At 70.7% G+C, this 56,167-nt stretch carries 51 protein-coding genes (1 of these 51 cut by a window edge); 20 read left to right on the forward strand and 31 right to left on the reverse strand.

The window, feature by feature from the left end:
* Positions 1-214 precede the first annotated feature (214 nt).
* Genes afsQ1 through ACZ55A_RS09935 form a run of 5 tightly spaced genes read left to right on the forward strand, consistent with a single transcriptional unit; the run spans position 215 to position 4,148 of the window.
* A complete protein-coding gene (gene afsQ1 / locus ACZ55A_RS09915; RefSeq protein ID WP_026169550.1) occupies positions 215-892 on the forward strand; it encodes a two-component system response regulator AfsQ1 in 678 nt (225 codons plus the stop codon).
* Positions 889-2,628, forward strand: coding sequence for an ATP-binding protein (locus ACZ55A_RS09920; protein WP_468836876.1), 1,740 nt, complete (start codon positions 889-891; stop codon positions 2,626-2,628). The genes afsQ1 and ACZ55A_RS09920 overlap by 4 nt, the downstream gene beginning before the upstream one ends.
* A gap of 32 nt (positions 2,629-2,660) precedes the next feature.
* Positions 2,661-3,290 carry a hypothetical protein gene (locus tag ACZ55A_RS09925; RefSeq protein ID WP_468837906.1) on the forward strand — a complete coding sequence of 210 codons (630 nt, stop codon included), beginning with the start codon at positions 2,661-2,663 and terminating at the stop codon, positions 3,288-3,290.
* A gap of 51 nt (positions 3,291-3,341) precedes the next feature.
* A complete protein-coding gene (locus tag ACZ55A_RS09930; RefSeq protein WP_468836878.1) occupies positions 3,342-3,896 on the forward strand; it encodes a VanZ family protein in 555 nt (184 codons plus the stop codon).
* A 45-nt stretch (positions 3,897-3,941) separates the two neighbouring features.
* Complete coding sequence (locus ACZ55A_RS09935) at positions 3,942-4,148, forward strand: PspC domain-containing protein (RefSeq protein ID WP_468836880.1); 207 nt, start codon at positions 3,942-3,944, stop codon at positions 4,146-4,148.
* Between the two features lie 160 nt (positions 4,149-4,308).
* Here ACZ55A_RS09935 and ACZ55A_RS09940 read toward each other — a convergent pair whose 3' ends face one another.
* Both ACZ55A_RS09940 and ACZ55A_RS09945 read right to left on the reverse strand, forming a co-directional pair.
* Positions 4,309-4,581 (reverse strand): hypothetical protein, encoded by a 273-nt coding sequence (locus tag ACZ55A_RS09940; RefSeq protein ID WP_468836882.1) that lies wholly within the window; start codon positions 4,579-4,581, stop codon positions 4,309-4,311.
* Between the two features lie 142 nt (positions 4,582-4,723).
* Entirely contained in the window at positions 4,724-5,884 is a 1,161-nt protein-coding gene (locus tag ACZ55A_RS09945; RefSeq protein WP_468836884.1) for an adenosine deaminase, read from the reverse strand.
* Between the two features lie 103 nt (positions 5,885-5,987).
* Between ACZ55A_RS09945 and ACZ55A_RS09950 the strand changes: the two genes are divergently transcribed.
* On the forward strand, positions 5,988-6,755 hold the full coding sequence (locus tag ACZ55A_RS09950) for an alpha/beta hydrolase (protein WP_468836886.1): 768 nt from the start codon (positions 5,988-5,990) through the stop codon (positions 6,753-6,755).
* 196 nt (positions 6,756-6,951) lie between these two features.
* Here the strand turns inward: ACZ55A_RS09950 and ACZ55A_RS09955 are convergent, their stop codons facing one another.
* Positions 6,952-7,917, reverse strand: a complete 966-nt coding sequence (locus ACZ55A_RS09955) for a LysR family transcriptional regulator (protein WP_468836888.1) — start codon at positions 7,915-7,917, stop codon at positions 6,952-6,954.
* A gap of 62 nt (positions 7,918-7,979) precedes the next feature.
* On the opposite strand from ACZ55A_RS09955, the gene ACZ55A_RS09960 reads away from it, so the two are divergent.
* On the forward strand, positions 7,980-9,302 hold the full coding sequence (locus ACZ55A_RS09960; protein ID WP_468836890.1) for an MFS transporter: 1,323 nt from the start codon (positions 7,980-7,982) through the stop codon (positions 9,300-9,302).
* Between the two features lie 144 nt (positions 9,303-9,446).
* Here the strand turns inward: ACZ55A_RS09960 and ACZ55A_RS09965 are convergent, their stop codons facing one another.
* On the reverse strand, positions 9,447-12,221 hold the full coding sequence (locus ACZ55A_RS09965; protein ID WP_468836892.1) for a type 1 periplasmic-binding domain-containing protein: 2,775 nt from the start codon (positions 12,219-12,221) through the stop codon (positions 9,447-9,449).
* A 164-nt stretch (positions 12,222-12,385) separates the two neighbouring features.
* Entirely contained in the window at positions 12,386-13,663 is a 1,278-nt protein-coding gene (locus ACZ55A_RS09970) for a thymidine phosphorylase (protein ID WP_468836894.1), read from the reverse strand.
* Positions 13,664-13,902: 239 nt separating this feature from the next.
* Between ACZ55A_RS09970 and ACZ55A_RS09975 the strand changes: the two genes are divergently transcribed.
* Positions 13,903-14,682 carry an SDR family NAD(P)-dependent oxidoreductase gene (locus ACZ55A_RS09975; RefSeq protein WP_468836896.1) on the forward strand — a complete coding sequence of 260 codons (780 nt, stop codon included), beginning with the start codon at positions 13,903-13,905 and terminating at the stop codon, positions 14,680-14,682.
* Positions 14,683-14,839: 157 nt separating this feature from the next.
* Here the strand turns inward: ACZ55A_RS09975 and ACZ55A_RS09980 are convergent, their stop codons facing one another.
* The 10 genes from ACZ55A_RS09980 to ACZ55A_RS10025 form a co-directional block, all read right to left on the reverse strand.
* Entirely contained in the window at positions 14,840-15,235 is a 396-nt protein-coding gene (locus tag ACZ55A_RS09980; RefSeq protein WP_468836898.1) for a cytidine deaminase, read from the reverse strand.
* Positions 15,236-15,257: 22 nt separating this feature from the next.
* Positions 15,258-16,550 (reverse strand): ABC transporter permease, encoded by a 1,293-nt coding sequence (locus tag ACZ55A_RS09985; protein WP_468836900.1) that lies wholly within the window; start codon positions 16,548-16,550, stop codon positions 15,258-15,260.
* The gene (locus tag ACZ55A_RS09990; protein WP_468836903.1) at positions 16,547-17,662 is read right to left on the reverse strand and encodes an ABC transporter permease; all 1,116 of its coding nucleotides are present in this window, start codon (positions 17,660-17,662) and stop codon (positions 16,547-16,549) included. The genes ACZ55A_RS09985 and ACZ55A_RS09990 overlap by 4 nt, the downstream gene beginning before the upstream one ends.
* The gene (locus tag ACZ55A_RS09995; protein WP_468837908.1) at positions 17,659-19,260 is read right to left on the reverse strand and encodes an ABC transporter ATP-binding protein; all 1,602 of its coding nucleotides are present in this window, start codon (positions 19,258-19,260) and stop codon (positions 17,659-17,661) included. Before ACZ55A_RS09995 ends, ACZ55A_RS09990 begins: the two co-directional genes overlap by 4 nt.
* Before the next feature lie 185 nt (positions 19,261-19,445).
* Positions 19,446-20,480: a BMP family lipoprotein gene (locus ACZ55A_RS10000; RefSeq protein ID WP_468836906.1), complete on the reverse strand. Its 1,035-nt coding sequence runs from the start codon at positions 20,478-20,480 to the stop codon at positions 19,446-19,448.
* Positions 20,481-20,621: 141 nt separating this feature from the next.
* Positions 20,622-21,872 carry an amidohydrolase gene (locus tag ACZ55A_RS10005; RefSeq protein WP_468837911.1) on the reverse strand — a complete coding sequence of 417 codons (1,251 nt, stop codon included), beginning with the start codon at positions 21,870-21,872 and terminating at the stop codon, positions 20,622-20,624.
* A 152-nt stretch (positions 21,873-22,024) separates the two neighbouring features.
* Positions 22,025-23,236, reverse strand: a complete 1,212-nt coding sequence (locus ACZ55A_RS10010; RefSeq protein WP_468836908.1) for a hypothetical protein — start codon at positions 23,234-23,236, stop codon at positions 22,025-22,027.
* A 29-nt stretch (positions 23,237-23,265) separates the two neighbouring features.
* Complete coding sequence (locus tag ACZ55A_RS10015; RefSeq protein ID WP_468836911.1) at positions 23,266-24,204, reverse strand: N-acetylneuraminate synthase family protein; 939 nt, start codon at positions 24,202-24,204, stop codon at positions 23,266-23,268.
* A gap of 57 nt (positions 24,205-24,261) precedes the next feature.
* Positions 24,262-25,479 (reverse strand): cytidylyltransferase domain-containing protein, encoded by a 1,218-nt coding sequence (locus tag ACZ55A_RS10020; RefSeq protein ID WP_468836914.1) that lies wholly within the window; start codon positions 25,477-25,479, stop codon positions 24,262-24,264.
* A gap of 86 nt (positions 25,480-25,565) precedes the next feature.
* Positions 25,566-26,885 carry a DUF6716 putative glycosyltransferase gene (locus tag ACZ55A_RS10025; RefSeq protein ID WP_468836916.1) on the reverse strand — a complete coding sequence of 440 codons (1,320 nt, stop codon included), beginning with the start codon at positions 26,883-26,885 and terminating at the stop codon, positions 25,566-25,568.
* 187 nt (positions 26,886-27,072) lie between these two features.
* Between ACZ55A_RS10025 and ACZ55A_RS10030 the strand changes: the two genes are divergently transcribed.
* From ACZ55A_RS10030 to ACZ55A_RS10040, 3 genes are read left to right on the forward strand one after another with little or no spacing between them, the layout of a single operon-like run.
* On the forward strand, positions 27,073-28,050 hold the full coding sequence (locus tag ACZ55A_RS10030; protein ID WP_468836919.1) for a glycosyltransferase family 2 protein: 978 nt from the start codon (positions 27,073-27,075) through the stop codon (positions 28,048-28,050).
* Positions 28,050-29,405, forward strand: a complete 1,356-nt coding sequence (locus tag ACZ55A_RS10035) for an alpha-2,8-polysialyltransferase family protein (RefSeq protein WP_468836921.1) — start codon at positions 28,050-28,052, stop codon at positions 29,403-29,405. Before ACZ55A_RS10030 ends, ACZ55A_RS10035 begins: the two co-directional genes overlap by 1 nt.
* Entirely contained in the window at positions 29,402-30,553 is a 1,152-nt protein-coding gene (locus ACZ55A_RS10040; protein WP_468836923.1) for an acyltransferase family protein, read from the forward strand. Before ACZ55A_RS10035 ends, ACZ55A_RS10040 begins: the two co-directional genes overlap by 4 nt.
* Here ACZ55A_RS10040 and ACZ55A_RS10045 read toward each other — a convergent pair.
* Positions 30,550-31,245 (reverse strand): TetR/AcrR family transcriptional regulator C-terminal domain-containing protein, encoded by a 696-nt coding sequence (locus ACZ55A_RS10045; protein ID WP_468836926.1) that lies wholly within the window; start codon positions 31,243-31,245, stop codon positions 30,550-30,552. The two genes, ACZ55A_RS10040 and ACZ55A_RS10045, sit on opposite strands and share 4 nt — an antisense overlap.
* Positions 31,246-31,283: 38 nt before the next feature.
* On the opposite strand from ACZ55A_RS10045, the gene ACZ55A_RS10050 reads away from it, so the two are divergent.
* Positions 31,284-32,855 (forward strand): FAD-dependent monooxygenase, encoded by a 1,572-nt coding sequence (locus ACZ55A_RS10050; RefSeq protein WP_468836928.1) that lies wholly within the window; start codon positions 31,284-31,286, stop codon positions 32,853-32,855.
* 114 nt (positions 32,856-32,969) lie between these two features.
* Here ACZ55A_RS10050 and ACZ55A_RS10055 read toward each other — a convergent pair whose 3' ends face one another.
* Both ACZ55A_RS10055 and ACZ55A_RS10060 read right to left on the reverse strand, forming a co-directional pair.
* Positions 32,970-34,367: a GntT/GntP/DsdX family permease gene (locus tag ACZ55A_RS10055; protein ID WP_468836931.1), complete on the reverse strand. Its 1,398-nt coding sequence runs from the start codon at positions 34,365-34,367 to the stop codon at positions 32,970-32,972.
* Between the two features lie 74 nt (positions 34,368-34,441).
* Complete coding sequence (locus ACZ55A_RS10060) at positions 34,442-34,975, reverse strand: gluconokinase (protein WP_468836934.1); 534 nt, start codon at positions 34,973-34,975, stop codon at positions 34,442-34,444.
* A 132-nt stretch (positions 34,976-35,107) separates the two neighbouring features.
* Here ACZ55A_RS10060 and ACZ55A_RS10065 point away from each other — a divergent pair, with 132 nt between their 5' ends.
* Positions 35,108-35,809 carry a FadR/GntR family transcriptional regulator gene (locus tag ACZ55A_RS10065; RefSeq protein ID WP_468836937.1) on the forward strand — a complete coding sequence of 234 codons (702 nt, stop codon included), beginning with the start codon at positions 35,108-35,110 and terminating at the stop codon, positions 35,807-35,809.
* A 225-nt stretch (positions 35,810-36,034) separates the two neighbouring features.
* On the opposite strand, the gene ACZ55A_RS10070 is transcribed toward ACZ55A_RS10065, so the two are convergent.
* Positions 36,035-36,247: a hypothetical protein gene (locus tag ACZ55A_RS10070; protein ID WP_384425488.1), complete on the reverse strand. Its 213-nt coding sequence runs from the start codon at positions 36,245-36,247 to the stop codon at positions 36,035-36,037.
* Between the two features lie 118 nt (positions 36,248-36,365).
* Complete coding sequence (locus ACZ55A_RS10075; protein ID WP_468836940.1) at positions 36,366-37,964, reverse strand: acyl-CoA mutase large subunit family protein; 1,599 nt, start codon at positions 37,962-37,964, stop codon at positions 36,366-36,368.
* A gap of 139 nt (positions 37,965-38,103) precedes the next feature.
* Here ACZ55A_RS10075 and ACZ55A_RS10080 point away from each other — a divergent pair, with 139 nt between their 5' ends.
* Positions 38,104-38,973: a L,D-transpeptidase family protein gene (locus ACZ55A_RS10080; protein WP_468836943.1), complete on the forward strand. Its 870-nt coding sequence runs from the start codon at positions 38,104-38,106 to the stop codon at positions 38,971-38,973.
* A gap of 376 nt (positions 38,974-39,349) precedes the next feature.
* Here the strand turns inward: ACZ55A_RS10080 and ACZ55A_RS10085 are convergent, their stop codons facing one another.
* The 3 genes from ACZ55A_RS10085 to ACZ55A_RS10095 all read right to left on the reverse strand — a co-directional run bounded on the left by ACZ55A_RS10085 (position 39,350) and on the right by ACZ55A_RS10095 (position 43,439).
* Complete coding sequence (locus tag ACZ55A_RS10085) at positions 39,350-40,366, reverse strand: hypothetical protein (RefSeq protein WP_468836945.1); 1,017 nt, start codon at positions 40,364-40,366, stop codon at positions 39,350-39,352.
* A complete protein-coding gene (locus ACZ55A_RS10090) occupies positions 40,366-41,130 on the reverse strand; it encodes an RNA polymerase sigma factor (protein ID WP_468837914.1) in 765 nt (254 codons plus the stop codon). The genes ACZ55A_RS10085 and ACZ55A_RS10090 overlap by 1 nt, the downstream gene beginning before the upstream one ends.
* A 665-nt stretch (positions 41,131-41,795) precedes the next feature.
* Positions 41,796-43,439 carry a beta-N-acetylhexosaminidase gene (locus ACZ55A_RS10095; protein WP_468836947.1) on the reverse strand — a complete coding sequence of 548 codons (1,644 nt, stop codon included), beginning with the start codon at positions 43,437-43,439 and terminating at the stop codon, positions 41,796-41,798.
* 313 nt (positions 43,440-43,752) lie between these two features.
* Here ACZ55A_RS10095 and ACZ55A_RS10100 point away from each other — a divergent pair, with 313 nt between their 5' ends.
* The 5 genes from ACZ55A_RS10100 (at position 43,753) to ACZ55A_RS10120 (ending at position 48,021) form a co-directional block, all read left to right on the forward strand.
* Positions 43,753-44,388 carry a 2-oxo-4-hydroxy-4-carboxy-5-ureidoimidazoline decarboxylase gene (locus ACZ55A_RS10100; RefSeq protein WP_468836950.1) on the forward strand — a complete coding sequence of 212 codons (636 nt, stop codon included), beginning with the start codon at positions 43,753-43,755 and terminating at the stop codon, positions 44,386-44,388.
* A gap of 227 nt (positions 44,389-44,615) precedes the next feature.
* Complete coding sequence (gene sdhC / locus ACZ55A_RS10105; RefSeq protein WP_451444259.1) at positions 44,616-44,996, forward strand: succinate dehydrogenase, cytochrome b556 subunit; 381 nt, start codon at positions 44,616-44,618, stop codon at positions 44,994-44,996.
* 6 nt (positions 44,997-45,002) lie between these two features.
* Positions 45,003-45,479: a succinate dehydrogenase hydrophobic membrane anchor subunit gene (locus ACZ55A_RS10110; protein ID WP_468836953.1), complete on the forward strand. Its 477-nt coding sequence runs from the start codon at positions 45,003-45,005 to the stop codon at positions 45,477-45,479.
* Positions 45,480-45,499: 20 nt separating this feature from the next.
* Positions 45,500-47,254, forward strand: coding sequence for a succinate dehydrogenase flavoprotein subunit (gene sdhA / locus ACZ55A_RS10115; protein ID WP_468836956.1), 1,755 nt, complete (start codon positions 45,500-45,502; stop codon positions 47,252-47,254).
* Positions 47,254-48,021, forward strand: coding sequence for a succinate dehydrogenase iron-sulfur subunit (locus ACZ55A_RS10120; RefSeq protein WP_468836958.1), 768 nt, complete (start codon positions 47,254-47,256; stop codon positions 48,019-48,021). The genes sdhA and ACZ55A_RS10120 overlap by 1 nt, the downstream gene beginning before the upstream one ends.
* Here ACZ55A_RS10120 and ACZ55A_RS10125 read toward each other — a convergent pair.
* Together ACZ55A_RS10125 and ACZ55A_RS10130 are read right to left on the reverse strand one after the other, a co-directional pair.
* A complete protein-coding gene (locus ACZ55A_RS10125) occupies positions 48,005-48,865 on the reverse strand; it encodes a DUF5937 family protein (protein ID WP_468836961.1) in 861 nt (286 codons plus the stop codon). The genes ACZ55A_RS10120 and ACZ55A_RS10125 overlap by 17 nt on opposite strands.
* Before the next feature lie 103 nt (positions 48,866-48,968).
* Entirely contained in the window at positions 48,969-49,367 is a 399-nt protein-coding gene (locus tag ACZ55A_RS10130) for a MerR family transcriptional regulator (RefSeq protein WP_468836963.1), read from the reverse strand.
* 59 nt (positions 49,368-49,426) lie between these two features.
* On the opposite strand from ACZ55A_RS10130, the gene ACZ55A_RS10135 reads away from it, so the two are divergent.
* On the forward strand, positions 49,427-50,263 hold the full coding sequence (locus tag ACZ55A_RS10135; protein WP_468836966.1) for an alpha/beta fold hydrolase: 837 nt from the start codon (positions 49,427-49,429) through the stop codon (positions 50,261-50,263).
* Positions 50,264-50,290: 27 nt separating this feature from the next.
* On the opposite strand, the gene ACZ55A_RS10140 is transcribed toward ACZ55A_RS10135, so the two are convergent.
* From ACZ55A_RS10140 to ACZ55A_RS10165, 6 genes are all read right to left on the reverse strand, one after another.
* Entirely contained in the window at positions 50,291-50,794 is a 504-nt protein-coding gene (locus ACZ55A_RS10140; protein WP_468836968.1) for an FBP domain-containing protein, read from the reverse strand.
* Between the two features lie 79 nt (positions 50,795-50,873).
* Complete coding sequence (locus tag ACZ55A_RS10145) at positions 50,874-51,473, reverse strand: hypothetical protein (protein WP_468836971.1); 600 nt, start codon at positions 51,471-51,473, stop codon at positions 50,874-50,876.
* 182 nt (positions 51,474-51,655) lie between these two features.
* Entirely contained in the window at positions 51,656-52,837 is a 1,182-nt protein-coding gene (locus tag ACZ55A_RS10150; protein WP_468836973.1) for a S8 family serine peptidase, read from the reverse strand.
* Between the two features lie 115 nt (positions 52,838-52,952).
* The gene (locus ACZ55A_RS10155) at positions 52,953-54,374 is read right to left on the reverse strand and encodes a hypothetical protein (RefSeq protein ID WP_468836976.1); all 1,422 of its coding nucleotides are present in this window, start codon (positions 54,372-54,374) and stop codon (positions 52,953-52,955) included.
* Positions 54,375-54,442: 68 nt separating this feature from the next.
* A complete protein-coding gene (locus ACZ55A_RS10160; RefSeq protein ID WP_468836979.1) occupies positions 54,443-54,754 on the reverse strand; it encodes a hypothetical protein in 312 nt (103 codons plus the stop codon).
* A gap of 213 nt (positions 54,755-54,967) precedes the next feature.
* On the reverse strand, positions 54,968-56,167 hold the 3' portion of the coding sequence (locus tag ACZ55A_RS10165) for a metallophosphoesterase (RefSeq protein WP_468836982.1). It continues 120 nt past the right edge of the window; 1,200 of the gene's 1,320 nt are visible here — the last part of the coding sequence; its start codon lies off the right edge, out of view — the gene reads right to left on this strand; it ends in the stop codon at positions 54,968-54,970.

The raw sequence follows: 56,167 nt of genomic DNA on the forward strand, positions 1-56,167 counted from the left end.
CCGTCGTTGAGCCAGCTCGTTCGGTGTCTGCCGGGTGTTGATCTCTCCCGGTGCCCAAAAGACTGCCAAGCCAGTTTCATCGCGTTGTCCGTCGACTGTCACAGCCCTGTCACAGGGGCCGGTGACTGCCGCATGGGTCCCCCACGGGCGCGTGCCGTGTGCATGAGGGCGCCGCTGGTCGATGTCCCGGCGTCCCATGGGACAGAATGGCCGGGTGCCTTTCCTGTTGCTGATCGAGGACGACGACGCCATCCGCACGGCCCTCGAACTCTCGCTGTCCCGCCAGGGTCACCGTGTGGTGACCGCGGCGACGGGCGAGGACGGTCTGAAGCTGCTGCGTGAGCAGCGCCCGGACCTGATCGTGCTGGATGTGATGCTGCCGGGCATCGACGGTTTCGAGGTGTGCCGGCGGATCAGGCGTACGGACCAGCTGCCCATCATCCTGCTCACCGCGCGTAACGACGACATCGACGTCGTGGTGGGGCTGGAGTCCGGTGCCGACGACTATGTCGTCAAACCGGTCCAGGGGCGGGTGCTGGATGCCCGCATCCGGGCCGTGCTGCGCCGGGGCGAGCGCGAGTCCAGTGACTCGGCGACCTTCGGTTCGCTGGTGATCGACCGGTCGGCGATGACGGTCACCAAGAACGGTGAGGATCTGCAACTGACACCGACCGAGCTGCGGTTGCTGCTGGAGCTGAGCCGCCGGCCCGGGCAGGCACTCTCCCGTCAGCAGCTGCTGCGGCTGGTGTGGGAGCACGACTATCTGGGGGACTCGCGCCTGGTGGACGCCTGTGTGCAGCGGCTGCGGGCGAAGGTGGAGGACGTCCCGTCCTCGCCGACCCTGATCCGTACGGTCCGTGGCGTCGGCTACCGGCTGGACTCCCCGCAGTGACGGAACGTTCCCACCCGGGCGGAGCGGCGCGGGACGACGCGGGCGGCCGGGTGCCGCGGCTGCTCCGCCGTGCTTCGGGGCTGCTGCGCTGGACGAGTCTGCGGCTGCGGCTGGTCGTGGTCTTCGCGCTGGTGGCGCTGACCGCGGCGGTCTCGGCGTCCGGTATCGCGTACTGGCTCAACCGCAACACCGTTCTGGACCGCACCCAGAACGCCGTCCTCAAGGACTTCCGCAAGTCGCTGGAGGACAGCACACGCTCGCTGCCGCTGCATCCGCGGTGCGCCGAACTCCAGGACGCGGCACGTCAGATGGCGGGCGGACCGCAGAACTACACGGTGCTGCTGATCGGTGTGGACGAGGCGGGCAAGGACTGCGCGGCCACCACGGACAAGGATCTGCTGACGCTCAAGAGCGTGCCCGCCTCGCTCCAGCACGCGGTCAACGAGGTCCGCCCGGTCGACGAGTCCAACCGTTACTCCCACCATCTGTACTGGCAGCGCAAGCAGGTCGGGGACACCCCCTATCTCGTCGCCGGAGCGAAGGTGATCGGCGGCGGGCCGACCGGCTATCTGATGAAGTCGCTGGCCACCGAGAGGCAGGACCTCAACTCGCTGGCCTGGTCGCTGGGGATCGCCACCGCGCTGGCGCTGGTCGGCTCGGCGCTGCTGGCGCAGGCCGCCGCGACGACCGTGCTGCGGCCCGTACAACGGCTGGGGCACGCCGCACGGCAGCTGGGCGAGGGGCGGCTGGAGACCCGGCTGCGGGTGACCGGCACGGACGAACTCGCGGACCTGTCCCGGACGTTCAACCGTACGGCCGAGCGGCTTCAGCAGCGGGTCGAGGAGCTGAGCGGACGGGAGGCGGCCTCGCGCCGCTTCGTCGCCGACATGTCGCACGAACTCCGTACGCCCCTGACGGCGATCACCGCGGTCTCCGAGGTGCTGGAGGAGGAGGCCGACTCGCTCGACCCGATGATCGCGCCCGCCGTCCAGCTGGTGGTCAGCGAGACCCGCAGGCTGAACGACCTGGTGGAGAACCTGATGGAGGTCACCCGCTTCGACGCGGGCACGGCCAGGCTGGTGCTGGACGATGTCGATGTCGCGGACCAGGTGACCGCCTGCATCGACGCCCGGGCCTGGCTGGACGCGGTGGACCTGGACGCGGACCGCGGCATCGTGGCCCGGCTGGACCCGCGGCGTCTCGACGTCATCCTGGCGAACCTGATCGGCAACGCCCTCAAGCACGGCGGGTCGCCGGTGCGGGTGTCCGTGCACACCGAGGACGGGCGCGGGCCGGACGACGGCGCCGGGGAGACCGCCGGCGAGGGCGAGGGCGGCGGTACGGCCGAGCCGTGCGCGGAGGACGGGCCGGAGGGCGGCGCCGACGGCGCTCCCGCGCGGCCGGGCGGCACCGCCCGTCCCGGAGGCGGTGAGCTGGTGATCCGGGTGCGCGACCACGGCCCCGGCATTCCGGAAGAAGTCCTCCCGCATGTCTTCGACCGCTTCTACAAGGCCAGCGCCTCCCGGCCGCGCTCGGAGGGCAGCGGCCTCGGCCTGTCCATCGCGCTGGAGAACGCGCACATCCACGGCGGTGAGATCACCGCGGCCAACCTCCCCGAGGGCGGTGCGGTCTTCACCCTGCGACTGCCGATGGACGCCGCCCCACTGGCGGGCGGCGACCGGCGCAACGACGGCCAGGACCGCGCCGCCGGCGAGGGCACGGAGGGCGAGCGATGACGCGTACCGGGTCGATGACGCGCACGGGGTCGATGACCCGTACAGGGCGCAGGGTGCGGCGCACGGCCGCCGTGGCCGCGCTCGCGCTGGCCGCCGCGGGCTGCGGCATCCGGGGCACGTCGGTGCCGGTGGACGCGGGCGGCGCCCCCTCACGGGTCAGCTGCAAGGCCCCGGCGAGCACGACGGCACCGGGCTCGCCGGACCGCGCCCAGGCCGCCGTCTATCTGGTGTGCGGCTCGGCGCTGGCACAGGTCGGGCGGACGGTCGCGCCGCCGAAGGGCGCGGCGGACGCCGACCCGCGACTGCGGACCGCCCGCGCCCTGCTGGCCGAGCTCCAGCGCACCCCCTCGGCGGACGAGGAGAAGGCCGGCTTCAGCAGCGCGCTGCCCGCCGACCTCAAGGTCGAGGGGCCGCGCCCGGGCGACCCCGCCGAGGCGCTGCGGCTGACCATCCGGCCGGACGACCTCCCGTCCTTCGCGCTGGCGCAGCTGGTGTGCACATACGGGGCGAGCAGCGCGCTGGGCCGTACCCATGCGGCGGTCCTGGGCGGGCCCGGCAGCGCGCCGGTCCACCGCTACGACTGCTCCGCCGATGTCCTGGCCAACCCGGACATCGCGGAGAACGCCGGGTGGGGGGACCCGCTGTCGGAAGAGGGGCAGTGACGGGCGCGAGGGTGCGGAACCGTTGCCCCCGCTACCTGCGTCCTGGCTTGTGTGCAGCGTCATGGCTCCGGCACCACCGCCGTCCCCCGTATGCGCGTCACCGGACTTCTTCTCCTCGTGGCGCATCTGATGACCGTCGGCTGGCTCACGCTGCGTCCTCGTACGGTGCCGTGGGTGCCGGCCGCGAACCTCGAACCGCTGGCGACGATCCGGGCCGAGCTGGCGCACGGTGTGTCGTGGGCGGCCGTACAGCACCTGGGCGGCTCGGTGCTGCTGCTGGCGCCGCTGGGCGTACTGCTGCCGCTCTCGGCCGGGCGTCTGCAGGTGTCCCCGCTGGTGTCCTTCACCCGGACCGTCTTCGCCGGCGCGATGATCTCGCTGGCCATCGAGCTGTTGCAGTCAGGGGTGCCCGGACGGGTCCCGGACATCGATGCGGTGCTGCTGAGCACGCTGGGGGTGGCGCTGGTGCACCTCGCCGTCGTCCCTGGGGCCCGGTCCCGGCTCCGTCGCCGGGACGAGGATCTCAGGGGTACAACCCCGAAGATCCCCAGGGTCGGACTGGCCCCGCAGGCTGACGTGCTCTCGGGCAGCCGGACCTACCTTTGAGACATCGGGGCAAACGCCCCACGAAGTCGAAAAGGAGTCGCCATCATGGCCGCCGCACTGGTCCGCCCCCGCAACAACCGAGTGATCGCCGGAGTGTGCGCGGGCCTGGCCCGTCGCTTCGGTACGACCCCGACGACGATGCGCGTGATCTTCGTCGTCTCGTGTCTGCTGCCCGGCCCGCAGTTCCTGGTCTACCTCGCGCTGTGGATACTCCTCCCCTCGGAGGACAAGACCGCCGCCACCGCCTGGTAGCCCGCCCACGCGGCGCCCACAGCCGCGGCACCGCACCCGGCACCCGGCACCCGGCACCCGGCACCCGGCACGGACATGACGACGCCCCGGCCGTCAGCACAAGGCGTACGGCCGGGGCACGGCGTGGCGCGTGTCCCTGGGGACGGAGCCGCTGGTGGGCTCAGCCGAGGGTCTTGCCGAGGGCGCCGGTCGGCAGGCCGCCCAGCAGGCTGTTGCCCTTGGAGTTCAGTGGCGTCTTGATGTCACCGCCGACCGGCTTGGACTGGGTGGCCCCGGAGAGGGTCTTGGTGGCGTCCTTGACCGGCAGGCTCTTCAGCACGCCGGTGGTGTCCGCACCGGTCACCGACGCCGCGCCGGCGACACCCGCGGCGGAGACGGCGATGGCGGCACCGAGCGCGGCGACACCGAGAGTCTTGATGGTTCCCTGCTTCATCGGAATACGTCCTCATTGATGGGGGCTTGACCGGCCAATCAACCTAGTGATGCGGCAACCGGCGCCGCAAACAGCAACGAGGAAAGAAAAAACGGCCGGTGGACATTCCACCGGCCGTTGCGCTATATGCTCGCGCTACCCCTTACGCAGAGTCAGAATCGCTGCTCAGCGGGGAGGTTGCAGCCACCGGACGGAACAGCCATTCGGCCCGCAGTTCTGCGTAACCCGGCTTGATGACGTCGTTGATCATGGCCAGACGTTCATCGAAAGGAATGAAAGCTGATTTCATCGCATTGACTGTAAACCACTGCATGTCATCGAGCGTGTACCGGAATGTCTTGACCAGGTGCTCGAATTCCCGGGACATGTTCGTACCGCTCATCAGGCGGTTGTCGGTGTTGACCGTGAGCCGGAATTGCAGCCGGCGCAGCAGCCCGATGGGGTGCTCCGCGTAGGAGGGGGCGGCGCCGGTCTGGAGGTTGGAGGTCGGGCACATCTCCAGCGGGATGCGCTTGTCCCGTACGTACGAGGCGAGCCGGCCGAGCTTGACCGAGCCGTCGTCGGCGACCTCGATGTCGTCGATGATCCGGACACCGTGGCCGAGGCGGTCGGCACCGCACCACTGGAGCGCCTGCCAGATGGACGGCAGGCCGAAGGCCTCGCCGGCGTGGATGGTGAAGTGGTTGTTCTCCCGCTTGAGGTACTCGAACGCGTCGAGGTGGCGGGTGGGCGGGTAGCCGGCCTCGGCGCCGGCGATGTCGAAGCCGACGACGCCGGTGTCGCGGTAGCGGTTGGCCAGCTCGGCGATCTCCAGGGCGCGGGCGGCGTGCCGCATGGCGGTCAGCAGGGCGCCGACGCGGATGCGGTGGCCGTTCTCCCGGGCCCGTCGCTCGCCCTCGCGGAAGCCCTCGTTGACCGCCTCGACGACCTCTTCGAGGGTCAGCCCCTGCTCCAGGTGCTGCTCGGGCGCGTACCTGACCTCGGCGTAGACCACACCGTCGGCGGCCAGGTCCTCGGCGCACTCGGCGGCCACCCGGGCCAGTGCGTCGCGGGTCTGCATGACGGCGCAGGTGTGCGCGAAGGTCTCCAGGTAGCGCTCGAGCGAGCCGGAGTCGGCGGCCTCACGGAACCAGACCCCGAGCTTTTCCGGGTCGGTCTCGGGCAGGCCTTCGTAGCCGTTCTCGCGGGCCAGGTCCACGACCGTGGCCGGACGCAGGCCGCCGTCGAGGTGGTCGTGGAGCAGCACCTTGGGGGCGCGGCGGATCTGTTCACTGGTCGGAAGGGTGGTGGTCTCGCTCGTCATCTCGGCACTCTAGCCCCTACGCGCGTAGATATCACCGAACGATACGTAACAGTGACCCGTCCGCAGGGTGGCGGGCACCTCTCCTTCTGCCATCGTTCTGGTCATGGCTCAGCAAGCGCTGCCGGTGCGTGACGCCCGGCTGGGAAGACCGCTGGGAGCGGGCGGAACCCACAGGACGGTCAGCGGCGTCGCCCTCTTACTGCCCGGAGGCGGCCCGACCGGGCTGCGGCCCCCGTCACCGGTGCCCGCGCTGGCGGTGCGCCCGCTCGCGCTCCGGCTGGCGAAGGCGGGGCGCGCCGAGGGGCTGCGGGCCCATGTCGTGCACTACCGCTGCCGCGGCTGGAACGGCGACGCGGCCCACCCCGCGCGCGACGCCACCTGGGCCCTGGAGGAGGTGGTCCGCCGCTACGGCGATGTCCCGGTCTGCCTCGTCGGCACGGGCATGGGCGCCCGCGCCGCCCTGCACGCCGCCGGCCACCCCGCCGTCAACTCCGTGCTGGCGCTCGCCCCTTGGCTGCCCACCCCGCACGGCCATCGTGAGCCGTCCGATCCGGTGAAACAGCTCATCGGCCGCCAGGTCCTCCTCGTCCACGGCACCAACGACGAGCGCCACGACCCCGACCTGTCCTACCGCTACGCCGAACGCGCCAAGAAGGTCAACCGCGACACCTGCCGCTTCGAGGTCCACTCCGACGGCCACTCCCTGCACCAGCACCGCACCGAAGTCCTCGCCCTCGCCACCGACTTCATGCTCGGCTCCCTCTTCGCCCGCGACTACTCCCGCCCCGTCAAGGACGCCCTGGCCGCCCCACCGCCCCTGGGCCTGCGCATGCCCCTGGCCTCGGGCTTCGGGGTGTCACTGCGGCACTGAACGAACCACAACCCTGGTGCCTCGCCCGCCGGTTGCCGGTCGTCAACTGGCGTCCGTGCAAGTAACCGGAGGGCGGGGCAAGCCCCTTGGGCCGCGCACCCGAATGCCACGCACCGGCGTGAGGTCCGGCCGCTCGGATTCCGCCTGTGCCGTCCTGCGGCAGGGTCGGCCGCAGGGCCGCGAGCTGAGACACGCCCTAGGACAACAACTCCCCCCGCCGGCTCAGCAGGAACTTCTTGAAGGCGGCCACCGGGGGCGTGTCCACGTGGCCGTCGAGCCAGGCGACGCCGATTTCGCGGACGGCCCTTGGGGCCGTCACGGTCAGTTCCACGACGCCGGGGCGGGGTACGGCGGGTGGGGGCAGCAGGGCGACGCCGAGGCCGGCTGCGACGAGGCCGCGGAGGGTTTCGGCCTCCTCGCCTTCGAAGGCGACGCGTGGGGTGAAGCCCGCCTCGGTGCAGAGGGCGTCGGTGATGCGGCGCAGGCCGTAGCCCGGTTCAAGGGTGACGAACAGTTCGTCGGCGGCCTCCGCGAGCCGGATCCGTTTGCGGGTGGCGAGCCGGTGGTCGTCCGGTACGACCAGGCGCAGCTTCTGCTCGTCGAGGCGGCGGGCGACGAGATCGGGGTAGTCCGGTACCGGTGAGGTCAGGCAGAGGTCGAGGTCACCGGCGCGCAGCCGCTCGATCATCGCCTCGCCGTAGTTCTGCACGAGCTGGAAGCGGACCTTGGGGTGGTGGGCACGGAAGGTACGGATGAGGCCGGGTACGGTCTCCGACCCGAGGGTGTGCAGAAAGCCGAAGGCGACCTTGCCTGCGTCGGGGTCGACGTCCGCCCGTACCGACTCGGTGGCGCGTTCGAGGTCGCTCAGTGCCCGCTCGACGGAGGAGAGGAAGGCGCGGCCGGCGGGGCTGAGGGAGAGGGTGCGGCCGTGGCGGGCGAAGAGGGCGACGCCGAGGTCCTCTTCGAGCCGGACGATGGCGCGGCTCAGCGTCGGCTGGGGCATGCCCAGTTCCTGGGCGGCGCGGGTGACGTGCTCGTGGCGGGCCACCGCCTCGAACTGGGCCAGTCGGGGCGCCAGGGTCAACGCCCAGGAAGATTCCGGAATGTCTTTTCTGTTGCGAACCTGCAACAGAGGACGCTGTGAGCTGGGGTCATGCGGCATGGAATCGATTATGGCGTTTCTATGCATTGGACGCATGAAATTCTCCGGCCTACGTTCGAAGCATGCCTCCCGCTGATACCGGGGCGTCCGTCGCCGACCGTACGGACGCCTCTCCCCAGTTGTCCACAGACTCCTCTTCTTCTTCCGCCGCCGCGGCCGACCCCGAGGCCGGCAAGCTGCGGCCGGGCGGCCCCGGTTACCGGCGGATGAGCTTTGCGCTCTTCGCCGCCGGAGTGGCCACCTTCGCCCTCCTCTACTCGACCCAGGCGCTGCTGCCCGCGATCTCCGGGGACCTCCACGTCAGCCCGGACCAGGCGAGCTGGACCGTTTCGGCGGCCACCTTCGGGCTGGCGCTCGGGGTGATCCCGCTGAGCGCGGTGTCCGAGCGGTTCGGGCGGCGCACGCTGATGACGGCGTCCCTCTCGGTGGCCGCGCTGATCGCGCTGCTGGTGCCGTTCGCGCCGTCGATCGGTGCGCTGATCGCGCTGCGCGCGGTGCAGGGTGTGGCGCTGGCCGGGGTGCCGGCCTCGGCGATGGCCTTCCTGGCCGAGGAGGTACGTGCCAAGGCGCTGGTGGCGGCCATCGGGCTGTTCGTGGCGGGCAACAGCATCGGCGGGATGTCCGGCCGGATCGTGACCGGCTGGGTGGCTCAGGCCTGGGGCTGGCGGGCCGCGCTGGGCGCGGTGGGTGTGCTGGCCGTGGTGTGCGCGGTGGTCTTCCGGCTGCTGGTGCCCAGGGCCCGGCACTTCGCCTCGCGTGCGGTGGGCCCGCGGACGCTGGCCCGTACGCTCGGCCGTCACCTCGCCGACCCGCTGCTGCGCCGGCTGTACGGCATCGGCGGGCTGTTCATGACGGTCTTCGGCGCGGTCTACACGGTCATCGGCTACCGCCTGGTCTCCGAGCCGTTCAACCTCCCGCAGGGCATCGTCGGTTCGATCTTCGTCGTCTACCTGGTCGGTACGGCCTCCTCGGCCGCGGCCGGCCAGCTGGTCGCCCGGGTCGGCCGGCGCGGCGCCCTCTACCTGGCCGTCGGCACCACCTCGACCGGTCTGCTGCTGACCCTGGCCGACTCGGTGGCCACGGTGCTGGCGGGCCTGGTCCTGATCACCGCCGGGTTCTTCGCCGGCCATGCGGTCGCCTCCTCCGCGGTCAGCCGCACCGCGAAGACCGCCCGCGCCCAGGCGTCGGCGCTCTACCAGTGCGCCTACTACGTCGGCAGCAGCCTGGGCGGTGCGCTGGGCGCCGCCGCCTTCCACGCGGTCGGCTGGGACGGCACGGTCCTGCTGGGCCTCGCGGCGATGCTCGGCGCGGCGTCGATCACCCTGTACGCGACGCGGAAGGCGGTGGCCGAGCGCCGTCTGCTCCACCTGGAGAAGGCCGCGTAACCCCGCGCCGCCGGCGCACCGAACGCAAGCCGGCGCACCGGACGCGAAGGGCCCGCCCCGCCACCTGTCCTGGTGGGGCGGGCCCTTCGTGCGTCCGGGGCCGAGCCTTCGTGCGTCCGGGGCGGGCCGGGCGGGCAGGGCCCGTCAGTCCGAGCCGTCCTGCGGGCAGGGGTACTGCCCGTCCGGGCCCCAGTGTGTGACCGGGCCCTGGTCCTGCCGGAAGGCGCCGCAGTACAGGACCAGTTTCTGGCCCTCACGGGTGTGGTGGAGCATCACCAGCGCCTTGTTCAGCGGGGGTGCGGAGCCGTGCCGGGCCGGGATGTCGACATAGCCGCTGACGCCCTGGAAGCGCACCCCTTCGTCCAGTTTGGACTTGACGCCCTCCGCCGTGACGTCGCGATTGCTGGAGTACTCGCGGTCCGCCGCCGAGGAGAGGGTCCACAGCGCGTCGTGTGCCAGGGCCTCATGGCCGTCGTTGATCCAGGGGTCGTGTGCGGTGTACGCGCGGATGTAGCGGCGGATGAAGTCCCTGGCCTCGTCGCTCTCGTCCGGATGGCCGTCGGGCAGCACATGGACGGTGTGGTAGAGCCGCAGCCAGGGCTTGTCCAGGTACTGGCCGCCCAGTGCGGCACTGGTGAGTTCATTGCCGCCGATCACCGTCAGCCGGCGTCCGGAGCAGCCCGAGCCGGGTCCGTAGGCGTTCATGAAGTTGGTGAAGTCGTTGACCCGGGAGGCCCAGTAGACGACCGTGTCCGGGCGGGTGCGGACGAGGTCGCAGACCCGCTCGGCGGTGTCCTGGGCGGTGACCACCGCGCCGTCGCGGCCCGGGAATTCCAGGGTCTGGCTGGGCAGGCCGAAGTTCCGGGCGAAGGCGGAGCCGAGTTCGTTGCCGTAGAGGTCGCCGGGGGCCTTGACGATCACGGCCCGGGTCGCGGCCCGGCACTGCCCGGGCGTGGTCTCGATGATCCGGCCGTGGCGGGCGAACTGCGCCGCGATCTGTGTCTCGCGGCCGTTGTCCGGGGACATCGGCCGGTAGTAGTCACCGGCCTTCTGCATGGCGTCGGCGGTCGCCGTGGTGCCGATGACCGGGATCTTGCCGTCGCTGAGGACCTTGGCCGCCGCCTGGGTCGTCTGCCGGCTCTCCCGGAATCCCACCACGCCGACGATGGTGTGGCTGTTGCCGGGGCCGCGGTGGGCGGCGGCCCCGCGCACCTCACGCACCACGCCCTTCGCGGCCGCGACGACGTTCCTGAACAGCGGTCCGGTGTCACGTACGTCGACATGGAGCAGGACCCGGTGGGGGTCGGACATCGCCTCGGCGTTGCGCTTCTGCTGCGCCAGCCAGATGCCGCGCAGTTCGGGGATGGCGCCGTTCATCACGACCTGGTCGGGGTCGTCGGCCACACCGGCGCCCAGATAGACGACCCGCCGCACCGGCTTGTGGTAGCTGCGCTCGGCGTGCAGCGCCTTGGCGTTGAGCCGGCCGATGGAGCGGAGGACGTCCTCGTACTGGGCGCGAGGGGAGGGGCCTTTCCGGTCGGCGGGCGGCGGCTGCGGGTGTGCGCCCGCGGTCACCACCGTCCCGTTCAGACAGGCGGGGGCGGGCGGGAAGAGCACCGGCCACAGGAAGTTCGCCAGCAGCCCCAAGGCCAGTCCCCCGGCGGCCAGTTCGCTGGCCAGCTCGGTGGCCGGCCGGCACCCGAAGCCCGGGGGTTCGACGGGGTGGACCAGCATCCCGTCCCGGCCGAAGTCCTGGTCCGGCATCCGGCTGAGCACGGGCTGCGGGGCCGGCCCGTCGGTGGCGGCCAGCTCACGGACCGCCTCCCTGAGGTCCCGGCAGGTGCGCCACCGCCCGTCCGCGCAGCCGGCCGCCGCACCGGCCCCGACGACCAGCAGGGAGGCGCTGCCCGGCTCGCCCGCGACGGCCTGATACGTCTCCAGGAAACGGCGGGTGGCCACCGCCGCGGGCGCCCCGGCCGCGGGGAGGTCCAGCAGCACCACCCGCCGGGTCCGCCGCCGGCGGCGCCAGGGCAGCAACCGGCCGGGGCGGGCGCGGTGGAGGTCCGCCATCAGGGCCCGGAGCAGCAACTCCTCGAAGTCCCGCAGCGCGGTCCGCTCGGCGGCGGGGTCGTCGCGCTTGCGCAGCCGTACGGTCTGCCGGCGCAGGAACTGCACCGCCTTGTCGAAGAACGAACCGGATCTGCCGACCGGCCGCCAGCGCGCGTACCAGCCCTGCTTCGAGGAGATCAGCCGCCGGCTCCACCATGCCGACCAGCACCACCGCGGGAAGCTGAACAGCAGGGGCCCGGCGAGGTGGGTCCACACCAGTTCGACGGTGGACTGCGCCGCGGGGGGCTGCCCCTCGGGGAGCGTCGGGGCCGGCTGGCGGCTCAGCCTGGCCAGGAGACGGGGCAGGCCGCCGGCGGGGTCCTGCGCCCGCAGCCCGTAGAGATGGTCGCGCAGGGTGCGCGCGGTGAGGTCGGCGTCGCCCGGCACCTGCTGGGCCCATCGGACCAGCTCGGTCATCAGCCGCAGATTGCGCAGCCGCAGCCGCCCCGTCTCCGGGGGCGTCCCGCTCTCCAGCAGGCCGCCGATGCGGATGGTGAGGAAGTCCGCCGCGTCCTGGGGAGGCTGCGGCCTGGCGTAGGCGACGCGTTTGTCCTCCTCGCCGCCGAGGGCTTCGGCCAGGCCCTGGAGCACCCGGTCGGCGCGCGCCGCCGTTCCGGCGGATCCGCCGGTGTCCAGCAGGAGCAGCGGCCAGATCTCGGACCGCAGGGAGGTCCACTTCTCCGGTACCACCGCCTTTTTGAAGGCGGCCATGAAGGCGTCCGATCCGGCGCCTTCGGGGAACGGGTACTCCCAGCTCTCCTCGGTGTTCCGCTCCCCGTCCCCTTCAGCATTCCCACCCGTTTCAGGCATAGCGCTCACCCCCGTCACCCACTGAAACGCCAAGGTCCCTGAGAGTAGGGGTTGTTGAACAATCCCACGAGACCGCGGAGGGCTGTTTTCGGAGAGTGGCCGGAAATGCCGGTCCCCACTACCTTCTGGTCAACAGGCAGTGGGGACCGGCGTGTCAAGGACGCTCAGCCGATGCGTTCCAGCACCACCGGGCCCGCCGTGAAGGTGGCGTCCGGGGAGCCGATGAGCACCCCGCCGTCCAGCGCCTCCAGGGCGTACGGGAGCTTTTCGGGAGTGTCCGTGTGCAGGGTCAGCAGGGGCTGGCCGGCGGTGACACGGTCGCCGGGCTTGGCGTGCAGCTCGATACCGGCGGCGGCCTGGACCGGGTCCTCCTTGCGGGCGCGGCCGGCGCCCAGGCGCCAGGCGGCGAGGCCGACGGCGTAGGCGTCGAGGGTGGTGAGGGTGCCGGTGGCGGCGGCGGTGACGGTGTGCTGCTCGCGGGCCACCGGGAGAGCGGCGTCGGGGTCGCCGCCCTGGGCGGTGATCATGCGGCGCCAGTGGTCCATGGCGGAGCCGTCGGCCAGCGCCCTGGCCGGGTCGGCGTCCTTCAGGCCGGCCGCGTCGAGCATTTCGCGGGCGAGGGCGAGGGTGAGGTCGACGACGTCCCGGGGGCCGCCGCCCGCCAGCACCTCGACGGACTCGCGGACTTCGAGGGCGTTGCCGGCGGTCCGGCCGAGCGGGGTGGCCATGTCGGTGAGCAGGGCGACCGTCCGCACGCCGTGGTCGGTACCCAACTCGACCATGGTGGAGGCGAGTTCACGGGCGTCGTCGAGATGCTTCATGAAGGCGCCGGAGCCGACCTTGACGTCCAGGACGAGGGAGCCGGTGCCCTCGGCGATCTTCTTGGACATGATCGAGGAGGCGATCAGCGGGATGGACTCGACGGTGCCGGTAACGTCGCGGAGCGCATAGAGCTTCTTGTCGGCCGGGGCGAGGCCGTCGCCGGCCGCGCAGATGACGGAGCCGACGTCGCGCAGCACGTCCAGCATCTCGTCGTTGCTCAGCTGGGCCCGCCAGCCGGGGATGGACTCCAGCTTGTCGAGGGTGCCGCCGGTGTGGCCGAGACCGCGGCCGGAGAGCTGAGGCACGGCGGCACCGCAGGCGGCGACCAGCGGCGCGAGCGGCAGGGTGATCTTGTCCCCGACGCCACCCGTGGAGTGCTTGTCGGCGGTGGGGCGGGCGAGGGAGGAGAAGTCCATCCGCTCACCAGAGGTGATCATCGCGGCCGTCCAGCGGGCGATCTCCTTGCGGTTCATGCCGTTGAGGAAGATGGCCATCGCCAGCGCCGACATCTGCTCATGGGCGACCTCGCCGCGGGTGTAGGCGTCGATGACCCAGTCGATCTGCTCGGGGGTCAGCTCACCGCGGTCGCGCTTGGTACGGATGACGGAGATGGCGTCCATGGACGATTCCTTTCGAAGGGGTAGGTCCCGTTCTACACGCATAGACGGTGGGGTGGCCAGAGCGGTCGGGCAGCGCGTACGGCTATCCGCTCAGTCCCCCGACTGGTTGGTGGGACCGCCTGCTTACTCCGTCCCGACCGATCTCGGGCGTGCGGATGGTCCACGCACGTCGACCTCGTCGACGGCGGCCGGGGCGTCCGCACCGGAGGAGCCGGCGGACGCACGTCTAGGGTGCGTCCATGATCTCGCAGAGCTATCTCTCCGAACTGTTCTCGCTGGACGGCCGGGTCGCCATGGTGACGGGCGGCAGTTCCGGCATCGGCCGGGCCATCGCAGGGGCTCTCGCGCGAGCGGGGGCGAGTGTGGTGATCGTGGCGCGCAAGGAGGCGGAGCTGACCGCCACGGTCGACGAGTTGGTGGCGGACGGGTGCCGGGCGGCCTGGGTGAGCGCCGACCTGAGCACGCGCGACGGGGTGCGCGCGGCGGCGGAGCAGGCGGCCGAGGTCTTCGGCGAGCCCGACATTCTCGTCAACAGCGCCGGGATCAATCTGCGGCCGCCGATGGGCGAGCTGGGCGAGGAGGTGTGGGACACCACGATGGCGGTGAACCTGGAGGCGCCCTACCTGTTGGGCCGGCGGTTCGGGCCCGGCATGGCCGAGCGGGGCTTCGGACGGATCATCCACATCAGCTCCCAGCAGGCGCACCGGGCGTTCGTCCACAGCGGCGCCTACGGGGTGTCCAAGGGGGCGCTGGAGTCGCTGGCCCGCTCACAGGCCGAGGCGTGGTCGCCGCACGGTGTCACCTGCAACACGCTGGTGCCCGGCTTCGTCATGACGCCGCTCAATGCGCGGTTGTCGTCCGACCCGGAGAAGGTGGCGGCACTGGCCGCGCGCACGATGGTCGGGCGCAACGGCCTGGCCGAGGACTTCGCCGGAGCGGCGGTGTTCCTGGCCGGCCGCGCCTCCGGCTATGTCACCGGGCAGGCGATCTTCGTCGACGGCGGGTTCTCCGTTCACTGAGCCCCCTCCTTCACTGAGCCCAATCCGTTCACTCAGCCCCCCACCGCCTGCAAACCGCACCAACGGGGGGCCACGAGCGGGGCCGCGGATTTCCGGAGACCGGCATCAAAGGACAGTCGGTATCAAAGGGACGGGGCGAGAACCAGAGACCGGCGACCTACCCGGCCAGGTGCCCCGGCCCGAACGCATCCGGCAGCAGCTCCGACAGCGGGCGGATGCCGGCCGCGGTGTCGACGAGCAGTTCCGGGCCGCCGTGCTCCCACAGCAGTTGGCGGCAGCGGCCGCAGGGGACGAGGAGTTCGCCGGTGCCGTCGACACAGGTGAAGGCGGTCAGGCGGCCGCCGCCGGTGGCGAACAGGGCCGATACCAGGCCGCATTCGGCGCACAGGCCGAGGCCGTAGGAAGCGTTCTCGACGTTGCAGCCGGTGACCGTGCGGCCGTCGTCCACGAGGGCGGCGGCGCCGACCGGGTAGCCGGAGTACGGGGCGTAGGCCCGGGACATCGCGTCCCGGGCCTGCCGCCGCAGTGCCTCCCAGTCGGGAGCTGCGCTCATGCCGATACCTCGCTGCGCTCGCTCACTTGCCCTGGCCTCGGCGGTAGATCTTGCCGATGGCCTTCGGGGGCCGCAGTCGCTGGGCGGCCAGCGCGAGCACCAGCAGTGTGGTGATGTACGGGGCGACGCTGACGATCTCCAGCGGGACCGTGTCGGTGGTGGCGTACCAGACGGCGAGCAGCACGGCGGAGACCAGGCTGAGCGCGGCCTGGGTGCGGTAACCAGTGCGCAGCTTCCACACCGCGAGGCCGACCAGCAGCACCGCGAGCAGGAGCAGCAGCGCGTGGACGGTGGGGCCGCCGCCGCGCAGCTGGAGGGCGTCCATGAAGCCGAACAGGCCGGCGCCCATGGCGACGCCGCCCGGCCGCCAGTTGCCGAAGATCATGGTGGCGAGGCCGATGTAGCCGCGGCCGCCGGTCTGGCCGTCCTGGTAGATGTGCACATAGATCGCGAGGAACGCGCCGCCGAGTCCGGCCAGCGCGCCGGAGGCGACGACCGCCGCGTACTTGTAGCGGTAGACGTTGACGCCGAGCGATTCGGCCGCGATCGGGCCCTCACCGCAGGAGCGCAGCCGCAGTCCGAAGGACGAGCGCCACAGGACGAAGAAGGTGAGCACGAAGAGGGCGGCGGTCAGCAGGGTCAGCCAGGAGACGTTGGTGACCAGGGACCCGCAGATGCCGGCCACGTCGGAGACCAGGAACCAGTGGTGCTGCTCGATGGAGTAGAGCCAGTCGGACAGGCCGGGGACGGTGAACGTCGGCATGTCGGGCATCGGCGGCGACTGCTTGTCGTTACCGCCGGCCTCGGCGGCCGCGCTGCCCTCCGCGCCGAACCACAGCTTGGCGAGGAACTGGGTCACGCCGAGCGCCATGATGTTGATGGCCACACCGGAGATGATGTGGTCGACGCCGAAGGTGACGGTGGCGACGGCGTGCAGCAGTCCGCCGAGCGCGCCGCCGACGACGCCGGCCATCGCCGCGGCCCACGGCCCGTGCTCCCAGCCGACCATGCCGGCGGAGAAGGCGCCGAGCATCATCATGCCTTCGAGGCCGATGTTGATGACGCCGGAGCGCTCGGCCCACAGACCGCCGAGACCAGCCAGGCCGATCGGCACGGCGGCGTTGAGCGCCGCGGTGTACTGGCCGGATTCGGTCAGGTTGTTGGCGCCGGTGATGATCCGCAGCAGGGACAGCAGGATCAGGCTGCCCGCGATGATCAGCAACACCTTGGGGTAGGTGAGCTTTATTCTGGGGGGCTTGGGCTTGTGCTTGTGGCCGGTGCTCTCTGCGACCGGGGCCGTGAGGTTCGTACTCACGAGGACACCTCCGCCTTGTCGGTCTTACGGGCCTGGGCGGCGAGCTGTTCGCCGACCTGCCGCTGCTGGAGTCTGAGGCCGTAGCGGCGCACGAGCTCGTAGGCGATGACGACGCAGAGCACGATGACGCCCTGCATCACGCCGACGATCTCCTGCTCGTAGTCCTCGAATTCGAGCTGGGTACCGGTGCGCTCCAGGAAGCCCCACAGCAGCGCGCCGACCGCCATCCCGACCGGGTGGTTACGGCCGAGCAGCGCGATAGCGATACCGGTGAAGCCGATGCCGATGGGGAAGTCGGTGCCGTAGTTGTACGAGACGCCGAGCAGCGTCGGCATGCCGATCAGACCGGCCGCGGCGCCGGACAGCAGCATGGAGGTGACGATCATGCGCTTGACGTGGACGCCACCGGCCTCGGCGGCGGGCTCGGACTGGCCGACGGTCCGCAGGTCGAAGCCGAAGCGGGTGCGGTTGAGGACGAACCAGTACACGAAGCCGGCGACGACGGCGACGACGAGGAAGCCGTCGAGGGGCTTGGGCGTGGTGGGGATGGTGAAGAAGTGGCTGGAGGCCGGCAGGTTGGGCGTGTGGAAGAGGTTGCCTTCCTTCGTCGCGAGGCGGCCTTCCTGGAGGAAGAAGCCGATGATCGCCGCCGCGATGGCGTTCAGCATGATCGTGGTGATCACTTCGCTGACGCCGCGGGTGGTCTTCAGCAGACCCGCGATGCCCGCCCAGACCGAGCCGACCAGCATCGCGACGAGGATGATCAGCGGGATCTGGAGGAAGCCGGGGAGCGTCAGCGCACCGCCGACCACCGCGGCGAAGAACGCCGCGATGCGGTACTGGCCGTCGACGCCGATGTTGAAGAGGTTCATCCGGAAGCCGATGGCGACGGCCAGCGCGGACAGGTAGTACGGGACGGCCTTGTTGATGATCCAGACCTGGCTGTCGCTCTTCGAACCGAAGTCGACCATCACGGTGTAGGCGTGGATCGGGTCCTTGCCGGTGGCCAGGATGATCACCGAAGTGATCAGCAGGGCCGCCACGATGGCGAGGACGGGGGCGGCGATCCCGAGGATCACCTTGTTCTTGTCGAACCTGGCGAACTTCTTCACTCGGACTCACCTTCCTCCGTCTCAGGGCGGGGGTGCTCCAGGTGGCCGGTTGCGGCGCCGGTCATGGCCGAGCCCAACTCCTCCGGGGTGATGGTGGCGGGGTCCGCGTCGGCGACCAGGCGGCCGCGGTACATGACCCGCAGGTTGTCGGACAGCCCGATCAGCTCGTCCAGGTCGGCCGAGATCAGCAGTACGGCCAGCCCTTCCCGGCGCGCCTCGCGGATCTGGTCCCAGATCTGCGCCTGGGCGCCGACGTCCACACCCCGGGTGGGGTGGGCGGCGATCAGCAGCTTGGGGTGGTGGCTCATCTCGCGGCCGACGATCAGCTTCTGCTGGTTGCCGCCGGAGAGCGAGGCCGCGGTGACCTCGATGCCGGGGGTACGGACGTCGTACTCGGCGACGATCCGCTCGGTGTCGGCGCGGGCGGCCTTCAGGTCCAGCAGCCGGCCCTTGGCGTTGGGCTTCTCGGTGACATGGCCCAGGATGCGGTTCTCCCACAGCGGGGCCTCCAGCAGCAGGCCGTGCCGGTGCCGGTCCTCGGGGATGTAGCCGATGCCGTCCTCGCGCCGGGTGCGGGTCGGCGCATGGCTGATGTCGACGCCGTCCAGCGCGATGGTGCCGCTGTCGGGGTCGCGCATGCCCATCAGGGCCTCGACCAGTTCGGCCTGGCCGTTGCCCTCCACGCCCGCGATACCCAGCACTTCGCCCTTGCGGATGGTCAGCGACACATCGTCCAGGACGGTGCGCGCCACCCCCTCGGCGTCGGTGGTGGTCAGCCGCAGCCCCTCGACCTTCAGCATCTCCACGTCGGTGACGGTGGACTCGCGGGTCTGCGGCGACGGCAGCTCGGTGCCGACCATCAGCTCGGCGAGCTGCTTGGGCGTGGTCTCGCTGGGGACGACGGAGCCGACGGTGGTGCCACGCCGGATGACGGTGATGTCGTCCGCGACCGAGAGGACCTCGCCGAGCTTGTGCGAGATGAAGATGACGGTCAGGCCCTCGGCCTTGAGCTCCCGCAGGTTGTCGAAGAGCGCGTCGACCTCCTGGGGGACCAGGACCGCGGTCGGCTCGTCGAGGATGAGGGTGCGGGCGCCGCGGTAGAGGACCTTGAGGATCTCCACGCGCTGGCGGTCGGCGACGCCGAGGTCCTCGACGAGGACGTCGGGGCGGACGCCGAGGCCGTAGCGGTCGGAGATCTTGAGGATCTCGGCACGGGCCTTGCCGCTGATGCCGTGCAGCTTCTCGCCGCCGAGAACGACGTTCTCCAGGACGGTGAGGTTGTCGGCGAGCATGAAGTGCTGGTGCACCATGCCGATGCCGCGGGCGATGGCGTCGGCCGGGCTGTGGAAGCTGACCTGTTCGCCGTCGATGCGGATGGTGCCCTCGTCCGGCTTCTGCATGCCGTAGAGGATCTTCATCAGCGTGGACTTGCCCGCGCCGTTCTCACCGACGAGCGCGTGGACGGTGCCGCGGTGGATGGTGATGTCGATGTCGTGGTTGGCGACGACGCCGGGGAACCGCTTGGTGATCCCGCGGAGTTCCACCGCGGGTGCTGCGGCGGGGGCGCTGTCTGCCTGGGGGCTGCTGGACGCTTTGATGGCGCACTCTCCTCGGGGGACAGGGAGTGGTACGGAGGAGCGGGGAGGCGACGATATCGCGCCAACTCCCGCGCTACGCGCGTAGTGTCGGCGCCTGAAAAAGCCGAGGTACCGCCGGGTCGCTCCGGCGGACGGCCCCGGCGCGGCGGCTCACTGGCCGCCGCGCCGGGCCGGTACGGGCCCTGCTACTTGGTGGGGGTCTCCTTGACCTTCACCTCGCCCGACGCGATCTTCTTCTTCGCCGCGTCGATCTTGCTCTGGATGTCGTCGATGAAGCCGCCCGAGGTGGACAGGCGCACACCGTCGTCCTTGAGCGTGTAGCTCTTGGTGCCGGTCAGCGGCTTCTTGTCCTTGACGCTCTTGACCAGGTCGTAGACCGCCACGTCGACGTTCTTCATCACCGAGGTGAGGATCGAGCTCTTGTACTTGGCCAGACCCGGCTGGAGGTACTGGTCGGAGTCGACGCCGATCGCCCAGGTGCCCTTCTTGCCGGCGACCGTCTCGATCGAGCCGTTGCCGGACTGGCCGGCCGCGGTGTAGATGACGTCGATGCCGGAGTCGAGCATGCCCTTGGCCTTGCCCTTGGCGGCGGCCGGGTCGTTGAAGCCCTTGTCGTCGTTGGCGTAGAGGTACTCGGAGGTGACCTTCGCCTTGGGGTCGGTGTCCTTGACGCCCTGCTCGAAGCCCGCCTGGAACTTCTGGATCAGGGCGTTGTTCACGCCACCGATGAAGCCGACCTTGTGGGTCTTGCTCTTCAGCGCGGCGGCGACACCGGCGAGGTAGGAGCCCTCGTGCTCGGCGAAGACCATGCCGTAGACGTTCTTGGCCTCGGAGGGCGAGTCGACTACGCCGAACGTGGTGTCCGGGAAGTCCTTGGCGATCTTGTTGACGGACTTGCCGTAGTTGAAGCCGACGCCGATGACGGGGTTGTAGCCGGCCTCGGCGAGGGAGGACAGCCGCTGCTCGCGGTCCGCCTCGGTCTCGCCGTTCTTGGCGGTCATCATCTTGGACTTCACGCCGAGGTCCTTCTCGGCCTTGTCCACACCGCGGGCAGCGGCTTCGTTGAACGAGTGGTCGTCCCGGCCGCCGACGTCGAAAGCGAGTCCGACGCCCTTGTTCTGGCCTCCGGACTCGGTGGACGACTCGCCGCAGGCGGTCAGCGAACAGGTGAGGGCCGCGGTGGCGATGCCCGCGGCAACGATCTTGGATACCCGGCGCACGAGGGGCCCCTTCGACTCGTAGCGCCTCCTTTGGCGCTGATTCCGCGGCATCGTAACGCGCGTAGATGTCAGATAAAGGGGGCGCGGACAGCCGTTATCGGATCGTCGCGAACAGAAGCTGACGAGCAGGGTTCGCCCGGGTTACGCCCGGTCACCGTCCAGCAACGCGGCGGCGGTGAAGAGCTCCACCCCGGCCTTGATCGCCCGCTCGTCGACGTCGAAGTCCCCGCGGTGAAGATCAAGGCGGGTCAGCTCGCCGGGCGTGCGCACTCCCAGCCGGGCCATGGCGCCCGGGACGTGCTCCAGGTACCAGGAGAAGTCCTCACCGCCCAGCGACTGCTCGGTGTCCTCGATGCTGTCGACGCCGCGCCGGGCGGCCATCGCGTCGTGCAGCAGCTGGGCGCTGGCCACCTCGTTCACCACCGGCGGCACCCCGCGGACGTAGTTGATCTGCGACTTGGCGCCGTACAGCGCGGCGATCTCGTCGATCGCGGCGTGCACCAGGTCCGGGGCCTTGCGCCAGGCGTCGAGGTCGAGGCACCGGACCGTGCCGGACAGCTCGGCGTGCTGCGGGATCACATTGCAGGCGTGGCCGGACGCCAGCCGGCCCCAGGTGACGGCGAGCCCGGCCCGGGCGTCGACCCGGCGGGCGAGCAGCGCCGGCACGTCGAGGGCGACCCGGGCGGCGGCGGTGACCATGTCGGTGGTCAGGTGCGGGCGGGCGGTGTGCCCGCCGGGCCCGTCCAGCCCGACCTCCAGCCGGTCGCAGGCCGAGGTGATCGCTCCGGTGCGCAGCCCGATCCGGCCGGCGTCGACCCGCGGGTCGCAGTGCACGGCGAGGATCCGGCCGACCCCGTCCAGTACGCCGGACTCGATGGCGTCGGGGGCGCCGCCCGGCAGCACCTCCTCCGCGGGCTGGAAGAGCAGCCGCACCGGGCGGGGCAGTGCGCCGGTGCGGGCCAGCCCGGCCAGGACCAGACCGGCGCCGAGGACGACGGTGGTGTGCACGTCATGGCCGCAGGCGTGTGCGCGGCCGGGGACCGTGGAGGCGTAGTCGACGGTCTTGGTGTCCGGGATGGGGAGGGCGTCGATGTCCGCGCGCAGGGCCAGCAGCGGGCGGGCCGCGGCGCTGCCGTCGTCGATGCCGGTACCGATGTCACACATCAGGCCCGTGCCGGTGGCCAGCACACGGGGGTGCAGACCGGCCTGCTCCAGCCGTTCCTTGAGCGCCGCGGTGGTCCGGAACTCCTGGTTCCCGAGCTCGGGGTGCCGGTGCAAGTCGCGGCGGAAGGCGATGAGTTCGGCGTACAGCGCCTCGGGCAGCGTGCCGGGCAGCGAGGCCCCTGCGGCGGTGTCGGCAGCGGCGTCGGCGGCGTCGGTATCGCGGGACATCAGTTGGTTCACCTGTTGAAGGTTACGGGGCCGGATGGGGCAACTGTCCCTCGATCAACAAAAGTTCAGCCCGTTAGGGGAAGAAAATCTAGGCCGCTCGGCGCATGGACGGCTTATGGGAAGGGTATGCAGTACGGATTGTTGCGGCCGGTTCAACCGGCCGCCATCCGCTCGGTGAACGGCAGTCGTTGCACGTCACGGGCGGTTCCGGTGACTCCGTCGAGGAAGCCCTGGGCACGCGGTGAGGCGCTTTCCGTAAGCCACTCCGGATCGATGTCACAGACCGCGACCTTCACCCCTGTACCCACCAGCGCGAGCGGCAGGGTGTGCACCACGGTGGAGGGGAAGCTGACGATCAGCCGGCCGATCGGGCCGCGCCGGGCGATCAGTTCGAGCGGCAGGTCGGGCCGGACGATCTCCAGGCCGGTCTCGCCGGCCAGCCGGCGCAGCTTCTCGGTGCTCTCCCGGCGGTGCGCGAAGTACCGGGTGGCGCCGTGCGTGCGGGCCAGGGAGAGGACCGCCGCCACATAACGGTCGGCGTCCACCACCCCGGTCTCCACCAGGGAGGTGCCGACGATGTCGGCGGCGCCCATCAGGCGGGGCGGGCCGAACCGCGCCCGCGTCCAGGCGAACTCGTTGGTGGTGACGCACACGCCCGGCGGGGCCTCCACCGGCATCGAGCTGAACAGGCCGACGGTGCGCCGGCCGCCCTCGGGTGCCGGGGTGAGCCGGCGCCGCGCGGTGGCCGAGAACGGCGCGAAGACCAGATCGCGTGCGCCGCGCCCGCTGCCGTGCCGGTGCCAGCGCACCAGCCGCTCCCCGCGGGCGAGTTGGGAGATGAACTCCATGGTGGCGGTGCCGTCGTCGACCACGACGAGGTCGCGCGCCTTGGTGAGGGTGAGCAGCAGTTGTACGTAACGGGAGAACGGGTCGCCGATGACGACCCGGCGGGCCCGGCGCAGCAGCGGGGTGAGTCCGCCGATGGTGCGCATCGGGGCGGTCGGGCCGCCGCGGGCCTCCTCCCAGCGCACCGTATGGCCTTCGCCGCGGGCGAGTTCGGCCATCCGGCGCAGCTGGCCGCGGGTCATCGGGTCGTGCGGGGAGAGCACGACCACGGTGAGCTCCGTCGCCTCGGCCGAGTGCGCCCATTCCAGGACGTTCAGCAGCTGCACCGGGCTCTCGACGAAGGCGAGGGTCCTGGTCTCCGGGGCGGCCGTGCCCGTCCCGTCACCGGCGGGTGCGGTGCGATGGCGCTGCCGCGGCACCCCCAGGAGACGACGGGCGGGAGTACCCGTCGTCTCCTGGGGCGGGGCCCCGGCGCCGGGCGTGACGGGCGCGGCGCGGGTCCCTTCGGGTGAGCTCACCTTGGCTCCCGTCGGCTCGTGGGCCGTGGTCAGACGGCGGCCGGCTCGACGTCGGCGCCGGCGGCCTCCGCCTCGGCGACCACACCGGTGACCCGGCGCAGCTTCTTCATCGGGCCGAGCTCGCTCTCGTAGACCTTCTTGACGCCGTCACCGAGGGACTCCTCGATGGTGCGGATGTCGCGGACCAGGCGGGACAGGCCGCCGGGCTCGACGGAGGCGGCCTGGTCGGAGCCCCACATGGCGCGGTCGAGGGTGATGTGGCGCTCGACGAAGGTGGCGCCGAGGGCGACCGCGGCGAGGGTGGTCTGGAGACCGGTCTCGTGGCCGCTGTAGCCGATCGGGACGTTGGGGTACTCCTCCTGCAGCGTGTTGATCATGCGCAGGTTGAGCTCCTCGGCCTTGGCCGGGTAGGTGCTGGTGGCGTGGCAGAGCAGGATGTTGTCGCTGCCCAGGACCTCCACGGCGTGCCGGATCTGCTTCGGCGTCGACATACCGGTGGAGAGGATGACGGTGCGGCCGGTGGCGCGCATGGCGCGCAGCAGCTCGTCGTCGGTGAGCGAGGCGGAGGCGACCTTGTAGCAGGGCACGTCGAACTTCTCCAGGAAGGCGACGGACTCGACGTCCCAGGGGGAGGCGAACCAGGCGATGCCGCGCTTCTTGCAGTACTCGTCGATGGCGCGGTAGCCGTCCTCGTCGAACTCCACACGGTGGCGGTAGTCGATGTAGGTCATCCGGCCCCAGGGGGTGTCACGCTCGATGTCCCACTGGTCGCGCGGGGTGCAGATCTCCGGGGTCCGCTTCTGGAACTTCACCGCGTCACAGCCGGCGTCGGCGGCGGCGTCGATCAGCGCGAAGGCGTTCTCCAGGTCGCCGTTGTGGTTGATGCCGATCTCGCCGGTGACGTAGACGGGGCGGCCGGGGCCGGCCTCGCGGGTGCCGAGCTTGCGGAGGCGGGAGTTGCTGCTCATGGGGAGATTCCTTCGTGTTGACAAGGGGTGTGCGGGGGGGGACAGGGGGTGGGTTGGTTACAGGGACGGGCCCAGGAGCCAGGCGGCGATCTCGCGGATCGCCCCGCTGCCTCCGGGCGTCGCGGTGACCGCGCGGGCCGCACCGCGCACCACGTCGTGCGCCCCGGCGACCGCCACGGGCCAGCCGACGAGGTCGAAGCACGGCAGGTCGTTGACGTCGTTGCCGACGTAGAGCACGCGCTCGGGCGCGATGCCCGCTTCCTCGCACCACTGCTTGAGGGCGAGGTCCTTGCGGTCGATGCCGTGCAGGACGGGGACCTGGAGCTTGCGGGCCCGTGCGGCGACGACCGGGTTGGTCTCCGTCGACAGGATCAGCAGCTCCAGCTCCGCCTTGCGCAGCGCGGCGATGCCGAGGCCGTCGCCGCGGTGGACCGCGACGATCTCCCGTCCGTCGGAGTCGATCAGCACCCGGTCATCGGTCTGGGTGCCGTCGAAGTCGAGGACGACCGCGTCGATGTCCTCACGGGTGGGGAGCGCGCCGGGGCGCGCTGCGTCCAGCAGCGGCGCCAGCGCGCGGGCGCGCGCCAGGTCGTGCGGGTCGTCGATCTCCAGCACCCGGGCCGGGTCGGTACGGACGAGTTCGGTGCGGCCGAAGAAGCGGTGGCCGCTCGCGCGGAAGCCGGCCGCGTCCATGGCGTAGGCGGCGCCGGTCTCCAGCAGGTCCTGGGGGCGGTCCTGGCGGCGCGGCCGGAAGGACTTGTCGTGGTTGACGCCGTACCCGCCGTCGGCGGTGGCGTCCGCGCCGGTGGCCGCCTCGGTCACTGCCGCCTCGGCGTCCCGCCAGACGAAGCCGTGGAAGGGGGCCACGGTCAGTGCGCTGTCGGCGCCGCTCTCGACGACCGCGGCGGCCACCCCGTCGATGTCCTCGCGGACGATGAAGGGGCTGGTGCACTGGACCAGCAGCACCGCGTCGACCGTGGTGCCCTGCTCGGCCTCGTACGCGTCCATGGCGTGCAGGACGGCGGCCTCACTGGTGGCGGTGTCGCCGGCGATGTCGCCGGGGCGGCGTATGACGACGGCTCCGGCGCTGCGGGCGGCGGCCGCGATCCCGGCGTCGTCGGTGGAGACCACGACATCGGTGACCAGGCGGGCGGCGCGGCATTCACGGACCGCCCTGGCGACCAGCGGCACGCCCCCGACGGCGGCGAGGTTCTTGGCGGGTACACCCTTGGATCCACCGCGGGCGGGGATGACGGCCACGACTGTGGGTGGCATTGCGGGCTCCTTGGTGGGGCGGGGGCCATCAGAAGGGGCGGCGCGAAGCGCCTCGTGCAGGGTGGTGGTGGGCGACGGGCGGGCTGTCACAGCTGCCCCCAGCGGCGGATGGCGGGGGCGACGCGCTGGACGCCGTGCCGGTAGGCGCCGCGGGCGGCCTCGCGGACGGTCTCGCGGGCGACCCGGCGCAGTCCGCCGGTCTCCTCGGGGGCGTCCGCGTAGCCGGCGATCGGTGCGCCCTGCGGGTCCAGCCCGTGCCGGGCGAGGATGCCGGGGAGGTAGCCGGGGGCGGTGCGGGGTGTGTAGTAGGGGCTGAGCGGCGGCAGGCTTCCGGCCTCGCGGAGTGCGGTGACCCGGGCGCGGGCCGCGTCGAAGGCGCTCTCGTACTCACCCTCGGCGGCGACTCCCTGGCGGGCCAGCCACTCCGGGTCGGGCTGCGGGCGGTGCCCGGCGTCCAGTTCGTCCCAGGAGGCCAGGCAGCCGGAGCCGAGGAAGTGGTGGTTGCCCAGGACCTCGCGGATGCCGAGGTCGGTGAGGACGGCGGTGGGGATGCCGCGGTGCAGCGACTCCAGCGCGGCGGTCGAGCTGACCGTCACCAGCAGGTCGGTGCGGTCCAGGACCTCGCCCATGTTGCCGTACACCAGGCGGCAGTTGGCGGGCAGTCCGCCGGGGGCCTTGGCGGCCAGCTTCTGGTAGGGCAGTTCCTCGATGTGGGTGGTGTGCTCGCCCGGCTTGCTGCGGAGCTTGATCAGCACCTCGCGGTCGGGGTGCCGGCGGGCGTGCTCAACTGCCCTGCGCAGCAGGTACATCCGGTCCGCGCGGCTCTCCGGGACGGAGGGCTGGGCGGCGAACACCACGGTGTACGGCTGCTGTTGGTCCGTGTAGCGGTCGCCGCCGAGGAACGGCAGGGCGCATTCGACGACGCTGTGGTCATCGGCGCCGACGCCGCGGTAGACCTCGCGGAACCGGTCCGCGTCGTGCCGGGAGTTGGCGAGGACGACGTCCGCACCGTGCCGCAGCAGCAGGCCGTCGGCGAGCTTCTCGTAGACGACACCGACATAGCCGGTGACGACGACGGGGCGGCGCTCCGCACCCTCCCAGGCGCGGGCGAGGCCGTGCAGCATCGCCTGCACCGCACCGCCTACACAGGCCAGCACGACGACGTCATAGCGCGTACGGTCGATGGACCGGACGAAGTCAACGCCCCTGATTTCGCACAGCGATTCCGCACGGGCGCCGACCTCGTCGAGCTGGCGGACCGTGGGAGTGGCGCGGCCGCGGAGCAGATACCCGTCGAGTCGAATGTCCGATTGAATGCGGTACGCTGTCAAAGCGCCCCATTTCCATCGGGTATCCGAGTCGGCGAGCACGGCTACCCGCGGCGGAGAACTGGTACGTGATGGCACGTCGAAGACGCTAGGAAGGCATTCCGTTTGGCGGGCCAACTGGGCCGCAACAAAGGGTTAACAGCGGGTCGACGAATGGGGAACCGGCCCGACAATCGACCCGGTTAACCATCCCGACATTCTTCGTTCACCTAGGTGCCCGCACCGCGTAAAGACGAATGACGGCTCCGCACCTAACGTCACCCGGGTGGTTAAGCTCTCCGTCATCGTGCCGTTCTACAACGTGCAGACATACGCGCCCGACACCCTGAAAAGCCTGGCGGCGAATGCCCGCGAGGACTTCGAATTCCTGCTCGTCGACGACTGTTCGCGCGACGAGACCCCGGAGATCCTTGCGCGCGCCGAGCGCGAGCTGCCGGGCGCCAGACTGCTGCGGCACGAACGCAACGGCGGCCTGGCCACCGCCCGCAACACCGGCCTGGACGCGGCCCGCGGTGAGTACCTCACCTTCCTGGACGGCGACGACTGGCTCGCTCCCGGCTACTACCCCGAACTCCTCTCCGCCATGGAGGAGTTGGGTTGCGACTTCGTCCGCACCGACCATGTCCAGTGCACCGCGCGGGCGCGCAGCGTCCACCGTGTGCCGCACGGCCGGCGCGGGGTGGTGCTGAACCCGCGCGATGTGATCCTGCCGGCCGACCGCTCCACCTCCGTCGACTACGCCTTCGCCTGGGCGGGCATGTACCACCGCCGGCTGCTGGACGACGGGGTACTGCATTTCAAGGACGGGCTGCGCACCGCGGAGGACCGGCCGTGGATCTGGCGGCTGCACCGCGAGGCGAAGTCCATGGCGGTGGTCGGACTGCTGGGCGTTTTCTACCGGCGCGGGGTGGCGTCGTCGCTCACCCAGATCGGCGACGTCCGGCAATTGGACTTCATTCGCGCATTCGACCAGGTGATCGAGGAAACCGCACAAGATCGTGATGCGGATTTGCTGCTGCCCAAGGCGGTGCGCACCTATTGCGCGATCATTTCCCACCACCTCGGTTCGATCGAACGATTCGAACCGCAGGTCGCCCGTAAATTGCGCTCGATGAGCGCCGCGGCCATGAAACGCATGCCGCAGGACGTACTGAAGGAAGCCCTGGATTCGATGGATGTGCAGCGCGCGTCCCGGCTGCGGCGGCTGCGCCGTCGCCCCGTCCCGGCGGAGGTCGCCGCCTGATGTCCACCCGCCCGCGTACCCAGATCTTCGTGGCGTCCACGCTCTACGGCGCGGCGACGCTCGCCGCCGCGCTGGACGCCGACTGCTTCGCCCCGGCCGACCGCCGGCTGCTGCTGCTCAGCAACAACGCCACGACCCCGGAGACCTCCGCGTCGCTGGACACCATGCCCGGCTTCGACCGGCTGCGCGGCCGCTTCGACCGGGTGCTGTCCTGGAACGAGACCATCAGCCCGTTCCACCCGGGCGGCTGGTCCCCGCGCTCGGACGACGCCCCCCTGTGGGAGCGCTACCTCCGCCTCCTGTGGGGCCTCGGCGACGACCACATCGAGCTGGTCCTCGAATCCATCCAGGTCAACCCGGCGCTCGCGATCGCCCAGCTCTTCCCCGACGCGCCGATCGATGTCTACGCCGACGGCCTGATGAGCTACGGCCCGACCCGTAACAAGCTCGACCCGCTCATCGGGACCCGGATCAACCGCCTGCTCCACCTGGACCTGGTCCCGGGCCTGACGCCGCTGCTGCTCACCGAGTTCGACGCCCCGTCGCAGACCGTGCCGACCGATGCCTTCACCAAGGTGCTGGCCGAACTCGCCGATGTCAGCGGCCCTTTGGAGGTGCCCGAGGGCGCCGCGCTGCTCCTGGGCCAGTACCTCTCCGCGCTGGGCATCCTCACCCCGGAGGAGGAAGAGGAGCTACATGTGCGGATGGTGCGCGGCGCCGTCGAGCGCGGCCACCGCGAGATCGTCTTCAAGCCGCACCCGTCCGCGCCGGCCCGCTGGTCGCGGCTGCTGGAGCGGGAGGCCGAGAAGCTGGAGATCTCGCTGACCGTGCTGGACAGCCCGGTCCTCGCGGAGGTGCTGTACCAGCGGATGCGGCCCGCGCTGGTGGTCGGCTGCTTCTCCACCGCGCTGCTGACCGCGGCCACCTTCTACGACCTGCCGACGGCACGCACCGGCACCGGTCTGCTGCTGGAGCGCCTGACGCCGTATCAGAACAGCAACCGCATCCCGGTCACGCTCGTGGACGCGCTCGTGCCCGACCTGGGGGACACCAGCGCGCACCCGAAGCCCTTCACCACCGCCGAAGGGGTCGAGGGCCTGGTCGCCGCGGTCGGCTACGCCATGCAGCACCAGATCTATCCGCAGCTCCGCCCGTCCGCCGAGCGCTACCTCGCGGCCCATCTCGATCAGTACACCTGGCGCTACTTCAAGCGCCGCCGGCTGACCGCGCTGGCGCTGCCCGGAGCGATCCCGTCCCAGCTGTCGTTCATTCCGCGCAACGCCGCGGTGCGCAGGGTCGCCCGCCAGGCGCGGGCGGTCCAGCGGCGGCTGAAGAAGCGGGCCGTCTTCGGATGACCGCCCCGCAGCTGACGACCGGGGCGCCCGCCACCGCGCCGGATCTCGTCACCACCGCCCCGAAACGCGTCATACGGACGCGCAGCCGCGACGGTTCCGCGCGGCTGCGCGCCCTCGACGGGCTGCGACTGCTCGCCGCCCTGATGGTCGCCGCGTACCACTACGGGGGACGCAGCGGCGACATATCCCAGGCCTGGGGCGGCACCCCGGCGCACCAGTTCCCCACCGCGGCCCCGCTGTTCGCCTACGGCTGCCTGGGCGTCCAGATCTTCTTCGTGATCAGCGGCTTCGTCATCTGCCTCAGCGGCTGGGGCCGCACCCTACGGGCCTTCCTCGCCTCCCGTATCTCCCGCCTGTACCCCGCGTACTGGGCCGCGATCCTCCTGGTCACCGCCGTCTTCGCGCTCCCCTGGGTCGCCTACAAGGCGCTGCCGCCCAGTGAGGTGCTGACCAACCTCACGATGCTCCAGCAGCCGCTCGGGGCACACCGCGTCCTCGGCGTCTGCTGGACCCTCTGGGCCGAGATGCGGTTCTATGCGCTCTTCGCGCTCTGTGTCGTCCTGCCGGGCGCCACCCGCACCCGGGTCGTCCTCTTCTGCGCCGGCTGGACCCTGGCCGCCGCCGTGGCCCAGGCGGCCCACCAGCCCCTCCTCGACACCGTCCTGATGCCGGAGTACGCGCCCTTCTTCATCGGCGGCATCGGCCTGTACCTGCTGCACCGCTATGGGGCCCGCGATCCGATCGCCTGGGCGATAGTCCTGGTCAGCTGGCTGATCGGGCAGCATTACGCGGTCGCCGGACTCTGGCACGCACCGTCCGTGCACGCCTTCTCCTACCGCTCGACGGCCGTCATCATCGCCGTCGTCACCCTCGGCTTCGCCCTGGTCGCGGCGGTCGCCCTGGGCGGACTGCGCTGGGCCGACTGGCGCTGGCTCACCGTCGCCGGCGCGCTGACCTACCCCTTCTACCTCGTCCATGAACACCTGGGCTGGGTCGTCGTCCGCGCCCTGCACCGCGACCTCGGTCTGCCCTCGTACGCCACCCTGACGCTGACCGTGGTCCTGATGCTGCTCCTGGCGTGGCTGCTGCACCGGTTCATCGAGCGCCCGCTGACCCCGAAGCTCAAGCGGGCGATCGATCCGCGCTAGGACTCGCCCTCGGGGCGGGACGCGGTCGCCGCGATCCCGGCGAGGATGATCCGCAGTCCGGCCTCGAAGCTACCGTCGAGGTCGCCGAACATCTCCCGGCCCGACTGTGCCGCGAGCGGATAGCGCGCACCGATCTTCCGCGTGCGGCTGTCCATGTCGTAGGCCGGATCGCGGCTCTCCGGGTCGCGGCTCTCGGGCTCGCCCGGCTCCGGGTAGACGGACTGCTCCTCGATCACCAGGCCGATGGTGAAGTTGTACGCGGTCCACCACGCCCGCGCCGCCTCGCGCAGCGAGAAGCCCGCCTCGGTCAGCCGGGACAGGAAGTTGTTGAGCGGCAGCGCGTAACTCTCGTCCGTCATCCGCGTGCCGCTGAAGACCTTGCCGCCGTCGCGGTAGCCGAGCAGTTCCCGGCGCAGTGCCCGGCAGCTGATGAGCAGGGCGTCCTGCCAGCTCTCGCCGAGGCCCGGACCTCCGGGGCCCTGTGCCAGCAGGGGCCCGGTCATCCGCCGGAACATCTCGGTGGCCATCTCGTCCAGCAGCTCCTGTTTGTTCTTGAAGTGCCAGTACAGCGCGGGGGCCTGGACGTTCAGCTCCTTGGCGATACGGCGGAGCGTGAGGCCTTCGAGGCCCACCTCGTTCAGCAGCCGCAGTGCGGTGTCCACGACCTGTTCCCGGTCGATGCGCGAAACCATGTTGACAACTTAACACCGTTAAAGCCATGCTGCCGGGCATGGAACTTAACAACGTTAAGGAAACCCGTGACGGCGTTACCGACCACCTCGCCACGACCGTCGACGTACTGATCGCCGGCGCGGGCCCGACCGGCCTCGCCCTCGGCATCGACCTCGCCCGGCGCGGGGTCCGCGCCCTGATCGTCGAGCGGCAGGACCGCCTCTCCCCCGGCGCCCGCGGCACCGCTCTCCAGCCGCGCTCCCAGGAGGTCTATGACGACCTCGGCGTGCTCGACGCCGTACGGGCGGCCGGCGGCCTCTACCCGAAGATGGGCCTCTGGAAGGACGGGCGGATCGCCGAGACCCACACCATGATCGAGCTGGTCGACCCGACGCCCGCCGTGCCCTACTCGAACGCCTGGATGGTGCCCCAGTTCCGCAACGCGGAGCTGCTGTACGAGCGGCTGTCGGAGCTGGGCGGCGAGGTGCTGTTCGGCACCGAACTCACCTCATTCGACCAGGACGCGACCGGAGTGACGGCCCAACTCCGGCTCGCCGACGGCACGTTGCGCGACATACGTGCCCGCTATCTCGTCGCCGCCGACGGCGGGCGCAGCACCGTACGCCGGGCCCTCGGCGTCGGGATGAGCGGCCCGGCGCTGGAGCCGGGCGCCGCGCTGCTCGCGGACGTCCGGGTGGACGGCCTCGACCGCGACCACTGGCACCGCTGGATGCTGCCCAACGGCGGCTTCGTGGCCCTCCTCCCGCTCGCCGGCACCGACCACTTCCAGGCCTTCATCGTGGCGTTCACCGAAGAGCCGGACACCGCACCGGAGTTCGTCCGTGCCGCGCTCGCCCGGCACACCGACCTCACCGCCGAGCAGATCACCGAGGTCCTGTGGGCCTCCGTCTACCGCCCCCGCGCCGGCATGGCCGACTCCTTCCGCACCGGCCGGGTCTTCCTCGCCGGCGACGCCGCGCACATCCACTCCCCGGCCGGCGGCCAGGGCCTCAACACCAGCGTCCAGGACGCCTACAACCTCGGCTGGAAGCTCGGCCAGGTGCTGCGGCACGGCGCGCCCGACGCCCTCCTGGACTCCTACGAAACGGAGCGCCGCCCGATAGCCGCCGACATCCTGGAGACCAGCACCCGGCTGCACCGCTCCGGCTCGCTGCGCCGCGGCCGGGATCTGCACCAGCTCGGCGTCGGCTACCCGGACAGCCCGCTGACCCGGGAGCTCCGTACGGACCTGCCGGAAGGCGCGCTGCGCGCCGGCGACCGGGCCCCCGACGCGCCCTGCCACACCGCCGACGGCAAGCCCACCCGGCTCTTCGACGCCTACCGTGGCCCGCACTTCACCCTGCTGCTCCTGGACGGCGCCGGCCTCGACGAGTCCGCACTGCCCGCCGACCCGGCCCTGCTCCGCCTCGTCCGCGTCGGCGGCCCGGCCCCCGACCTGGTCGACACCGACGGCCATGTCCGCGACGCCTACGGCGCCGGCCCCGCCGTGCTGCTCATCCGCCCCGACGGCTACCTCGCCCTCGCCGCACCGGCCGAGGACGCCACGGCCCAGGTGACCGCCGCCCTCGCACCGTTCCTCGGCGCGACGGCCGCCCAGCCGGCCGCCTGACCCACGCGCACGAGGCCGTACCTGCGGAATTCCGCGGGTACGGCCTCGTGCCGGAACAGGCGCAGAGGGGGTGGGGCGCCCAGGGCGGCGCTCCGCCCTAATAATCCAAAGTCTCTAAAGGACCAGGGAGAGCAGCAGTACGCAGCCGATCCCGACCACCGAGATCAGCGTCTCCATCACCGACCAGGTCTTCAGCGTCTGGCCGACGTTCATCCCGAAGTACTCCTTGACCAGCCAGAATCCGGCGTCGTTGACATGGCTGAAGAACAGCGACCCGCAGCCGATCGCCAGCACCAGCAGCGCACCGTGGGTGGTGCTCAGGTCCGCGGCGAGCGGGGCGACCAGACCGGCGGCGGAGATGGTCGCCACGGTCGCGGAGCCGGTCGCGAGCCGGATGGCGACCGCGATCAGCCAGGCCAGCAGCAGCGTCGAGAAGTGCCATCCCTTGGAGACGTCCAGGATCATCTGGCCCACCCCCGCGTCCACCAGCGTCTGCTTGAAACCGCCGCCCGCGCCGACGATCAGCAGCACTCCGGCGATCGGGGCGAGCGAGGTCTCGACGGTGGCGGCGATCCGGCCGCGGGTGAAGCCGGCCGCGCGGCCCAGCGTGAACATCGCGACGACGACAGCGGTCAGCAACGCGATCAGCGGCGACCCGACCACATCGAAGACCCTCTGCACCACGTCATCCGGATCGTCGACGACGATGTCCACCAGCGCCTTGACCAGCATCATCACGACCGGCAGCAGCACGGTGGCCACGGTGATCCCGAACCCGGGCCGCTTCTCCAGGTCGTCCGAGGCGCGTTCGGGCACCAGTTGCTCGGGCGGGCGGATGTCCACCCACCGTGCCGCGTAACGGGAGAAGACCGGTCCGGCGATGACCGCCGTCGGGATCGCGACGACCACACCGAGCCCCAGCGTGACACCCAGGTTCGCCCCGACCGCATCGATCGCCACCAGTGGGCCGGGGTGCGGCGGGATCAGCCCGTGCATGACGGAGAGTCCGGCCAGCGCCGGGATGCCGATCCGCATCAGCGAGTAGTTGCCGCGCTTGGCGACCAGCAGCACCACCGGGATCAGCAGCACGATGCCGACCTCGAAGAAGAGCGGCAGCCCGACGATCCCGGCGATCAGCACCATGGCCCACGGCATGGCCCTGCCGCTCGCCTTCGCCAGGATCGTGTCGACGATCTGGTCGGCACCGCCGGAGTCGGCGAGCAGCTTGCCGAGTACGGCACCGAGCGCGATCAGCACACCGGTGCCCGCGACCGTCGTGCCCAGCCCCGTCGAGAAGCTGGTGAGGGCCTTGTCGAGCGGTGCACCGGCCACCGCGCCGAGCACCAGCGAGCCGATGACCAGCGACAGAAAGGCATGCAGCTTGAACGTGGTGATGAGCAGGACGATGACGGCTATGCCGGCCAGGACGGCGATGCCCAGCTGGGCGTGACCGGCCGAGGTGATCGGCTCGGTCGCCTCCGCTGCGAGCATCTCAACGCTGAGATGTGTCACGGCGATTCCCTTGCTTGGAGGGGAGGGGAAGGGGGTTACTGCGGTCCGGGCGTGGGGGGTTGGGAGCCCGGGGTCTATCCGGGGGTGGGTGCGGCCGGCGCGCGCAGTGCGTCCACCGCACGCCCAGCGATCTCCCGCGCGGTACCGGCCACATCCACGACGACACCCGCCTCGTCCCGCCCGAGCGGTTCGAGGGTGGCGAACTGGGAGTCCAGCAGCGCGGCCGGCATGAAGTGGCCCGTGCGCCCGGCCATCCGCGCCTCGATCAGCGCGCGGTCTCCGGTGAGGTGCAGAAAGACGAGACCAGGGGCGGCGGCCCGCAGCCGGTCGCGGTAGGCGCGCTTGAGCGCGGAGCTGCTGACCACCCCGCCACGTCCGTTCCGGCCGTGCGCCCAGGCACCGATCGCGTCCAGCCAGGGGCCGCGGTCGTCATCGTCGAGCGGGATACCGGCCGACATCTTGGCGATGTTGGCCGGCGGATGGAAGTCGTCACCCTCGGCGTACGGAACGCCCAGTCCCGCGGCGACCAGCGGGCCGATGGTGGTCTTCCCGGTACCGGCCACACCCATCACGACGATGACGTCCGATATGCCCTCGGGCGTACTCATCCCGCGCTACCTCGCTGTCCTCATTGACCCCGTGCGGAGCCCACTGAAACCCATTAGGTACGACGTATTCAAGACCCCGTGACGAAAACGTCATACTTAATTGCCCAAGCCGCAGGAACGTAGGCTTGCCCCATGGAAAACGAGGGGAAGGGACTGCACGCCCGCGTGCTGGAGTCCCTCGGACCCGCGATCACCGCAGGGGACTACCCTCCGGGCACGATCCTGCGCACGGACGAGCTGGAGCGGCGCTTCGACGTCTCGCGCACGGTCATCCGCGAGGCGATCCGGGTACTGGAATCCATGCAGCTGGTCGCGTCCCGACGCCGGGTGGGGGTGACGGTCCGGCCCCCCGAGGAGTGGAACGTCTACGACCCCCGGGTGATCGGCTGGCGCCTGACCGGCCGGGACCGCGCCCGGCAGCTGCGCTCTCTCACCGTGCTGCGCTCGGCCGTCGAACCGGTCGCCGCCGGCCTCGCCGCCCAGCACGCCACACCCGCCCAGTGCGCCGAACTCACCGAACACGCCATGGGCATGGTCGCCACCTCACGCGGCCAGCAGCTCGACGCGTACCTCGTGCACGATGTCGCCTTCCACCGCGTGGTACTGACCGCCTCCGGCAACGAGATGTTCGCCCGCCTCGCCGACGTGGTCGCCGCCGTCCTCACCGGCCGCACCCAACACCACGTGATGTTCACCGACCCCGACCCCGCCGCCGTCACCCTCCACGTCCAAGTGGCCGAAGCAGTACGCACGGGCGACGCGACCCGCGCGGAACGACTGACACGGGAAATCACGACGGGGGCGATGGCCGAACTGGATGTCCTCGCGCCGTAACACTGGACCCACAAGCACGCACCCGCCCACTGACGGGCACCCCACCGGCCTTCTTCCACCCACCCACGGGAGGGGACGGGCCGGAGGGGCCTTGTTTGTGGACGTAAAGCGAAGCAGTCCACAAACAAGGCCCCGGAGGCCCGTCACCGCACCCGACAAACCCACGCCCGCCGCAGGCGCCACGGCGAGAACACGCACGGCGGGACGGCCAACAACGTGCGGCGGCTAAAACAACGGCTGCTGGCCAGGAAACGGCGGCTCCTCAGGATCAAACAGCCGCTCCGCCGGAGCCATGAGCGGAGCGATCTTCCGCGATCCGGGGCAGGAGATCAGCTCCAGCCCCGTACGGCGCCCCGGAGGATCGTGACGGGCGAAACGGCCGCCGACAACGGCGATCTCTCGGGTGCAGACGGGGCACGCGCGGCGGGGTGACGACATCCCAACAGTCTCCCCCAGACCTCAGACACCCGGCGCCCGCGGCAGGCGCAGGCAGACGCAGACGCAACGGCAGCCGCAACCGCGAGAAACCACCACGGCGGGACAGCCGAAAACGTGGTCAGAACCGCGCCGCAGGCGCATACGTGCCCCACACCCCCCGCAACGCATCGCACACCTCGCCCACCGTCGCCCGCGCGCGCAGCGCCTCGTGCATCGGGTGGAGCACATTGTCGGTTCCCTCGGCGGCCTTGCGCAGGTCGTCGAGGGCCGCCGTCACGTCGCGGCCGCTGCGGTGGGACCGTAGGGCCGCCAGGCGTTCGGCCTGCTGGGCCTCGATCGCTGGGTCGACGCGCAGCGGTTCGTACGGTTCCTCCTCGTCGAGCTGGAAGCGGTTGACGCCGACCACCACGCGCTCGCCGGTATCCGTCTCCTGTGCGATGCGGTAGGCGTTGCGCTCGATCTCGTCCTTCTGGAAGCCCCGTTCGATGGCGGCGACGGCTCCGCCCATCTCCTCGACCCGCTGCATCAGGGCGACGGCCGCCTCCTCCACGTCGTCCGTCATCGACTCCACGGCGTAGGAGCCGGCGAACGGGTCGACGGTGGCGGTCACATCGGTCTCGTAGGCGAGTACTTGCTGGGTGCGCAGTGCGAGGCGGGCCGACTTGTCGGTGGGCAGTGCGATGGCCTCGTCGAAGGAGTTGGTGTGCAGCGACTGGGTGCCGCCGAGCACCGCGGCCAGTCCCTGGACGGTGACCCGGGCGAGGTTCACCTCCGGCTGCTGGGCGGTGAGCTGCACCCCGGCCGTCTGCGTGTGGAACCGCAGCATCTGCGACTTGGGGTTCCGCGCCCCGAAGTCCTCCCGCATGACGCGGGCCCAGATCCTGCGCGCGGCACGGAACTTGGCGACCTCTTCGAGCAGGGTCGTACGCGAGACGAAGAAGAACGAGAGCCGCGGCGCGAAGTCGTCCACGTCCATTCCGGCCGCGAGCGCGGTACGGACGTACTCGATGCCGTTGGCGAGGGTGAAGGCGATCTCCTGCGCGGGCGAGGCACCGGCCTCCGCCATGTGGTAGCCGGAGATCGAGATGGTGTTCCAGCGGGGGATCTCGGTGCGGCAGTACTGGAAGATGTCGGCGGTCAGCCGGAGCGAGGGCTGCGGCGGGAAGATATAGGTCCCGCGTGCGATGTACTCCTTGAGCACGTCGTTCTGGATCGTGCCGTTCAGCCGGTCCGCCGTCACCCCCTGCTCCTCCCCCACCAGTTGGTAGAGGAGCAGCAGCAGGGCCGCCGGGGCGTTGATCGTCATCGAGGTGGACACCTTGTCCAGCGGGATGCCGCCGAAGAGCACCCGCATGTCCTCGACGGAGTCGATGGCCACCCCGACCTTGCCGACCTCGCCGGAGGCGATCGGGGTGTCGGAGTCGTGGCCCATCTGCGTCGGCAGGTCGAAGGCGACGGACAGCCCCGTCGTGCCGTGGGCGATCAGCTGCCGGTAGCGGGCGTTGGACTCCCGGGCGGTGCCGAAGCCCGCGTACTGGCGCATCGTCCAGGGCCGCCCGGTGTACATCGACGGATAGACGCCCCGGGTGAAGGGGTAGCCGCCGGGCGCGCCCAGCCGGCTCCCCGCGTCCCAGCCGTCCAGCGCCTCCGGTCCGTAGACGGGCTCGATCGGCAGATCGCTCTCGCTGTGCCGGACCCTGCCCGCTTCCTGCGCCATGGACGTACGCCTCCCGTTGGGTGACCACCGATATCCGGATTTATGCCTTGCTCTCAGCATGCCCGCAGGTTCGCCACGCCGCAGCGCTGGGAAGCATCACCGGTGGCCGGTAGGGCCGCCGAGATCCGGGGGTTAGCGCATGAAGCGGAGCAGCGGAAGAGGGACGGCGCCGGCGATGGCCGTGCTGCTGGTGGTGGCGGCGCTCGCGGTGGGCTGCCGTCCGGTGACGGTCACCAAGGCCGGGCAGCCGGACAGCAAGGGCGCCTGGTACGCCCCCACCACGCCCGCTCCCCCGCCCCTGGGCCGTCACACACCACCGCCCGCCGCGGCCGAACACCCCACCCCCGCGCGCCCGCACCGCAGCGCGCGCCCGGCCTCCCGGCCGGTGATGGCCTTCGGCTCACGCGGCGCGCAGGTCCGCGAACTCCAGGCGCGGCTCACCCAGCTGGGTCTCTTCGACCACTCCCCGACGGGCTACTACGCCTCCCGCACCGCCGCCGCGGTCCGCGCCTTCCAGAAGCAGCAGGGCCTGCCGCGTACGGGGACCGTGCAGCCGGCGCTCTGGCGCGCGCTGCGGTCCCGCACCCACCGGCCGTCGCGGACGGATCTCCACCCGGCCACGGCCAGGCCGGTCGACACACCGGATCGGCGCTGTCTGACGGGCCGGGTGATCTGCATCAGCAAGCGGAGCAACACCCTTGCCTGGTTCGTCGACGGGCAGATCGTCTCGGCGATGGACGTCCGTTTCGGCTCCCAGTACACCCCGACCCGCGAGGGCACCTTCGCCATCACGTTCAAGAGCCGCCGCCATGTCTCGACGCTGTACCACACGGCCATGCCGTACGCGATGTTCTTCAGCGGCGGCCAGGCGGTCCACTACTCGGCGGACTTCGCGGCCCGCGGCTACACCGGCGCCTCGCACGGCTGCGTCAACGTACGGGACAAGGCGAAGATCGCGGCCCTCTTCGACGAGGTGAAGCGGGGGACGAAGGTAGTGGTTTACCACTAGGGCCTGTCGTTTGGATCAGGCCGGATCAGGGAGCGGGGTCTGGTGCGTGCAGCTGCAAGGCGGAGGAGGGAGTCGACGCGGAGCGATGGGGGTCCCCCCGCGCCGTTCAGGCGTGGGGGAGAGTGACGACAACGCCGCAGATGTGCGTGCCAGACCCCGCGAGCCCGGCCTGATCCAAACGACAGGCCCTAGGGCAGCCACGCCCTGCGCGGGAGGCGCGAAGAAGGAGATGGGGCGCGGGCAGGGCCGGGGGAACGTGCCCCGCCCGCGCCATGTGCGCTGAGCCGTGGGTACGGGGGGAACCCCGGCTCCTCGCGCAGCCGATGACCAGTCGGCTTCATTCAGTACTGCGTCACGGGGCCGAAAAACGTCACACCTACGGGGTGCCGGTCTCGCTGGGTGCGCCGGCTCCGGGGTCGGTGGTGGCTCCCGAGGGGGCGGGGGCCGGGGTGGAGGAGGCGGGGTCGGGGGTGGTGGAGGGTGACGGGGAGGGGTGGTCCTCGTCGTCCTCTTCGCCGGAGCCGCCGCCCAGGCCGCCGCCGAAGCCATCGTTGTCACCCGAGTCGCCGCCACCGTCCTGGTAGCGCGCCAGGTACGCGCGGCAGAAGGAGTGCACCTTGTCCGGGCCGCCGGCCTTGCTTTCGAGACGTCGCAGGCCGTCGCGGTCCATGCCGTCCCGTTTGCCGGATTCATAGCTCCGGCAGAGGCTGAGCAAAAGTTTCTTCTTGCTGTCGCGGCCGTCCTGGTCGTCCTTGCCGTCGCCGCCGGGCCGGTCGTCGTGTCCGGTGCCGGTGCCGGGTGTGCCACGGCCGTGGCTCGCGCCCGGGCTGGTGCCGGGGGCCGGGGTCCCGCCGGGGTCGGTGCTCCGCCCGCCCGGTGTGGCGTCGGGGGTCCGGCCCGTCGTGCCGTCCGTCTGGGCGCCGGGCTCCCGGGTGTCGAGCGTCCCCGGGGTTTCGCCGGCGGAGACGGTGGCGGCCGGTTCGGGGTCGCCGCTGTCCCGGAAGGGGGTCGGCAGGACACCGGTGCCGGCCGCGACGGCGACGCCGCCGATGGCACAGGCGGCGAGGGCGACCGCGAAGCCGCGCCGGAAGGGGCGGGCGACCCGGGTGCGTTCGGCGGAGCCGGTGCGGACGGCCGTCGGCGCACCGCCGGCGGCACGGGCCCCCGACCGGGCGCCGAGGCCCTCGCGGGTCGCCCGCTGGAACGCGGCGACGGCGGCCTCCTCGCCGGGCAGCGGGGTGTTCGCGGGCGCGCCGGCGCCTACCGCGGCGGCGGCCTTCAGCAGCTGTTCGAGTTCGCGTGCACCGTCGCCGTGCCAGGCGCCGACCGGTTCACCGCGCAGCAATTGCTCCGCGGCGTCCTTGTCGAGCCAGTTGTACCGGTCGTCGGCCATCACATGTCCTTCTGCGTTCGTGCGGCCGTTTCCGTCACACCTGGTACGTACGAATCCGCCACGCCGTTGCGGCGCCTTCGGTCCTGAATGGGTACTCCGCTCACCGTTCCTCCGCCTTTGCGCGGAGCCTGCGCGGTCCGGCCGGAGGGGGCATCTTCCGCCGCGTCGGCGGGGCCGTCACCGCCCCCCGGGTCCTCCTCCATGGCGCCGTCCGGACGCTCGCCGATCAGCTCCGCGAGCCGGCGCAGTCCGCGGTGCGCGGCGGTGCGCACCGCGCCGGGCCGCTTGCCCAGCACCTCCGCGGTGCTCTTGGCGTCGAGTCCGACCACCACCCGCAGGACGACGGCCTCGGCCTGGTCCTGGGGCAGCCGGGCTATCAGCCGCATGGTGCGGCCGGTGCCGAGGGCTTCCATGGCTTCGCCGACGGTGTCGGAGGTACTGGGGGTGTCGGCCAGTTCGCTCTCGTCGCCGCCGATCACCGGGCGCCGGCCGCGCATCCGGATGTGGTCGAGCGCGCGGTTGCGGGCAATACGGGCGGCCCAGCCGCGGAAGCGGTCGGCGTCGCCGCTGAAGCGTGCGAGGTCGCGGGTTATCTGTAGCCAGGCCTCGGAGGTGACGTCCTCAACGTCCGCTTCGCTCACCAACGTCCGTACATACCCCAGAAGTCGGGGATGTACGGCGCGATAGACGGTACGGAACGCTGCCTCGTCGCCGTCCTGCGCCGCCTGCACGGCCACCGTCAGCCGACGGTCGTCCGGCTGAATGTCGTCCCCTCGCACGGGTCCATCCTGTCGCACGTGGAATGTCCGCCGCCCGGTCCTTGCTGCTTTGTTGCCTCACCCGGCGCTGTCGCCGGCCCTGCCGTCGCGGAGTCGTGCCGGCTATCGGCCACCACCGCCGACCTGGGCACACCGGGAACTCCCGGTAACCCAGTTGTTCCTGCTGACCGTAACCCGTGCACCCACACGGTCCGAAGCCGGGATGGCGCCACCGCCCGCGCGAGCACGGCCGGCACCGCGGCAGCACCAGGCGGCCGACGCACCGGTGGAGTGTGCGTACGAACCCATCTGGAACTCCCGGCAAGGACGGCTTCTTTCTGGCCGCCCTGACGGCGCGGCCGGTGCGCCTTTCGGCGCGGAACCGCACGTTACGGGCCTGGCCGGGCCCGCGTCCAGACCACTGGCCGTACCCCGGCCCGCACCGCGTGTGACGCTTTCGGGCCGTCCGGCGCTGTAACGAGTAGGGGGCCGTCAGGCCCCTTCGCGAACGACGGCCGGGGCCTCTCCTGTGGGGGGTGGCGGCCCCGGCCGTCCTCGCGGGTTCAGGCCGTCACGGAGCCTGATGCCGAACTCACCACCCCCCGTCGAGTCGGTGGGTGGCGGCCCCGGCCGTCCTCGCTTCCCGCGCCCGTTTCTCACCGGGGCGGCTCTCACACCCGGTTGGCCAGCGCCTTGAACTCCGTCCAGGACAGCGCGGGCGTCCGCGGGTCCCAGGTCTTCTGCGCCAGCGCCGCCAGCGGCAGCCGGATACCGGCGGCCACCTGCTGCGGGGTCTGTGCCTGGGACCGGTCGCACCAGATCGCGAAGCGCGCCCCGGGGATCCGGTCCGGTCCGGTCATGCTCGCCGGCACCGATACCGGCTGGGTGTGGCGGAGCACCCGCGGCGTCCAGGTCTCGTAGATCCGCTGACCGGTCGGGTAGAAGAACTGGTTGGGCTCGCCGAGGACGTAGTAGAGGAACTCGTCGTTGAAGTTCATGACGTTGCGGCCCTCGCGCAGGAACGCCGCGGGGTCGCGCTTGCCGATCTCCTTGCCGGTCCAGTAGTCGACCATCCGGTTCTTGTCGGCGCTCACCGCCGCGCTGGAGAAGAATCCGTCGTTCCAGGCCTCGATCCGGTTCTTGCCATGTGCCTCGACGGTCTTCTGCCGGTCGTTGAGCCAGCCGGTCGCCAGGTCCTCGATGGTCCCGTTGGGTCCGTACTTCTGCCGTGCGGCCCGGGTGAGCTGCGGATACGTCGTTGCCGGCGTGGACGACAGCAGCGCCTGGTACTCGTCGCCGCCCAGGTGCCAGTAGGCGGGCGCGCCCTTGGGGTTGGTGAACAGCTCGCTCATCTCGGTCAGCAGCGAGTCGATCAGCGGCGCCGCCTTGGGGTTGGAGATGTCGATCGCCCCGGGGACCACGGTGCCCGAGGCGCGGTGCAGCTGGAGATCCTGATGGCTTTCCAGCACCTTGCCCAGGTGGCCGGGTGAGTCCAGCTCCGGGATGACGGAGATGTGCAGGCTCCGCGCCAGCTTGACGATCTCGCGGACCTGGGCCTTGGTGAGGTGGTCGGCGGAGACCACCTCGGGGTGGGTGTCGCTCTGGATGCGGAAGCCCTGGTCGTCGGAGAAGTGCAGCTGGAACTGGTTGAGCTTGAGGTCGGCGAGCTCGCGCAGGCGGGCCTCGATCCAGTCCTGGGTGAACGGCTTGCGGGCGTTGTCCAGGGACATTCCGCGCTGCGGGCGGTCCGGCCGGTCCTCGATGGTGCCCTCGGGGAGTCCGCCGGCGGCGTGGACGGCCTGTTTGACGGTGCGGGTGCCGTAGAAGATTCCGGCGTCGGTGGGGGCCGTCAGAGTGAGCCGGGTGCCGCGTGCGGTGAGGGTGTAGGCCTCGTCGGCGGTCCCCTTGGCCGGGACGTTGTCGGCGGTGCTCTTGCCCGTGAGCTTCACCTCGATGTCGCCGGGCCGTACGGTCCGGTCTCCGTAGACGACGGGCAGGCCGCCCAGATCCTTGGCCATCAGCTGTGCCTCGTCGGCGACATTGCTCTTCGCGCCGGCCGGTACCACCACGCGGGCTCCCTTGGACGGGCGCCAGCCGCGCCCCTCGGCCCGGCGGAAGTCGCGTACGGCGGGGATGACCTGGGGTGTTCCGGTCACCGGCGCCCAGGTCGGGGTGGTTTCGGGCGAGGGGTTCACCTTGGCACTGGTGCTGCCGGGCGGCTCGGTGTCCGCCGCATCGGAGCAGCCGGCGAGCAGCAGCGCGCCGGCCAGCGCGGCGGCCGGGAGCGCGGCGCGCGGCCGCATCGGGTTCGACATCGTGCAATCCTCACTTTTCGGGGCGAAGGCATTGCCAGGTGTGCGGGGCGGGTCGTCCACCGAAGCACGGAAGCTCTCCCATACGGGTGAAATTCGTGCATCCTTCGGACAGCGGTCAACAGGCGTCGTTAGCGTGGCGTCGCTGTTCGTCACCCCTTCCGCAGGGTTTCTCAGGGTCTTCCTGGAACCGCCGGATACCGCCGGGCCGTCGTGCCGCACGCGCCACTGCCAGACCCGTCGCTGTTTCACACGCGGCCCGGCTCCGGTCCGCTCTCCCCAGCTTCCGTCAGCCGCCCGTCCCGCACCCGTCGAAGTGATCCGTTCGTATCCGTCGTATCCGTCCGAGGAGCCACCGCTGTCCGGCGACACCCCGGCCGCCAGGCCGACGACGCTGCACCCTCCGCAGTCCCCGTGGTGCGGCATACCCCCGCAGGTCCCCGGCGCCACCCCGCGCCGGCCACGCCCCGAAGGCCTGGGCCTGGACCGCTTCAACGCGCTGGGCCGGGACGAGGTACTGGCCGCGCTCCTCGGCTGCTGCGGCAGCCGCCGCTGGGCGGAGCGGGTCGCCGCCCACCGTCCGTACCCCGACGCCGAGGCCCTGCTCGCCGCCTGTGACGAGGCCTGTTACGACCTCACGGCCGGTGAGCTGGACGAGGCGCTGGCCGGGGAATCGCTCTCCCCGCCGCCGCTGGTCGGCGCCCGCGGCCCGGCCACCCTCGCCGCCCATACCGCGCTGCGCGCCGCGCACACCGAGTACGAGCGCCGCTTCCGCCATGCCTTCGTCATCTGCCTGGACGGCTACCGCGAGAACGAACTCCTCGACCAGGTGCTGTCCGCCATCCGCACCCGGCTGGGCAACGAACCGGAGGAGGAACGGGCGGTCACCGCGGACGAACTGCGCCGGCTGGCCCGCGGCCGACTGGCCCGGCTCACCGCGCCGGGGGCATGAGTCCTCGTCCGCCCGGTGGCGGGAATGACAGGCTTGGCGCCGCAAAGGGCCGCTTCGTCCTTGTGTGATAGCCCGTTGGTGCCTGTTTGATCACACCTAAGGACCCCCGCGCGAGGAACCGACAGCTCGTCGATACGATGACGAGCGGCCGGAGGACCGTACCCGGCCGGGCCCGACCGACAGAGAAGCCGGCGCGGCCCTAGTCCCCGCTCCCGGAGGGTTCTTCCGTGCCGGCTGGAACGCTGTACCGCGGCCGGGAAGGCATGTGGTCCTGGGTGGCTCATCGAGTCACCGGCGTCCTCATCTTCTTCTTCCTGTTCGTACACGTCCTCGACACCGCTCTCGTACGTGTCTCCCCCGAGGCCTACGACGACGTCGTTGCGACCTACAAGACGCCCATCGTCAACGTGATGGAGTACGGCCTGGTGGCCGCCATCCTCTTCCACGCGCTCAACGGCCTCCGGGTCGTCGCCGTGGACTTCTGGTCCAAGGGCCCGAAGTACCAGAAGCAGATGCTGTGGACCGTTGTCGGCGTCTGGGTCGTGCTGATGGCCGGTGCCTTCTACCCCGTGTTGCAGCACACCCTGCGCACGCTGTTCGGGAGCTGACGCAAGATGTCCGCTGAAACCACCTCCGCAGGTGCCGCCGCGACCGACGCCTCGCTCTACGACGTGGACAACCCGGCTCCGGTCATCGAGCCGCCGCGCAAGCGCACCAAGAAGACCGGAAGCGCCTCGCGCGGCAACTTCGAGATGCAGGCCTGGCTGTTCATGCGGCTGTCCGGCATCGTCCTGGTCGTCCTGGTCCTGGGCCACCTGCTGATCCAGCTCGTCCTCGACGGCGGCGTCTCCAAGATCGGCTTCGCGTTCGTGGCCGGCCGCTGGGCCTCGCCGTTCTGGCAGGTCTGGGACCTGCTGATGCTGTGGCTGGCCATGCTGCACGGCGCCAACGGCCTGCGCACCGTCATCAACGACTACGCGCAGCGGGACAACACCCGCTTCTGGCTGAAGATGCTGCTGTACACCGCGACGGTGTTCACCGTCCTTCTGGGCACGCTGGTGATCTTCACCTTCGACCCGAACATCTCCTGAAGCCGGGGCTGACTGGAACCATGAAGATCCACAAGTACGACACCGTCATCGTCGGCGCCGGCGGCGCGGGCATGCGTGCGGCCATCGAGTCGACCAAGCGCAGCCGCACCGCGGTCCTGACGAAGCTCTACCCGACCCGCTCCCACACCGGCGCCGCCCAGGGCGGTATGGCCGCCGCCCTCGCGAACGTCGAGGAGGACAACTGGGAGTGGCACACCTTCGACACGATCAAGGGCGGCGACTACCTGGTCGACCAGGACGCCGCCGAGATCCTGGCGAAGGAGGCCATCGACTCGGTCCTCGACCTGGAGAAGATGGGCCTGCCGTTCAACCGCACCCCGGACGGCACGATCGACCAGCGCCGCTTCGGCGGTCACTCCCGTAACCACGGTGAGGCCCCGGTCCGCCGGTCCTGCTACGCCTCGGACCGCACCGGCCACATGATCCTCCAGACGCTGTACCAGAACTGCGTCAAGGAGGGCGTGGAGTTCTTCAACGAGTTCTACGTGCTCGACCTGCTGCTCCAGGATGTCGACGGGGTCAAGAAGTCCGCCGGTGTCGTGGCGTACGAGCTGGCGACCGGCGAGATCCACGTCTTCCAGGCGAAGTCGATCATCTTCGCGTCCGGCGGCACCGGCAAGTTCTTCAAGGTGACCTCCAACGCGCACACCCTGACCGGTGACGGCCAGGCCGCCGCCTACCGCCGCGGACTGCCGCTGGAGGACATGGAGTTCTTCCAGTTCCACCCGACCGGCATCTGGCGGATGGGCATCCTGCTGACGGAGGGCGCCCGTGGTGAGGGCGGCATCCTCCGCAACAAGGACGGCGAGCGCTTCATGGAGAAGTACGCGCCGGTCATGAAGGACCTCGCCTCGCGTGACGTCGTCTCGCGCTCCATCTACACGGAGATCCGCGAGGGCCGCGGCTGCGGTCCCGAGGGCGACCACGTCTATCTGGACCTGACCCACCTGCCGCCGGAGCAGCTGGACGCGAAGCTCCCGGACATCACCGAGTTCGCGCGGACCTACCTCGGTATCGAGCCCTACACGGACCCGATCCCGATCCAGCCGACCGCGCACTACGCCATGGGCGGCATCCCGACCAACGTCGAGGGCGAGGTGCTGGCCGACAACACCACCGTCGTGCCGGGCCTGTACGCGGCCGGCGAGGTCGCCTGCGTCTCCGTCCACGGCGCCAACCGCCTGGGCACCAACTCGCTGCTGGACATCAACGTCTTCGGCCGCCGGGCCGGCATCGCGGCGGCGGAGTACTCGGCCACGGCCGACTTCGTCGAGCTGCCCGAGGACCCGGCGAAGCAGGTCGTCGACCAGGTCGAGCGGCTGCGCAACTCCACCGGCAGCGAGCGGGTCACCGAGATCCGCAAGGAGCTCCAGGAGTGCATGGACGCCAACGTGATGGTGTTCCGCACCGAGCAGACGATCAAGACCGCGGTCGAGAAGATCGGCGAGCTGCGCGAGCGCTACCTGAACGTGTCCATCCAGGACAAGGGCAAGCGGTTCAACACCGACCTGCTGGAGGCCATCGAGCTGGGCAACCTGCTCGACCTGGCCGAGGTCATGGCGGTCTCCGCGCTGGCCCGCAAGGAGTCCCGCGGCGGTCACTACCGCGAGGACTACCCCAACCGCGACGACGTCAACTTCATGCGGCACACCATGGCGTACCGCGAGGTGGGCGCAGACGGCACCGAGTCGATCCGCCTCGACTACAAGCCGGTCGTGCAGACCCGCTACCAGCCGATGGAGCGTAAGTACTGATGGCTACCCCGACCCTGGACACGACCGACAAGGTCGAGGCGGACTCCGCCGCTTCCCCGTACATCACGGTCACCTTCCGGATCCGCCGGTTCAACCCGGAGATCTCCGAGGAGGCCAGCTGGCAGGACTTCCAGCTGGAGATCGACCCCAAGGAGCGCGTCCTGGACGCCCTCCACAAGATCAAGTGGGAGCAGGACGGTTCGCTGACCTTCCGCCGCTCCTGCGCCCACGGCATCTGCGGTTCGGACGCCATGCGGATCAACGGCCGCAACCGTCTCGCCTGCAAGACGCTGATCAAGGACATCAACCCGGAGAAGCCGATCACCGTCGAGGCCATCAAGGGCCTGACCGTGATGAAGGACCTTGTCGTCGACATGGAGCCCTTCTTCCAGGCCTACCGCGATGTGATGCCCTTCCTGATCACGACGGGCAACGAGCCGACCCGCGAGCGCCTTCAGTCCGCCGAGGACCGCGAACGCTTCGACGACACCACCAAGTGCATCCTGTGCGCCGCCTGCACGTCCTCGTGCCCGGTGTTCTGGAACGACGGCCAGTACTTCGGCCCGGCGGCGATCGTCAACGCGCACCGCTTCATCTTCGACTCGCGTGACGAGGGCGGCGAGCAGCGCCTGGAGATCCTCAACGACAAGGACGGCGTCTGGCGTTGCCGGACGACGTTCAACTGCACGGACGCCTGCCCGCGCGGTATCGAGGTCACCAAGGCGATCCAGGAAGTCAAGCGGGCACTGATCACCCGGCGGTTCTGACCCCCGCGGCGGTCCGGGTTCCGGCCCGGCCGCCGAGCAGGGCCGGTACCTCCCTGAGGGCCTCGCTTCCGGACAACCGGAAGCGGGGCCCTTCGGCGTGCCCCGGTTCCCCCGCCGGGTAGACCAGCACCGGCGGCAACTCCTCGTCCACCAGCGCCACCGGCTCGTCGCGGCAGAAGTACGAGGGGACGAAGACCAGGCCCCGCCCCGCCAGATGCAGCTCCCGCTCCACCGGGTAGTCCACCTCCAGCACCGGCCGCCGCCACCGCATCACCGGACCGAACGTCCGCAGCATCGCCTCCGCCCCGGACTGCGCCAGCGCATGCCTCCGCAACGCCCGGTCCGCACCCACCCGTTGGGCGATCCGCGGCCAGCTCGGCGCGACCGCCAGATGGTGGTAGGTCCGCAGACTGCGTGCGAGGTGCCGCAGCGCGGCCGGCTCCCCTTCCCCGATCCCGCGCGCCCACCCCGGCAGCGCCCGGTGCCCCGACAGCAGCGCGAGTTCGGCCCGCAGCCGCTTGCGCGGGGTGCTCATCACGGCCTCCAAGCCGTGCTCGACCCCGTGCTGGGCCGCGAACGGGGTGAGGAAGTCCGGGAAGTAGCCGCGCTGGGGCACCAGCGCGAACAGGGTCCGCAGCGGCCCAGGGCCGTGCCGTACCGCATGCTGCCGCCAGGCCGCCAGCGCCGGATCGGCGCGGCGCTCCCGCAGACTGTGCAGACTCAGCACCGTCTCCCAGAGCGGGTCGGCCCCGTCGGCGACCCGCGTACGCGTCAGATCCTGTCCGGTGAAGTGCACTCGCAGCACATCGGCCCCCTGCGTCCCTGCCGTTCCCCCGAACGGCATGCACACGAGGATCTGGCCGACGGGTGGCTCGTGGCAAGCGGTCGTGCGAGGTCCCTTCGGACCGCGCACGACCGGGGCCTCTTCGGGCCCTCGCCCCTTCCGTTCAAGCAGAGCGCAGCGCCGTCCGTGCCAGCGCCTCGTCCTGGTCCCCCCGCTCCCGCATGACCTGCGCATACGCCCCGAGCGCGGCCCGCCGTCGCACCAACTCGGCTATTTCCGCGTCCAGTTGGTCCCTCTTCCGGGCCATGACCCGGTCGGAGAACGCACAGGGCGTCAGCGCGGGCCCGCCCTGCGCACACGGCAGCAGCGCGCGGATGTCGTCCGTGTTCAGCCCCGTGGCGAGCAGCTCCCGGATCCGCCCGACGGTCTCGATCGCCTCCTCGCCGTCGTAGCGCCGATAGCCGTTCGCATCCCGCTCGGCACTCAGCAGCCCGCGCTGCTCGTAGTAGCGCAGCACCCGCGTACTGACCCCCGTACGGCGCGCCAGCTCACCGATCCGCATGCGCCCCTCCCCTTTCGGACTTGACCTTGACACCGGCGTCAAACTGCAACCTGTCCCCCATGACACAGATTCCCGCCGCCCAGGCCCCGTCCTGCCCTTCGGTTTCCGCTCCGCTCCCGTCCCTGTCCACCACCGTCGCCGGCGATCCTGCGGGCCCCGGGATCCTCCTGGCGCACGGTGCCACCGGCAGCGTCCAGAGCAACTACGGCGCGCTCATCCCCGCCCTCGCGGCCTCCGGCCACCGTGTGGTGGCCCCCGACTACCCCGGCTCGGGCGAAACGCCGCGCGCAAAAGGCCCCTTGGAGCTGGACGCCCTCGCGGACGCCTTGGTGGCCGAGGCCACCGCGGCAGGCCTGGAGACCTTCACCCTGATCGGCTACTCGTTGGGCACCGCCGTCTCCGTACGAGCCGCCACCCGGCACCCCGAACGCGTACGGGGCCTGGTCCTGACCGCCGGGCTGGCCAAGGCCGACCACTACACCACCGTCTGGACGGACCTGTGGCTGCGCCTGCTCGCCCGCGACGACTACGCGGGCTTCGCCCGGACCGGGGCCCTGGCCGGCTTCTCGCCCGCCCGCCTCAACGCCCTGTCACCGGCAGAACTGGCGACCGTACTGGACCCGGCCGCCGCGCCGCCCCCCATCGGCTCCGCGGAACAGGCCGCTCTCGTACGCACCCTGGACACCACCGCCGACCTGCCCGGCATCACGGTCCCCACCCTGGTCGTCGCGACCACGCTGGACGCATTGGTACTCCCGTCCAACTCCCGCTACCTGGCCGACCACATCCCCGGCGCCGAGCACGTCGAGATAGCCACCGGCCATCTGCCGATGGTCGAGCGCCCGGAGGAGTGGCAAGGCCTCATCCAGGACTTCCTCGCCAGGCACCGCCTGTGAGGACGGATTGCGAGGAGGGCCGGTGCGCTACTCCCCGTTGAGTACCTTGTCCAGGAAGCCGTCAAGGTTGCGCACGGTGCGTGCGATCCGTTCCTCCAGCGGCAGCGTCTCCTCGTGCCGCCCCGCGAGCTGTGACCGCTTACGCCCCCGGACGTAGAGCGAACATGCCAGATCCGCGCAGAGGTACGTCCCCACGGTGTTGCCCTGCCGCCCCGCGGGGCCGGCCCGCCGCGCGGCGAGCAGGCTGACACCGGACCCCGGGTGCCCGGTCATACACACCGAACACACCGTCGTCTTGGTGAAACTGCGCCGTACGCCCTGCGGAACCCGAAGCGTCACCCCGATCAGCCCCTCACCGCGCGGCGCCACCAGATAACTCCGGTCCGGCGCCCCCGGATCACGCCACCCCAGAAAGTCCAGGTCCTCCCAAGGGAGCCCGGCCAGCCCCACGGGCAGATTGATCCTGCTCGCCTCCCCCTTCGAGCAATTGACAAAGGAGGCACGTATCGCTTTTTCACCTACGGGGTCCATGGCGCCTGAAACTAACAGCGCGGGCGCGGCCCCGTCGCCCGAGTTTTCCCCACGAAGCCGGGGCGGCACCGGCGCGGCCTCAGGCCCCCGGCCGCATCATCACCGCACGCTTCGTCCCGCCCGTGAGCTTCGCCCGCTGCGCCCGCGCAAGGCGCTTGGGGCCGGCCTCTTGCCGCTGCCGGGCGGTCTTGTCCCAGTCCGCAGGCTTCATGAACAGCATCGCCCTGCTCCCGGGCACCACCATGACACCACCGAAGGGCAGGTCACCCGCGACCCAAACCCCCTCTTCCACACCCTCCGGCCAGCGACGGCGCCCGGCCGCGTTGACCGCCAGCATCAGCGGCGCCCCGTGCTGCCCGCGCGTCGTCACGCGGACCTCGAAGACATTGCCGTACTGGGTCCACCGCACACGCTTCTTGACCACCCGGGGGTGGAATTCCAGCGGATAGCTGCGGAGTACTCGCGCGCACTGGGAAACACGGATCCCGTGCATAGCGCGGTACACCGTCAAGACGAAGACGAACACAGCGACAACAATGGGCGGGGTAAGGAAAATCGAGGTCGACCCTGTCACACGGGACAACACCACCGGGACTGCCACAAGAATTCCGGTGACCAGTAGACGCAGAGCAAAGAGTACGGCCAGGGAAAGGTAATTGGCTCTCAGTGTCTGCGTCACGTCCGGAGCCCCGGATGGTGCGGGGGTCGCGGATGGTGCCGGAGTCTCGGGTGGTGCCGGGGCCTCGGCCTCGGGTGGTGCCGGAGTCTCGGCCTCGGGTGGTGCCGGAGTCTGCGCGTCGTATGCCATCTCGTTCTCCTCGTGCAGCCGCCCCGGCCGGAGCGGCTGCACGGCGGTGTGGCTCAGCCCCAGGCCTGGTTACGGCTGTTGTTGCGGCGGCGGGAGGCGACCACGATCCCGATGACGATGCCGGCGACGACCAGCACACCGAGGCCGATACCGCCGAAGAGCGCCAGCTTCTCCTTGCCGCCCATGGGCGGGTCGGGGTCGAACGCGCCGACGTCCAGCTTCGATGACGCCTTGCCCTTCGGCATCGGGAGCGGGCCCTCCTTGGGCCCCGCGGGGATCTCCTTCCGCAGGGCGGGGCCGGGCTGGATGAAGCCGTAGCCGTAGTGCGCGTCCGGCAGCTTGAGGTGCTTGTCCTTCTCAGCCTGGGCCAGACCGGCCGTCTTCACCAGGCGGTTGGCGATCTGGCCGGGGGTGAGGTCGGGGAACTTCTGCTTGAGGAGGGCTGCGGCGGCGGAGACGTAGGCGGCGGCTTGGGAGCTGCCTTGCGCGCTCCGATAGCCCGTGTCGCTCTTGCCGTCCGCGGCCGGAATCTTCACCCCAGGCGCGAGCAGGTCGGTGTCGGAGTTGTAGTTGTTGAACTCGGCCGACTTGCCGTACTGGTCTACCGCACCGACACCGATCACTCCGGGGCAGGCCACCGGATATTGCCTATCGGTCACGGCATCGTTGCCCACTGAGGCCACAACCACTACGCCTTTAGAGATGGCGTATTTGATGGAGTCGCACGTGTCTCCGCCCTTCATCCCGCCATAAGACATATTCAGGACGTCGGCGCCATGGTCCACGGCCCAGCGGGTGGCCTGGGCGCCCTTGCCGAACGACGGGATCGGGAGGAGCTTGGCATCGGGCGCCAGCCCCTTCACGCCTTCGGAGCCACCCGGACCGTGCCCGTGTCCCGCGATGAGCGAGGCCATGGAAGTGCCATGGTCACGGATATCCTTTTCGCCCTCCTCAAGGTGCTTCGCACCCTCGGCCTCGGCTTCCTTGCCGAAATCCGGTCCCGGCAGGAACTGCCCCTTCAGGTCTTGGTGGGTCTCCCGGAAGCCACTGTCGATCACGGCCACCGTCACACCCTTACCGGTAGCCTCCTGCCAGAGCTGCTCGGTCCCGAACGCCTCCAACGGCCATTGGTTCTTGCGCACTTGATCCGCGGAAGCGGTACCGCTCACGGCGATGAACAGTGCGCCGGTCAGCGCAGCGCCCACCGTCGCGCGCAGTGTTCGGGTGACCCTCATCCTTGGCTCCTTCTCGCTGTGCTGTCCGGACGGCAGTGTTCCATTCGCGGACCGGCCCCGCACCCGTGGGTGCGGGGCCGGTCCTGACAAGCCGCCGTACGGTGATGGCATCCGCCTACTCGATGACGCGTGGCGCCACGTTACGTTGCGGAGTCCACGTCTCCTCGTCCTCCACCAGGTAGTCGGGGCGCTGCTTGCTGCTGCGCTCCTTCTCCCGGTTGTCCTTACCCTTCGCTCCGGGCACGCCCATGCCCGCCTGCTTGCCGCCACGGCTGCGGTGCAGACCCGAGCCGCCCTGCTTGGCGCCGCCCGCGGGGCCACCCGGCTTGCCGGCCATGCCGCCACGCGTACGCGCCTGCGCACCACTGCGACCTACCGCGCCAGTCTTGCCGCCCTTGGCGCCGCCTGCGGCGCCCGCGCCCGGCATGCCGCCGCGCATACCGCCGGCACCAGGCGCACCACGCCCGCCACCAGGGCGCAGGGCACCGCCCGGCACACCGAAGGGGCCGGGTGGCATCCCGCCGCCCGAACCGCCGACCACGCTATGTCCGCCCCCGGGCGGGCTGCCGTGGTATCCGCCGGAAACCGAGGGCGGGGTCATGGTGCTGCCTTGCACGCCGTCGAGTCCGGTCTGCACCGGCAGCTCCGGCCGACTGATCTTGGGGCCGTCGAAACCGGGCGGGACGGCCCCGCCGCCAGCGCCATTAGGCGTGTGCGGTGTGATCGAGGACGGGTCCGGGTGGAACCTGTCGTTCGTGTCGGGCATGCGCACCGGGGGCGGCGGGGGGTTGTTGGAGGGCTCCTTCGGCCAGTCGCCGTGGAGGCCGTCCTCGGCGTCGTCGTCCCACCCGCCTTTGTGTCCCGAGTAGTGATGCGCCAGCTCATCCATCACAATGACCGCCTCGACCTGGCGCTCCTTGCTCAGGGACAGTTTGTCCCGGTTGAGCTCCAGCGCCTGGCGGGCGTCCATCTTCGGGTTCGCCATGTCCCGGTGAAACTGGGCGTCGTCGCCGCTGTCGTCCTTGAAGCTCTCCCAGTTGCCCGGGTCGTGGATCTTCGACATGGCCGTCTTGGCCTCGCGAAGGTTGTGCGCGAGCCCGATTTCCGGCCCCGTCTCGCGCGAACCGATCAGCGACCTCTCGGCGTTCCGAGCATGCCGGTACGTCCTGTCGATCTTGCCGAGGATCTTGATGGCTTCCTTGCGGAACGCATCGGCCGCCGAGCCCTCCCAGTGCGCCGTCGCATGATCGACGGCATCCATGAACTTCTTGCGGATGCCACCGTGCCCGTCGTGCCCACCGAGCAGATCGGCGGAGCCACGCCAGTGGTCGCCGGCGGTTTCGATCGTCCCGGGATTGGCGTTCTCGATCATCTTCCGGAGCGCGTCGATGCCGTGGTGATGGAAGTCGGAGGGGGAGTGCGGGGTCAGGCGCTCGCCCTGGAAGGACTTCAGCTTGTTTTCCCGGTCATGCGCCTTGCGCTGCTCCTCCTCCTTCCGCTGCTTCTCCGCCGTTTGAGCACTCTCGCGCTCCTCCATGGCGCTAACCACGCCAGCCCCCCTTCATCGTCATCCCCTCGTCCTCATCCCTGTGCTGCCGTGCAACGTCAGCCGTTCATCGAGACCTTGGTCTCGTGATCCTGATCCTCGTAGGCACCGCGGCTTGCCTCTGTCTTCTCGCCGAATTTGTGGGTGAGGTCCTGGAGGGCCTTGATGACGTCCTTCAGGTACGTCTGCATGCGGTCATGGGCATGTGAGACTTCCTCCGCCTCAACAAAATTGACCCCGAATGCCGACTTCGGGATGTTCGTTCCGTACTGCGCCTTCTGGTCCGTTTCATTCATATCGCCCTGAAGGTGCCTGAGTTGGCGCACGACGCTGTCCAACTCGTCGAGATCGACCTTGAAATGCTTGCCCATGACTGCTCTCCCCGTTCCCCGCGTGCCCCGCTCGTCCCCCTCGTACCGCCGTGAAACCGCCACGGTAAGGGCAACATAAAGTAAATAAATACTAGGGAGTCGGCCGCCTTCACTGCAAGATCGAAAGTCGTGATCTGTCCGACTTGGCGCAGGATTGCGCCGTAGTTTGTAGAGAGGTTGTTACCCAGGGGGCGCAACTTCTCCGTGTCGTGATCAGGCCCGCCGTGACGCCAGCTCAACCACCGTCACATCCGGTGGCGCGCCCAGCCGTACGGGCGGCCCCCAGGCGCCGGCGCCACGGGTGACGTACAACTGCGTATCGCCGTAGCGCTCCAGGCCCGCAAGGGTGGGGTTGGTCGCGTCGGCGACGTACGTGAAAGGCCACATCTGGCCGCCGTGCGTGTGGCCGGAGAGCTGGAGGTCCACCCCGCAGCGGACGCTGTCGTGGATGGTGACCGGCTGGTGGGCCATCAGGACGACGGCGCGGGAGGGGTCGCGGCCGGTCAGTGCGAGGTCGTAGTCGGGGCCCGCGTGTTCGGAGTCGCCGGCGAGGTCGTTGACACCGGCGAGGTCGAAGCCGGGGAGCTCGGTGCGGGCATTCTCCAGCGGGTGGATTCCCAACTCCCTTACGTGATCCACCCATTGAGCCGCGCCGGAGTAGTACTCGTGATTACCGGTGACGAAATAAGCGCCGTGCCGGGAGCGCAGGGCGCGCAGCGGTTCGGCGGCCGGGGCGAGATCGGCGACGCTGCCGTCGACCAGGTCGCCGACGATGGCGACCAGGTCGGGGTTGGTCCGGTTGATCGCTTCGACGACGCGCCGGGTGTGGTCTCGGCCCAGGACCGGCCCCAGGTGGATATCGCTGACGACGGCGATACGGAACCCGTGGGCGGCGCGCGGCAGTTTGGCCAGCGGGATCGTGACGCGCTTGACGGCCGGGCCGCGCAGGGTGGTTGTGGTGCCGTACCCGACGGCGGCCGCGGCGGCCAGGGACGCACCGGCGGCCACCGCCCGTGCGATGAAGAGCCGACGGGGCGGGACAGGGAGCGGCGGCAGCGCGGAGGTGCGGGGCGGCAGCAGAGTGGGGGTGGCGGCCCGGCCGCCGCCCTTCACGCCCTCTACGCCCTCCACGCCCCCTGCGTGCGTCACGCCCTCCGCATCTCCCGCACACTTCGCGTCCTGCGCATCCTCCGCTTCCTCCCCGACACTCCCGCCCCTCCGCCCCTCGGGAAGCCGTAGCCACACCGCCCGTACGGCTTCCCCCGCCAGCAGGGCCAGCGTCAGATACAGGACCAGGGCCAGCCACAGGTAGCCGGGCCAGGCCAGCAGTTGCTGGAGGAGGAAGGGCAGGCCGGCCCGTTCGGCGAGCAGGGCGCCGAGGGTGAGCAGGGGCAGGACGCAGAGGGCCGCCGT

Source organism: Streptomyces sp. NPDC034111, assembly GCF_055575375.1.

What these genes read in the sequence shown, in the direction of transcription:
- ACZ55A_RS10130 (WP_468836963.1), bottom strand. Translation starts at nt 49,367, where the DNA reads ATGCGGATCGGTGAGCTGGCGCGCCGTACGGGGGTCAGTACGCGGGTG.
- ACZ55A_RS10060 (WP_468836934.1), bottom strand. Translation starts at nt 34,975, where the DNA reads ATGAGTACGCCCGAGGGCATATCGGACGTCATCGTCGTGATGGGTGTG.
- ACZ55A_RS10005 (WP_468837911.1), bottom strand. Translation starts at nt 21,872, where the DNA reads ATGTCCCGCGATACCGACGCCGCCGACGCCGCTGCCGACACCGCCGCA.
- ACZ55A_RS09950 (WP_468836886.1), top strand. Translation starts at nt 5,988, where the DNA reads ATGGCTCAGCAAGCGCTGCCGGTGCGTGACGCCCGGCTGGGAAGACCG.
- ACZ55A_RS09925 (WP_468837906.1), top strand. Translation starts at nt 2,661, where the DNA reads ATGACCCGTACAGGGCGCAGGGTGCGGCGCACGGCCGCCGTGGCCGCG.
- ACZ55A_RS10050 (WP_468836928.1), top strand. Translation starts at nt 31,284, where the DNA reads ATGGAACTTAACAACGTTAAGGAAACCCGTGACGGCGTTACCGACCAC.
- ACZ55A_RS10140 (WP_468836968.1), bottom strand. Translation starts at nt 50,794, where the DNA reads ATGGACCCCGTAGGTGAAAAAGCGATACGTGCCTCCTTTGTCAATTGC.
- sdhA (WP_468836956.1), top strand. Translation starts at nt 45,500, where the DNA reads ATGAAGATCCACAAGTACGACACCGTCATCGTCGGCGCCGGCGGCGCG.
- ACZ55A_RS09975 (WP_468836896.1), top strand. Translation starts at nt 13,903, where the DNA reads ATGATCTCGCAGAGCTATCTCTCCGAACTGTTCTCGCTGGACGGCCGG.
- ACZ55A_RS09945 (WP_468836884.1), bottom strand. Translation starts at nt 5,884, where the DNA reads ATGACGAGCGAGACCACCACCCTTCCGACCAGTGAACAGATCCGCCGC.
- ACZ55A_RS10040 (WP_468836923.1), top strand. Translation starts at nt 29,402, where the DNA reads ATGACCGCCCCGCAGCTGACGACCGGGGCGCCCGCCACCGCGCCGGAT.
- ACZ55A_RS10155 (WP_468836976.1), bottom strand. Translation starts at nt 54,374, where the DNA reads ATGGAGGAGCGCGAGAGTGCTCAAACGGCGGAGAAGCAGCGGAAGGAG.
- ACZ55A_RS09940 (WP_468836882.1), bottom strand. Translation starts at nt 4,581, where the DNA reads ATGAAGCAGGGAACCATCAAGACTCTCGGTGTCGCCGCGCTCGGTGCC.
- ACZ55A_RS10110 (WP_468836953.1), top strand. Translation starts at nt 45,003, where the DNA reads ATGTCCGCTGAAACCACCTCCGCAGGTGCCGCCGCGACCGACGCCTCG.
- ACZ55A_RS10120 (WP_468836958.1), top strand. Translation starts at nt 47,254, where the DNA reads ATGGCTACCCCGACCCTGGACACGACCGACAAGGTCGAGGCGGACTCC.
- ACZ55A_RS09960 (WP_468836890.1), top strand. Translation starts at nt 7,980, where the DNA reads ATGCCTCCCGCTGATACCGGGGCGTCCGTCGCCGACCGTACGGACGCC.
- ACZ55A_RS09955 (WP_468836888.1), bottom strand. Translation starts at nt 7,917, where the DNA reads ATGCCGCATGACCCCAGCTCACAGCGTCCTCTGTTGCAGGTTCGCAAC.
- ACZ55A_RS10085 (WP_468836945.1), bottom strand. Translation starts at nt 40,366, where the DNA reads ATGGCCGACGACCGGTACAACTGGCTCGACAAGGACGCCGCGGAGCAA.
- ACZ55A_RS10075 (WP_468836940.1), bottom strand. Translation starts at nt 37,964, where the DNA reads ATGGCGCAGGAAGCGGGCAGGGTCCGGCACAGCGAGAGCGATCTGCCG.
- ACZ55A_RS09980 (WP_468836898.1), bottom strand. Translation starts at nt 15,235, where the DNA reads ATGAGCGCAGCTCCCGACTGGGAGGCACTGCGGCGGCAGGCCCGGGAC.
- ACZ55A_RS10135 (WP_468836966.1), top strand. Translation starts at nt 49,427, where the DNA reads ATGACACAGATTCCCGCCGCCCAGGCCCCGTCCTGCCCTTCGGTTTCC.
- ACZ55A_RS10160 (WP_468836979.1), bottom strand. Translation starts at nt 54,754, where the DNA reads ATGGGCAAGCATTTCAAGGTCGATCTCGACGAGTTGGACAGCGTCGTG.
- ACZ55A_RS10035 (WP_468836921.1), top strand. Translation starts at nt 28,050, where the DNA reads ATGTCCACCCGCCCGCGTACCCAGATCTTCGTGGCGTCCACGCTCTAC.
- ACZ55A_RS09970 (WP_468836894.1), bottom strand. Translation starts at nt 13,663, where the DNA reads ATGGACGCCATCTCCGTCATCCGTACCAAGCGCGACCGCGGTGAGCTG.
- ACZ55A_RS09965 (WP_468836892.1), bottom strand. Translation starts at nt 12,221, where the DNA reads ATGCCTGAAACGGGTGGGAATGCTGAAGGGGACGGGGAGCGGAACACC.
- ACZ55A_RS10080 (WP_468836943.1), top strand. Translation starts at nt 38,104, where the DNA reads ATGAAGCGGAGCAGCGGAAGAGGGACGGCGCCGGCGATGGCCGTGCTG.
- ACZ55A_RS10095 (WP_468836947.1), bottom strand. Translation starts at nt 43,439, where the DNA reads ATGTCGAACCCGATGCGGCCGCGCGCCGCGCTCCCGGCCGCCGCGCTG.
- ACZ55A_RS10125 (WP_468836961.1), bottom strand. Translation starts at nt 48,865, where the DNA reads ATGCCGTTCGGGGGAACGGCAGGGACGCAGGGGGCCGATGTGCTGCGA.
- ACZ55A_RS10045 (WP_468836926.1), bottom strand. Translation starts at nt 31,245, where the DNA reads ATGGTTTCGCGCATCGACCGGGAACAGGTCGTGGACACCGCACTGCGG.
- ACZ55A_RS10070 (WP_384425488.1), bottom strand. Translation starts at nt 36,247, where the DNA reads ATGTCGTCACCCCGCCGCGCGTGCCCCGTCTGCACCCGAGAGATCGCC.
- ACZ55A_RS10065 (WP_468836937.1), top strand. Translation starts at nt 35,108, where the DNA reads ATGGAAAACGAGGGGAAGGGACTGCACGCCCGCGTGCTGGAGTCCCTC.
- ACZ55A_RS09935 (WP_468836880.1), top strand. Translation starts at nt 3,942, where the DNA reads ATGGCCGCCGCACTGGTCCGCCCCCGCAACAACCGAGTGATCGCCGGA.
- ACZ55A_RS10020 (WP_468836914.1), bottom strand. Translation starts at nt 25,479, where the DNA reads ATGCCACCCACAGTCGTGGCCGTCATCCCCGCCCGCGGTGGATCCAAG.
- ACZ55A_RS10015 (WP_468836911.1), bottom strand. Translation starts at nt 24,204, where the DNA reads ATGAGCAGCAACTCCCGCCTCCGCAAGCTCGGCACCCGCGAGGCCGGC.
- ACZ55A_RS10150 (WP_468836973.1), bottom strand. Translation starts at nt 52,837, where the DNA reads ATGAGGGTCACCCGAACACTGCGCGCGACGGTGGGCGCTGCGCTGACC.